A 44,300-nucleotide genomic window follows, 5' to 3' on the forward strand; every position below is an offset into this window, starting at 1 on the left:
GTTCAGCGCTCGAAGCGCATGCGCGAAGCGCGAGTCTCGAGCGCTGAACGACGAGACTCGGGGCCGCGAACCCCGCCGGAGCGAAGCGAAGGCAAAACAAACACAGGTTAGCCTTGGCTTGCCGTGGTGATCCCGGCGAGACTGACAGAGCGAGGCATACGCGATGACGATCATGAACCGCCGCCGGATCCTGGGCACCGGACTGGGTTTCGGCGCCGCGCTGGCGCTCGCCGCCTGCGGCCGTGGGCCGGGCGAGACAGGCACGCTACGGGTCGGCGCGCTCGGCAAGGTGTCGGCGCTGCAACAGGATCCGCACGCGAATCTGAGCAACGACAGCGACTTCCTGATCGCCTCACTGATCTTCGACCCGCTGACCGTGCCCGGCGCGGATCCCACCGTGCGGCCACGGCTGGCGACCTCCTGGGTCACCGACCCGGATCAGCGGCGCTGGGTGTTCACCCTGGCCGAGGGCGCGACCTTCCACGACGGCAGCAGGGTCACCGCCGACGATGTGGTGTGGTCGCTGCGCCGGCTGCGGCAGATCGGCGGCGAGTCGAAGGTGCCGGTGCCGCCGGAGGGCATCACCGCCGACGGCCCCGGCCGGGTCGTGCTCACCGCGGCGGCGCCCAACAGTCAGATACCGCTGCTGGTGCGGCTGATGACGTTCACCGTGAAGCAGGGCACCACCGACTTCACCAAACCCGTTGGCAGCGGGCCGTTCCGGCTCGAGTCCTATCGGCAGGGCAACGCCCGCCTGGTGCGCAACGACGCCTGGCACGGGCACACACCGCGCCTCGAGGCCATCGAGATCACGATGTTCGAGAGCGTCGACGCGCTGTCCAACGCCGTGCTGGGCGGGCAGATCGACCTGGCCTCCAATGTGGGCGCGATCGCCGGACGCACCGCGGCCGGGCGCGGCGATCTGCAGGTGATCCGCCGCCCCGACGACACAGCGGTCGCGATCGCCATGCGCACCGCCGACGGCCCGTTCGCCGATCCGCGGGTGCGGACCGCGCTGCGGCTGGCCGCCGATCGCGATGCGCTCGTCGCACAGGCGTTCTCGGGCTTCGGCACGGTGGCCAACGATATTCTCGGTACCGGGGATCCGCAGTACGCCAAGGATATTCCGCTGCGGCGCCGCGATGCGGACCGGGCGCGGGCGCTCTTGGCCGAGGCCCGGTTCGATACCGGCGCGACCTATCAGCTCGTCACCAAGGAGGAGGCGCCCGGCGAGGCGGAATCGGCGCGGCTGTTCGCCGTCCAGGCCCGCGATATCGGCGTGAAACTCGAGGTGGTGGTGCAGGATTCGGGCACCTTCTACGATCGCACCTGGTTGCACGCGCCGCTCTACACGGTCAACTGGGGGACCAACGATTCGGTGCTGTTCTACGCCGCCAAGCTGATGTCCTCGACCAGCAACCGCAACGAAACCGCCTTCGCCGACACGGAATTCGACGCCACCACCACCGCCGCGCTGGCCGCGTCGAATCCGGGCGACTATGCCCGCGCGATCGAGGCCGTGCAGCGGATTCAGCACGATCGCGGCGGATATCTGGTGTGGGGCATGGCCGATGGCATCGATATCGCCTCGACGCGGGTCAAGGATCTGCCGACCCTGGGTGGCTTCGGGCGGGTCCAATTGGAACGAGCCTGGTTGGCGTCGTGACGACGTTCCTGACCCTGCTGCTCCGCCGGTTCGCGCTGCTGGTGGCGCTGCTGGCACTGGTGTTCACCGTGGTCTCGGTGCTGCCCGGCGATGCGGCGCGGGCGGCGCTGGATCGCGGCGCCTCGTCGGCGATGATCGCGGCCAAGCGACACGAGCTGGGGCTGGATCGCCCGCTGCCGCAACGCTTCTGGAGCTGGCTGAGCGGGGTGCCGACCGGTGACTTCGGCACGACCGTGCGCGGCCGCCCGGTGGGCGAGCTGCTGGCCGCCGCGGCGCCGCAGACGCTGCTGCTGGGCGGGCTGGCCCTGATCGTCACCGTCGTGGCCGCGCTCGGCTTGGGCATGTGGTGGGCGGCCCGGCCGTCGGGCCGGCTCGCGCGGGTGCTCCAGCCGACCACGGCGATGGTGGTGGCGCTGCCGGAATTCGTGGTCGCGGCGATGCTGATCATGGTCTTCTCCTTCGCGATCGGCTGGCTGCCCGCGGTGACCGTCGCGGGCCGGTCCGGATTTCCCGCGCGCCCGGACATGCTGGTGCTGCCGGTGCTGGCGCTGGCCATACCGCATATCGGCTGGAACACCCGCGTGGTGCGCGGCGCGCTGGCCGACGCCGGGCGCGCACCGCATGTCGAACAGGCCGCGCTGGAGGGGCTTTCGCGGCGAGCCGTGCTGCTTCGCCACATGCTGCCGGTGGCGCTGCCGACCGTCGTGGCCTCGGTGGCCACGACCGTCGGGATGCTGTTCGGCGGCGCGCTGGTGGTGGAGAGCCTGTTCAACTATCCCGGACTGGGCGCGCTGCTGGCGGGCTCCATCGGTGATCGGGACACCGCCCTGACCGCCGCCACCGCCGCGGTCGCGGGCGTGGTGATCATGGGAATGCTGATCTGCGCCGACGGCATTCGCGCCTGGGCGGTTCGGGGACGGCGGTGACGATGTCGGCGAGGAGGATCTCGGTAATGCGGGCCGTGCCCGCGCTGATCGTCGTGGTGATCGCCTGTCTCGGGCCGTGGCTCGCGCCGCACGGTGTCGACGACAGCATCGGAAATCCGTTCGCGCCACCGAGTTCCGCGGCATGGCTGGGCACGGATCGGCTCGGACACGATGTGTTCAGTCAGCTCCTGAACGGCGGATGGGGACTGATCGCGCTGGCCGCGTTCATCGCCGGGGTGGTGACCGGCGCGTCCAGCGTGCTCGGGGCGGTGGTGGCGCTGTGGCCGCGGCTGGGCGCGGTGATCGAGCGGTGCGCCGATCTGCTGATTCTGCTGCCGGTGGTGCTCGCGCTGCTGATGGTGGTCATGTCGTGGCCGCAGTGGGGGACCGCCGGGGTGGTGATCGTCGGGATCGTATTCGGGATCCCCTATTGCGCACGGGTTTTCGCGGCCGCGGCGACGCCGATCGCGGCGTCCGGGTATATCGAGGCGGCCCGCCTCGGCGGGGAATCGGCGGGCTATGTGATCTTCCGGGAGATGCTGCCGAACATGCGCGAGCTGCTGCTGACCCAGCTCGGATTGCGTTTCGTCGCAGGTATGTACATCGTCGCGACGGCGGCGTTCCTGCGGCTGCCGACCGGGCTCGGCGCGGCCAACTGGGCGATCATGGTGCGCGACAACGCCTCCGGCATCCTGCTCGATCCGTGGGCGGTGCTGGCGCCGAGCGCGGCCATCGGCATCGTCGCGGTGAGCGTGAATCTACTGGCCGGAGGTAGGCGAGAGTGATTGTGGTCGAGGAGCTTTCGATCCGGACCGCGAGTGGCGCGCTGCTCCTCGCGCCGATCTCCCTGCGAGTTCCGTCCGGCGGCATCCTCGGGCTGCGCGGTCCGTCCGGATGCGGGAAGTCCACGCTGATGCGGGCGCTGGTCGGGCAGGTTCCGGTCGGCACGACCGCGACCGGATCGGTGCGGGTCGGCGAGCATGCCGTGCTCGCGCTGGAACCCGATGTGCTGCAGCGGTTTCGGCGGCAGCGGATCGCCTTCGTCGGCCAGGATCCCGGGGTGGCACTGAATCCGACCATGCGGGTCCGGTCGTTGCTCGGCGAACTGGCCGATCCGCAGCGCGCGCTGGAGGCACTCGCGGCGGTCGAACTGCCGCGGTCGTATCTGCGTCGACGCTCGGCGGAGCTGTCCGGCGGCGAACAGCGCCGAATCGCATTGGCCCGCGCCCTCGCCCGGCATACGCCCGTTCTGGTTCTCGACGAACCGCTGGCCGGATTGCACGGCCGATTGCGTTCGGCGGTGGTGCGGCTGCTGCGCGATCGGGCCGAGCGGGACGGCACCACGATCGTGGTCTCCGGACACGACGACGCCGTCCTGCGGGAACTGGCCGATGAGCAGATCATGATCGGGGCCGCCGCGCCCGGCGTGCGGTACGACCGACCCTCGGCCCGCGGGGTCCCCGAGCGTTCCGCCGAAGATGCTGGGGTGCTGACGCTTTCGAACATCACCGTGACCATCGGCCGACAGCGGGTCCTCGACGGTATCGATCTGCGCGTGGCGGCCGGGGAGTCGGTGGCGGTGACCGGACCGTCGGGTGCGGGTAAGTCCACGCTGGCCAGGGCCGTGGTGGGACTGCGTACACCGGCGACGGGATCGATCCGGGCGAACGGCCGGATCGCGCTGGTGCCGCAGGACGGTACCGGCAGCCTCAACCCTCGCCGGACCGTGGCCGAGGCATTGGGCCGCCCCCTGCTCCGGCAGCGCGGCGTGCGCGACGCGACGGCGATCGCGGAGCTCCTGCGCACCGTCGAACTGAATCCGGAACTGGCGCACCGATATCCGCACGAACTGTCGGGCGGGCAGCGGCAACGCGTGGCCCTGGCCCGCTCGCTGGCCCTGGACCCCGCGGTCCTGGTGTGCGACGAGGTCACCGCGGCGCTGGATCCCGGCACGGCCGAGGCGATCATGACCCTGCTCGACGGCCTGCGACGTGACCGAGGCCTCGCCCTGCTGGTGATCACCCACGATATGAACCTGGTCACCCGCTATTGCGCCCGGATGTGCGTCCTCGAATCCGGCCGCATCGTCGAATCCGGTGCGGTGGCCGACCTCTTGGCCGCGCCCACCCATGACGCGACCCTCGCGTTGCTCGGGTAACTGGGGACAGGCTCGGGTAACTGGGGACGGGCTCGGGTAACTGGGGACGGGCTCGGGTAACTGGGGGCATCGGCGACTCGCGGTGTATCTGCATGATGGAACCGTGCGTTGGAGAAAGCAGCCCGGCCCCCGTGCCGTGATCGCTCGCGCCGGTGCTGTACTCGCCGTCGCCGCCGTAGTCGCGTCCGGATGCGGAATAGGCGAACAGCTGCCGCCGATTCCCGAGGGCATGCCGCCGGGTCCGGGCACGGCCCTGCCGCCGATCAATCTCGACGCGCCCGGTCGCAGCGCCGAACAGCTGCGCGGCTGGGCCGAGAAACAGGCCGCCGCCCTGCGCATTCCGGTGGTGGCGCTCGAGGCCTACGGATACGCCGCGGCCGTCATGGCCCGATCGAGTCCGGACTGCGGAATCGCCTGGACGACCATCGCCGGAATCGCCGGGGTGGAGAGCAAACACGGCAGTCACGGCGGTTCGATGCTGGATGCCGACGGCGAGGTGCGCCCGCCCATCCGGGGCGTCCCGCTGGACGGATCACCCGGTGTGGCAAGGATTCTCGACGACGCCGCGACCGCTCGCACCGGCAGCCCGGTCTACGTGCGCGCCGAGGGCCCGTTCCAATTCCTGCCCGAGACCTGGCAGCGCTGGGGCGTCGACGCCAACGGCGACGGGGTGGCCGATCCGGACAACATCGACGATGCGGCGCTGACCGCGGCCCGCTACCTCTGCGCCAGCGGCGGGACGCTGACGACCGCCGAGGGCTGGCAGAAGGCGCTGTTCACCTACAACCAGTCCGGCGCGTACATGGCGAAGGTCCGCAACTACGCCGCGGCCTACAGCATCGGCCGCCGGGCCTGAGCGTTGTCGCACTGCGTTAGGCTCGCGGGTGCACGGGCTCGCCGTGCGACCTGCTCGTGGACGGCGGTGAGCAGACGGAGTCCCCAGCCGAAGGAGTGTCGTTTTCGTGGCCATCATCGAACAGGTCGGAGCTCGCGAGATCCTGGATTCGCGGGGTAACCCCACTGTCGAGGTCGAGATCGCTCTCGACGACGGCACGCTGACCCGGGCGGCCGTGCCGTCCGGCGCGTCCACGGGTGAGCACGAGGCCGTGGAGCTGCGTGACGGCGGCGACCGCTACGGCGGCAAGGGCGTACAGAAGGCCGTCGAGGGCGTGCTCGACGAGATCGCGCCGGCCATCATCGGCCTGGACGCGGTCGAGCAGCGCACCGTCGATCAGGTCCTGCTGGATCTGGACGGCACCCCCGACAAGTCCCGCCTCGGCGCGAACGCGCTGCTCGGCGCCTCGCTCGCGGTGGCCCGCGCGGCCGCCGAATCCTCGGGTCTGGAGCTGTTCCGCTACCTGGGCGGCCCGAACGCCCATGTACTGCCGGTGCCGATGATGAACATCCTCAACGGTGGCGCTCACGCCGACACCAGTGTCGACGTGCAGGAATTCATGATCGCCCCGATCGGCGCGCCCACCTTCAAGGAGGCACTGCGCTGGGGCGCCGAGGTCTACCACGCGCTCAAGGCCGAACTGAAGGTCAAGGGCCTGTCGACCGGTCTCGGCGACGAGGGCGGTTTCGCGCCCGATCTCGCCGGCGGCACCCGCGAGGCGCTGGACCTGATCGCCGCGGCGATCGGCAAGGCCGGCTACCGGCTGGGCACCGATGTGGCCCTGGCCCTCGATGTCGCGGCCACCGAGTTCTACACCGCGGGCGCGGGTTACAAGTTCGAGGGCAGCGACCGCACGGCCGCCCAGATGACCGAGTTCTACAACGAGCTCGTCTCCGCCTACCCGCTGGTCTCCATCGAGGATCCGCTGTCGGAGGACGACTGGGACGGCTGGGTCGCGCTGACCGATCAGATCGGCGACAAGGTGCAGCTGGTCGGCGATGACCTGTTCGTCACCAATCCGGAGCGCCTCGAGGACGGCATCGCCAAGGGCGCCGCGAACGCGCTGCTGGTGAAGGTCAACCAGATCGGCACGCTGACCGAGACCCTGGACGCGGTAGACCTGGCCCATCGCAACGGCTACAAGACGATGATGAGCCACCGCTCGGGCGAGACCGAGGACACCACCATCGCCGATCTGGCGGTGGCGGTCGGCAGTGGCCAGATCAAGACGGGCGCCCCCGCCCGCAGCGAGCGCGTCGCCAAGTACAACCAGCTGCTGCGCATCGAGGACGCCCTGGGCGACTCGGCCCGCTACGCCGGGGACGTTGCGTTCCCGCGCTTCGTGTTCGAAGGCTAGTAACGTCGCAAGGCGTTGACTAGAGCCGACTTCGAGGGTGTGAGATGACGGAGCGACGGGCGCGCGGTGTCAGTCCGAACGGACGCGGAGACCGCCGCTCGTCGCGGACGGCGCGGTCCCGCCCGGAACGGCTGGCCAGCGCGTCCGCCCCCGCGGCCCGCACCGCCGCCGGTCAGCGCGCCACCCGGCGCCGCTCGCCGAAATCGGAAGCCGGTGCGGGCAAAGGGAAAACGGCGGGTAAGCACGACCGCAGGATTCTCGGCCTGTCCACCGGCCGCGCGGTGATCCTGGCCGCCGTGCTGTGCGCTCTGGCCCTGACCCTCGCGGTCCCGATGCGCACCTACTTCAGCCAGCGCGCCGAATCGGCCCTGCTGGCCCAGCAGCGCGGCGATCTCGAGAACGATCTGCGGCGCCTGCGCGATCGCCGTGCCCAGCAACAGGATCCGGCCTACATCAAATCCGAGGCCCGGGACCGGTTACGTCTGGTCATGCCCGGCGAGACCCCCTACATCGTGCAGGTGCCCGGCATCGAACAGCCCGCGGTTCCCGCCCAGATCACCCAGCCCCGCAAACCGGACCCCTGGTACACGGAGCTGTGGCGCAGCATGTCCAATCCCCAACCCAATCAGGCGGATCCGGAGCCTGCCACACCGGCGCCGCCCCCGGAAGGAGCACCCCGGTGACCCAGCCCGACACCCATGGCTCGAGCAACGTCGGGCAGCCGAGCGAGGCCGATCTCGAGATCGTCGCCCGGCAGTTGGGCCGCCCGGCCCGCGGTGTGCTCGCCATCGCCTATCGCACCCCGGACGGACAGCCGGCCGTGGTCAAGACCGCCCCCCGCCTGCCCGACGGCACACCCTTTCCCACGCTGTATTACCTGACCGACCCGCGACTGACCGTCGAGGCGAGTCGTCAGGAGGCGGCCGGGCTGATGCGCGGCATGAGCGAGCGGCTGGCCAGCGATCCGGAACTGTCGGCGGCCTACCGTGCCGCGCACGAGAGCTATCTGGCCGAGCGCGACGAAATCGAGCCCCTCGGCACCGATTTCAGCGGCGGCGGCATGCCGGATCGGGTGAAATGTTTGCATGTGCTGATGGCGCACGCGCTGGCCAAGGGTCCGGGCGTGAACCCGCTCGGCGACGAGGCGGTCGCGCTGGCCGCCGACACCGGATTGCGCGGCACCGCGATACCCGCGGATTGGCCGAAATACGAAGGGGCACGCGATGAGTGACCGGGTGGCCGCGGTCGACTGCGGCACGAATTCGATCCGACTATTGATCGCGGATGTCGACGGGGAGGGCCGACTATCCGATGTGCGGCGCGAGATGCGCATCGTGCGGCTCGGTCAGGGCGTCGACGCGACCGGGGAACTGCATCCCGAGGCGATCGAACGCACCCGTGCCGCCCTGCGTGACTATGTGGATCTGATGCGGGACGACGAGGTCACCCGGGTGCGCATGGTCGCGACCTCGGCCACCCGCGACGCGCGCAACCGCGACGACTTCTTCGCCATGGCCGCCGACGAACTGGGCCGCGTCGTGCCCGGTGCGCAGGCCGAGGTGATCACCGGCGACGAGGAGGCGCGCCTGTCGTTCGCCGGTGCGGTCGGCGAATTGTCCAGCGCCGACGGGCCTTTCGTCGTGGTCGACCTGGGCGGTGGATCGACCGAGGTGGTGCTGGGCGACGGTAACGGCGTGCAGTCGGCCTATTCCGCCGATATCGGCTGCGTCCGGATCACCGAACGCTGCCTGCACGGCAATCCGCCGACCCCCGAGGAGGTCGCCTCGGCCCGGTTCTTCGCCTCCCAGCGCCTGGCGCAGGCGTTCGGCGTGGTGCCGGTCGAGCGGGCGCGCACCTGGGTCGGGGTGGCCGGGACCATGACCACGATCGCCGCGGTCGCACTCGATCTGCCCGAATACGATTCGGAGAAGGTGCATCTCACCCGGCTGCGCCTGGACGAGGTGCGGGCGGTTTGCCATCGACTGATCGCGATGAATCACGACGAGCGGGCCGCCTTGGGCCCGATGCACCCCGGCCGGGTCGATGTCATCGGCGGCGGAGCGGTGATCACCGAGGTCTTAGCCGACGAACTGGCCCGGCGCGCGGGGGTTTCCGAGCTCATCGTCAGCGAGCACGACATCCTCGACGGGATCGCGCTGTCGATCGTCTGACCGATGCGCTCCGGTTTGTCCAGGGGTGTGGCCACGACCCCGTAAGGCAGTCGTGCACTGTGCCAAGCTGGCATGCCGGCAGATAGGCAGATTGAGAGCAAACTGCTCAAGCGTCCAACATTCTGGCCGGAATTTACTTCCCAGACACACTTACCCCATTACTCTGCTGGCCGCGGCGGCCGATATCCGGATCGCCTGGTCTTCTACGACCGCAACCCCGGTTGCTGAGAAATTGCGTTACATGGAAAGGTCGAGCACATGACGGAAGTGGCTCACCCCGAGCAGCGGAGATCCGAACGCACTGTGTTCGGGCATCCCATCGGTCTGGTGAATCTGTTCGGAGTCGAGCTCTGGGAACGGTTCTCGTACTACGGCATGCTCACCATCCTGGGCTACTACCTGTACTACTCGCTGGCCGACGGCGGCCTGGGGATCGAGAAGGCCACGGCCACCGGCATCGTCGGCGCCTACGGCGGCCTGGTGTATCTGTCGACCGTGCTGGGCGGGTGGATCGCGGACCGTCTGCTGGGCATGGAGCGCACGGTCTTCTATGGCGGTGCGGTGGTGATGGCCGGGCATATCGCACTGGCCGTGCTGCCCGGATTGCTCGGTGTCGGCGTGGGTTTGGTGTTGGTGGCGCTGGGTTCCGGTGCGCTCAAGGCGAATGCCTCGTCGCTGCTGGGCACCCTCTACGACAAGGGTGACGCGCGGGCCGACGGCGGCTTCACGCTGTTCTATCTGGGCATCAACCTCGGCGCCTTCATCGGCCCGCTGATCACCGGCGTACTGCAGGACGAGATCGGCTTCCACTGGGGCTTCGGCGCGGCCGCGGTCGGTATGGCGCTGGGCCTGACCCAGTACGTGATCTTCCGGCGCAACCTCGGCGCCCATGGGCGCACGGTGCCGAACCCGTTGCCGCGGGACCAGATCGCCAAGGTGGTCGGCTTCGTGGCCGCGGTGATCGTGGTGATCGCGGTCGCGATGGCGACCGGGCTCCTCACGCTGTCCAATCTGTCGTGGGTGACCACCGGTGTGATCGCGGTCGCCTCGGTCATCTACTTCGCGGTGATGCTGACGAATTCGAAGGTCACCCCGATCGAGCGCACCCGGGTGCGCGCGTTCATCCCGCTGTTCGTCGCCAACGCCGTGTTCTGGTCGCTGTTCCAGCAGGTCTTCACCGTGCTCGCGGTGTACTCCGACGAGCGCATGAACTGGACGATCTTCGGCTGGACCGCGCCCGCGAACTGGGTCGGTTCGGAGGAGCCGGTCTGGATCATCACCCTGTCACCGCTGTTCGCGATCATGTGGACCCGCCTGGGCAACCGCGCCCCCAGCACCCCGCGCAAGTTCGCCTTCGGCGTGATCGGCATGGGCTCGGCCTTCCTGCTGTTCGTGCTGCTGGCCGGTTACGAGGGCAAGACCGTGCCCGCACTGCTGGTGTTCTTCATCCTGTGCGGCTTCGCGATCTCCGAACTGCTGCTCTCCCCGATCGGCCTGGCCGTCACGACTCAGCTTGCCCCCGAGGCCTTCCGCGCCCAGATGATGGCCCTGTACTTCTTCTCCGTCGGCCTGGGCACCGCGATGTCGGGCGTCCTGTCCGGCTTCTACCACCCCGACGCCGAGGTCGCCTACTTCGGCATCACCGGCCTGATCGCGATAGCCGTAGGCATCGTCGTCTACTTCCTCGCCCCCCGGGTAAGCCAACTGATGGAGGGCGTCCACTGACCAACCCCGCCGGAGAATTCCGAGACGCCCGTACCCATTCGGTAGTCTGACCCGGCACGCCCCCGTAGCCCAATTGGCAGAGGCAGCGGACTTAAAATCCGTCAAGTGTCGGTTCGAGCCCGACCGGGGGCACGCCTGAGTGCAGGTCAGAGCGTTTTACGCCTTGTCACCGCTCACGGCATTGTCACGGATTGTCACATCTCGACCGAAACTCGTGCCCGCGGCCTTCAACGCTTCGGACTCGCTGTGCGTGTACACCGCCATCGTGAACGTGGCAGAGGCATGCCCCAGCCACGCCGCAATAGTCGCGATGCACATGTTTCGAGTGCATCAGCGACGCGCAACTATGTCGGGCATCGTGCAGCCATACATACACGATGCCCAGTTCCTTGAGCAGTTTTTTCCACCGGAACGTCAGCAGGTTGGGGCGGTACGGCCGCCCCGCCTCATCGCAGGCCACATAGTCACCTCCGTTGTATGCACCGCCAGGGCGAATCTTCTCCTCCCGCTGCCGCTTCCCTGCAGCCTTCAGCACGTCGACCAAACTGTCCGGCATCGGCAGCACGCGGCGGGAACGCTTCGACTTCGGTGTGCCGGTCATGATCTCTTTACCGACCGCGACACGGTTCTCCACGATCCGGATCGTCTTCGCCTTCAGATCGACGTCTTCCCAGCGAAGCCCGGCGATCTCGCCCCGCCGAAACCAACGCCAATGTCCATAGGTGCTGATCTCGGCATTCGCGATCAAGGATTCGATTCATGTCTGCTTCGCTCAGCGTCTTCATCTCTTCCCGCTCTTCCTCCTCGGGAATGCGATCAATCAGTTTGACCACGTTTCGGGCGATGCGTCCTTGTCGTAGTTCGCTCTCGAGGACTGCCATCATGAGACTGAGCATGTAATTCACCGAGCGGGCCGACCAGCGACGCCGCTTGGCAACCGTGCCGCCGCGCGGCCGGCCCACCAAGCCGTCCACGTGCCTCTTGGTGAGCAGCTGCAACTCGACATTGCCGAGTTCATCCTTCACCATGCTCAGCTTGGATCGGTGCCCGCGAAGCGTCGACGGCTTCAAGGAATGCTTGGGGACCAGCTAATCGTCTATCGCTTCACGCACAGTGGTGGGTGAGCGGTGGGCGTACGTGCCGCGTGCGACGGCGTCACCGACCGCAGACAGCGCGTTGCGGGCTTCGGGCTTGGTTGGGTTGCTCGCCCGGGAAGACTGAGCACATTGCGCAATATATTCGACGGATTCCTCGGCCGATGGAGCATTGTGCGCAGATCTGGACACAAGGGTTGCGCAGTGCGTCGGATACTGGTGTTGTTTGTCACGTCATTGAAGGCGCTGGTTCGCCGGGGGGTTTGACCGGGGGGTGTTCTGAAACACATCCTGCATAGCCGTGTCGATCTACTTGGTCAGGGAACTCGTGCATCCGAGGGGAGTGGAATGCCGGAGATTACCGACGTGTTGGGACGTGAGATCGTCGACAGCCGCGGAAATCCGACTATTGAGGTGGACGTGCACCTAGCCGACGGTTCTATGGGCAGGGCGGCGGTACCGTCCGGCGCGTCGACAGGCACCAGGGAAGCGGTCGAACTTCGCGATTCCGACCCGGATCGTTTTAGCGGTAAAGGCGTCAGACGCGCAATCGCTGCGGTGAATGAGATTGCCGAGATGGTGAAGGGGCTGCCGGCCGAATCGCAATCGACTATCGACCGTCGAATGATTGAAATCTATGGGACGGAAAACAAAGGACGGCTCGGTGCCAATGCGATGCTCGGCGTGTCGCTGGCGGTCGCAAAGGCTGCGGCTTCATCGCATCTCACACCGTTGTACCGGTATGTGGGTGGTACTTTTGCGCATGTCCTGCCTACTCCGATGATCAATATCCTCAACGGCGGAGCCCATGCCGACAATGCGCTGGATTTTCAGGAGTTCATGATCGCGCCGGTGGGTGCGGCTTCGATGGCAGAGGCTGTCCGCATCGGTTCGGAGGTATTTCACGCCTTGCGTGATCTGCTCCGTGCCGCCGGGCATAACACCAATGTCGGCGATGAGGGGGGCTTTGCGCCCAATCTGTCCACCGCCGACGAGGCTCTCGGGTTCATTGTCAATGCAATTGAGAAGGGCGGTTACCAGCCGGGTCGTGATGTGGCACTGCTATTGGATCCGGCCTCCTCCGAGTTCTATCGCGAAGGTGCCTACCACTATGCGGGCGAGAATCGCGTCCGTTCCTCGACCGAGCACGCTGATTATCTGGCCGATCTGGCGGCTCGGTTCCCAGTTGTATCCATCGAGGATGGTATGGCCCAGGACGACTTCGAGGGCTGGCGATACCTCACCGATTCAATCGGATCCAGGTGCCAGTTGGTCGGTGACGATGTCTTTTGTACCAATGTCCGGCTGCTTGAGGACGGGATCGAATGCGGCATCGCGAACTCGATCCTCGTCAAGGTCAATCAGATCGGCACCTTGACAGAGATGCTGGATACCGCGAACACGGCCTTTCGCGCCGGATACTCAGTGGTGATGTCGCACCGATCGGGTGAAACCGAGGACACCACCATCGCGGACCTGGCGGTTGCTCTCAACTGCGGTCAGATCAAGACTGGTTCACTGTCGCGGTCGGACCGGACGGCCAAGTACAACCAGCTGATTCGGATCGAAGAGGAGTTGGGGTCCGAGTCGGTCTACGGCGGAGCAAAGTTCTTCAACGGCATCTGCTGATCGAGAAGCTGCTGCGCATATGATTGCCGACCATGCGCGGCTTGGCGTCCCGATTACCAGTAATCGAATTTCGCGACATGTGATGTGCCAATGGTGCGTCATAGTTCGGGGTTGGGGTTTCGATGATCTTGCGATAACCGGGCTGGTCGGCCTCTATGGCATTGGCGACCAAGACGGCCGCGTCAGCTGTCCAGGCCCAGCTTGGAATGGCAACAGATCGCCCGAGCTTTCGGCTCGCCGTCAGTTCGAGTCAGAACTGCAGATGACAGCGCATGTGGTTTTATTCTGCGCAATGTATGGGGGAAGTAACGAATGAGCATTCTTGTAGTGCAGACATCTAACGCGAGCCGCTGCAGGCACCTGGCGCGAGCTGCAGGGTATGGTGAAGGAAACGGGCATTCGATGGTCCATCGATATTGTTTCTGTATCGCAGGGCGCCTCGATCAGCGGACGAACTCGCCGATATCCGTAGGCGAATCTGAGATTGACAGCCAACGGTCATGCCGCCCAGTCGCCTTGCGGCGGCCTTCTCCGTGACCTGTGCAAGTGCTGGCACTGCGCGAATTCGGGTACCGGTTGATTGGCCAGCCGAAGATTCCGATTCACACGGTTGCGAACAAACAGCGACGGACGTCAGCGCAGCCTCTCCTGCGGACTGGTACCAAACAGTATTTTCCATGAATCAGCCACGAACTGGAAGAATTCACGCCTCTTGCTTTCAGCTGAATAGGTGGGGACGCGAATCTTCAGGCTATGTCACCTGGAGATTCATGTCAAACCCAATATTGACATTCTCACTCAGATAGAGCATTGCGCCGCCCGCCTGCCGTAAATCAATGCGGTACGTGAAGCTCCTGCTCACCGGGACTATGTCATTGGTTGATGCATAGGCGGCAATCATCTGGCACTATTAAGGAAGTGTTAATGAATACAGTTATCGTTGTGGGCGCCGGCGGTGCTGGTATCGCCGCAGCCATTGAAGCGGCCGAAAATGGCGCGCGCGTAACTCTGGTGACAAAAGCGCTCTACGAAAAAGACAAGTACACGTGGGCATCAACCGGCGGATGTACGTGGAAGACCCATGCTTTTAATGTTGCAATCACTCCTATCGATAGTGTCGAAGATCATATTAATGACACCATCGTCGGAGGTTCGTTCGCGAACAATCCGGCTCTTGCGGAGACATTGTGTCATGGCGCCCGGGAACTGGTCGATTGGCTAGAGGAACTCGGAATCACCTTCGAGCGGGAATTGGACGGATCATTCGCTACCCGTCCCTTCGGGGGGTGTGGGATTCCCCGCGGTGTCTACCTGGAAGATCGTCTCGGATATTATATCCAGACTGCGCTGGCTGCTCGGCTCGCACAATTGGTTGCTGACGGATGCGTCAGCGTTATCTCTGGCGTGAGGGCAACCAGGATACTGCTCGACGATAATGGTTGGGCCAGCGGAATCGAAGCTTTGGCAGTTGACAGCCTTGAAACCTTGACATTTACCGCTGCTGGTGTAGTCCTCGCCGACGGTGGTGGCGCATCGATGTATGCGCCGTCCGCCGCATCGATGGATAAGTCATGTGACGGTATTGTGCTGGGTCTCAAAGCCGGTGCTGAAGTTATCGATATGGAGTTCGTCCAATTCCATCCCACGGGTCTTGCTTCAAATGTCCTGACCTTTGACGGCAGTCTTGTGGAAGAAGCACTGAGGTTCGATGGAGCGCAGTTGTTGAACCGAAGCGGTAAGCGGTTCATGCTGGATTACGATCCACGCGGTGAGATGGCAACCCGCGATGTAGTGTCTCGTGGCATCTACCGGGAAATTATCGAGGGCAGGGGCTTTGACAACAAGGATGTTCGTCTGGATATCAGCTCTTGCGCGCATATTATTTCCACTACCTACCCGGCCCTACATGAGAGATTGATTCAAGCGGGCTTCGATCCAGGCACGAATAACGTATTGAATATTCGACCTACCGCTCACTTCCTGATGGGTGGCCTTCGGATTGACACCGAGGCTGAGACATCTATTCCCGGACTATTTGCAGCCGGGGAGACCGCAGGTGGCGTCCATGGTGCCAATCGGCTCGGTGGTAATGGTCTTTCCGAATGCTTGGTGTTCGGGCGTATCGCTGGCCGCAATGCTGCGAGACACGCTGCCGGTCGCCCGGAGACCGGCGATATTGATGTGAGTCCGTCGTTCAAGCAGCCGTCCTGCCAGAATGGCGAAACGCCGGAATCAGTGCTCCGGGAGCTGCGTAGTTCTATGTACTGGAACGTCGGACCGGTGCGCACTAAACTGGGTCTACTCACAATGCTCGGTCTTATCTCGACATTTGAAGAGCGTGCTCAGCGACTCGCCTTTACTACTGGCTCACGTGCCGCTGCACAGATTCAGACCTATCTAGATCTCACGAACCTGCTGCTTGCATCGCGGGTCATTGTCGAAGGTGCTCTAATGCGCACGGAGTCGCGCGGAGCGCACTTCCGCGATGATTATCCGGATATGCTCAATGAATTCTCTGGTTCAAGTGCGACGCTGAAGGACGATCGACTGGTGTGGTCATCCTACGGGCATTAGATCTTAGTTAAGTCTCGATCATGTGTTTCCGACCTTTCCGTCCAATTGGAAGATAGATGGCCATGGCTCAGAAAGAAATGCCACCTCTTACGTATGTTCACTTCGGCGAAGGTAAATTACTTCGCTTACCACAGCTGTTCGTAGGCCTCGCACTGTACGGGTTTAGTTTATCTGTCATGGTCAGAGCATCTCTCGGTGTGAATCCATGGAGTGTGTTGTATGAGGGTATAGAGCGTTACACGCCACTTAGCTTCGGGACAATCAGTGCGATACTGGGCGTTGTTGTATTATTGTTCTGGATTCCTTTGAAGCAGAAACCAACTTTCGGGACCATTGCAAACATTATCGTGCTGGCGTTCTCGTCGGACTTCGGCCTATCTGTAATTCCCCAGGGTCTTCCATTCGTCGGGCGTGTCGGATTGTTGATCGGCGGAATTGTGCTCAACGGGTTATCGATCGCAGTTTACGTCGGCGCTCGATTCGGTCCTGGTCCACGCGACGGTATGATGACTGGTGCATCGGGTAGGACCGGCAAGTCGATCCGGTTCATTCGCACACTGATCGAGATTACGGTGCTGCTCATAGGATGGCTCTTGGGTGGATGCGTCGGTGTCGGCACGGTTCTTTATGCGGTCGGGGTGGGACCCGTTACTCAGTTTTTCCTCCCGTATTTTGCATATCGATCATCTGATGAACGTTTGCTGGAGAAGGAGGATAAAATCACCCGATCCGCTATATGAAATTGCTCAATCGCCTCCGGCGGCCAGCGTCGGATAGCTGGAGGCGATTGACACGAAAACTGTCGATTGTGTGTTGTATCATCCTACGGCGAGTGTTTGTGCAACATCTTCCAGCTCCTGTGCTGTGCGTTGGCGCTCGCCGCGACCAGCCTCGGCTGCGCGTGGTTCGCCTGGTTGGGTTCCGAATTGCCGTGTCCAGAGGAGCGGCCGCACAACGAAGCCGGACATTGGAACCGAACGAGCTTCGCGCCGATATCACACTCGTTGCATCCGACTCGCAGATGATTGCTGCACTACGTCGTATATCGTGCGTCGATGTATCGCGGGGCGAGTCGGCGCGAGGGCTGGACTCGTCGGCATAGGAGCGTGATACTCCATCGGCGACTTCGGCAGAGCTGTTCCTGTGCCATGCCGCAGAGGTGCTTGGGGCCGCTCCAGCCAAGGTTGGAGCAAGTCTGTCGGGTGATGGGCACCTACCGGCCGTCAGCCTGGATACGCCTGCACAACGTCCAGCAGCACTTCACTTCCCGCCGATGACATCGCACAACTCCCGATCCGCGCCCCTGCAACTGTATCGGCTCCGATCCTGATGTCGACTGGATGCCCGAGAACCTCGGTGACGGAGATGAAAAAACAGAAGTGCGCTGCAGGTGCGCAGGACAGGCCAAATAACATGCTGGCCAATGGTCTGACACTCGAAATTCTACTCGCTCGTGCAGCTTCACATGTTCGTTCCCGTGTCCCGCTGGCGGGACTGTGCCCTCCCACGCCAGTGTCCATTACTAAGGAGTTCGTAAGTAAGCCGAAATTCGCCGGTTATTTCCCTGTTTTTCCGGTGGAATCTGGGAGAATTCGGGTGTGCGTGACAAGGACGCCGGAAGCTGGATTACAAGAGTCTTCAGGTGCTGCGGATCGGACGACCACGCGGGCGCCACCTGGGCGCCGATCGGCAAGAATCCGGTCGTAACCAATACCGGGGCCCGCTACTCGATCAACATGCTCTCCGTGGTCTCGGCACGAGGTGCGCTGCGGTTCATGCTCCGCGACGGCACCGTCAACTCAGGGAGGTTCATTGAATTCTGGAAACGCTGCTCAAAAACGCTTCCGGCCCCGGTTTCCTGATTGTCGACGGCCATCCCAGCCACCGCGCTAATGCCACCAAAGAGTTCATCGGAGGTACTGGGCCGGTTGCGGCTATTCTTCTTGCCCGGCTACTTACCCGAGCTCAACTCCGACGAATGGGTATGGAAGAACGTCAAAGCAGACCACATCGGCGAGGCCGACGTCACCAGCAAAGAATACCTCAAAATCAAGGCCACCGGCGCCCTGTTACGCCTACAGAAATTGCCCGCCCTCGTGCGCGGATTCTTCCGCGACCCGAATCTGGCCTACCTCACCGCCCGACTCGACCTACTTACGAATTCCTTGATAAATGTCCATCGCGATAATATCGTCAAATTTCGGGCAAGACACCCGCAATGGAATGCTGACCGTTCTGTCCGGCGGCCTGACCGGTCGGGAAGATAATTTGGGCGATGAGTCGGTGCTCCGGCAATGTTGCTGGAGGCTACTATTCCCGACCGGCGGTAATCGAGATATTAGCACGGCGGTATTTCGTCACTGCTGCAGTTCGATCAGAGAGGAAGTTCCAATGGAGGAATCTGAAACATCCGCGGCCAGCTGGCGTTCCAGTTCGGCCCGCACCGATCTACACGCCGCCCAATGCTCGGTCGGGACGGCCGAACCGAAAAGATTCCGGCTTGTGTCGGCGCCTTCGATACGGCAAATTCAGCCGTCTTGACATTTTGTGTGAAACCAGGAGATACCTTGAATAACCACGGCGCACTACGTGGGCGGACAATGACCCACGGGTCTGCACAATTTAGACAGCATTCGACGCCTCCACGTGGGGTACCGAGCGCCAGTAACACTGAACAGATTCTGACGACCCAGGTGGGTCTCCGCTTTCCGAGCAATATCACGTTTGACGAGTGGCAGCGGGCAGGCATGCAAGTATCGCGGGCCATCGACTCGTTCTCCTGGTGCCTGGGGGACTGGCTGGTCTACGGACGTAGAAAATATGCCGATCGATATCGACAGGCCATCGATGCGGCCGGTCTCGACTATCAAACGCTTCGCAATTATGCGTGGGTTGCCAATCGATTCGAGCTGCCTCGGAGACGGCCCGGACTCAGTTTTCAGCATCACGCGGAGTTGGCTTCGTTGCCGGACGCCGAGCAGGACACCTGGCTCGACCGGGCGGAACAGGGACGCTGGTCGAGGAACCAGCTACGCCAGCACTTGCAGGCCGCACGGAAAGGCCAGACCTCGACTCGCAGTGTGTCCACCCTTATGCCCAAGCTGCCGGTCGATTGCGATCGCGTCCAGCGCTGGCGCGAGGCCGCAGCACAGTCCGATGCGGCCTTCGACGATTGGATCGTGGAGGCCCTAGACCGCGCTGCAAACAGCAGCCGAACTACGGACCCAGCACTCGGTACGAATTCTGAATCCGATTCACAAAGGAACATCCTATGACGGACTGCGTGTCCACATCGGCGGTCCCGGCGACGCATAGAGGAGTCATAGATTGGGTTCGGGAAGTGGCCGGAATTACCATGCCCGACCGTATCGTATGGTGTGACGGCTCGCGCCGGGAATGGGATCGGCTGACTGCGGAATTGGTAGCGAACGGTACCTTCGTTGGGCTCGACGCGAAACCCGACTCCTTCTGGTGCGCGTCGGATCCCGGTGACGTAGCTCGAGTTGAGGACCGAACCTTCATTTGCAGTGAGGATCAGGCCAGTGCCGGTCCGACCAACAACTGGGTGGATCCGTCCCAGATGCAAGCGGAGATGATCGAGCATTACCGCGGCGCGATGGTCGGCCGGACTCTCTACGTGATCGCTTTCTGTATGGGACCGCTGGCAGCCGCAGAACCGAAATATGGTGTCCAGATTACCGATTCGGCCTACGTGGCGGTATCAATGCAGATCATGACCAGATCCGGGACGGCGGTCTGGGAGCGTCTCGGCGATGGAACGGACTTCGTCCGATGCCTGCATTCGGTCGGTGCGCCACTGGCCGTCGGACAGATCGACGTGCCGTGGCCGTGCAACCCGGTCAAATATATTGCGCACTTCCCGGAAAGCCGGACCATCTGGAGCTACGGCTCCGGCTACGGTGGCAACGCGCTGCTCGGAAAGAAGTGCTATGCGTTGCGAATCGCCTCGGTCCTCGGTCGTGACGAGGGTTGGCTCGCTGAGCACATGCTGATCCTCAAGCTGACCTCGCCGCAGAGTGAAGTGCATTACATTGCGGCGGCTTTCCCCTCGGCGAGCGGGAAAACCAACCTCGCGATGCTCGAGCCGACCCTCGATGGATGGCGGGCAGAGACGGTCGGCGACGACATTGCCTGGATGCGGTTCGGCGCGGACGGGCAGCTGTACGCGGTGAACCCGGAAGCCGGGTTCTTCGGTGTCGCACCGGGCACCGGAGAACGCACCAATCCGAACGCGATGGCGACAATCGAGCGTGGCAACTCGATCTTCACCAACACTGCGCGAACCGCCGACGGCGACGTTTGGTGGGAAGGGATGACCGAGCAACCACCCGCACACCTCATCGACTGGCACGGCGCGGAGTGGACGCCGGAATCGGGAACCTCGGCCGCGCATCCGAACTCACGCTATTGCACTCCCATTCGGCAATGCCCTTCGGTCGCACCGGAGTGGGACGATCCGGCCGGCGTACCGATTTCGGCGATCTTCTTCGGCGGTCGGCGCGCGACCACCGTGCCCCTGGTCACGGAATCCTTCGACTGGGCACATGGGGTGTTTTTGGCCTCGGTGTTGTCGTCGGAAACCACAGCCGCGGCCGAGGGCGCCGAAGGCGTAGTGCGCCGCGATCCCATGGCGATGCTGCCGTTCCTCGGCTATCACGTCTGTGACTACTTCGCGCACTGGCTGGCACTCGGCGAGCGTAGCGGTACTTGTCTGCCGAAGATCTTCCAGGTCAATTGGTTCCGTCGTGACACAGATGGCAGCTTCTTGTGGCCGGGATTCGGTGACAACGTGCGGGTTCTGCAGTGGGCGCTGGGGCGCCTCGACGGCACGTCGGATGCGGAGAAGACAGCGATCGGCTATGTGCCGACAGCTGATTCGCTGGATCTGACCGGTCTGGATGCCGCCCAACGGGCTCGTATCGAGAGCGCGTTGGCGGTGAACATCGACGAGTGGGTGGACGAGTCTCGGGCGATCGACGAGTGGTACGCGTCGATTGACGACAACAAGCTGCCTCCGCCGCTACGCGACCAGTTGGTGGCGCTGAAGCAGCGATTGGCCGGCGCTCGATGATCACGCGTGCGCAGTCGATTTACCGAAGCAATCAAACTCCGCGGAGCGGTGGAAGGAGAAGTGTCAATGGCTACGAAAGCGGCACGTGTCGCGGTGGTCACCGGAGCAGGGAGAGGGATAGGGCTGGCAATCGTACGGGCGCTGGTCGATGACGGATTCGCCGTTGTTGCCGGCAGTCGCACCGTAACGGACGCATTGCGGGCCGCAGCTCCGGAAGCCCTGGAGGTCGACCTATCGATTCCAAACGGATCTGCTTGCTTGGTGCAGCACGCGCTGGACCGGCACGGCGGGATCGATCTGCTCGTCAACAACGTCGCCGGTAATGCGACACCGCCGGGCGGGTTTCTGCAGTTGGATGACGAGGCGTGGTACCACACTTTCAATATGACCTTCATGTCGGCGGTGCGCGCCACACGGGCGGCCCTGCCGAGTTTGCTCGATCGTCGTGGTGCGGTGATCAACATCGGTTCAGTGAATTCCAAGTTGCCGCAGCCGCGCCTGGTCGCCCAGTCCGCCGCCAAGGCGGCGATGTCGAATCTGGGTAAGGCGCTCGCCGAAGAATTCGGTGGCCGCGGGCTGCGGGTCAACACCATCTCGCCGGGCCCAGTATGGACGGACCTGTGGCGGTTACCCGACGGCCCTGGCGAGGTGCTTGCTCGGCGGGCAGGAGTGCCGCTGGCGGATTTTGCCGATGAGCTCCCCACCACCCTGGGCATGTCCACCGGCCAGTTCGCCGAGCCGGAGGAGGTCGCTGCGCTGGTTGTGTTCCTGGCATCCGGTCGGGTAGCAAATATGAGTGGTTCGGATCTGGTGATCGACGGTGGGATGCTGAAGTCCGTCTGACCCCTCGAACCAGCCTGTCCATTTTTTTATCGGTATTCACCACAGGACGAGGCCCCTTCTCCAGCGAGGGGGCCTCGTCGAAGTTACGGTCAGGACGATTCAGCGCTGGGCCTCAGCTTTGACGGGTGCGACATCTCGAGCGGCGGCGGGGCGCGGACGTCCGACGAAGAACGCGGACGCGGCTATACCGGCGAGCGTGATGATTGCGGGCAGATACATCGACTGCCCGAGCGCGGTGCCGACCTTCTCCAGAATGTGGGGCTGGGTCCCGTCCTTACCGATCGACCCGGTCGGAAGTCCTTGTGCCGTAAGACGGGCCGAGAACAGTGCGCTGAGTGTGGCGGAGCCGAGCACGAATCCGATCTGACGGGTCGTGATGAACACGCCCGCTCCGGCTCCGGCCATCTGGATGGGCAGGTTACGGGTAGCGGTAGCTGCCAGCGGTGCCCAGATGCAGGCATTCGCGATGCCGGCGATCGCGCCGATGATCACGATCAGCGCAATGGACGAATCCGGTTTCATAGCAGCGGAATAGGCGAACAGTGCCGCGGCGAACATGGCGAAGCCGACGGTCGGGATGACCCGCGGCGGCATCCGGTCGGAGATCTTGCCGACGACCGGTGCGAGCACGCCGGTCAGGATGGCCATGGGCACGAAGACCATCGCAGACTTGGTCGGCGACATGTCCCGTACCTGCTGCAGGTAGAAGTAGGCGAGGATGAACAGGCCGTTCACAGCGGCGGCCATGGCGACGACGGCCAGGTTGGCCAGTGCGAAGTTGCGGTCGGCGAACAGATGCAACGGCAGTAGTGGCTCGCGAGTGTTGCGGGACTGGTTGATCGCGAACAAACCTAGGATCACCGCTCCTGCCACGATCATTCCCCAGATGACGCCATCCCAGCCGCGGTCACTGCCTTCCTGGATGCCGAATATCAGCAGGAACATGCCGAGCGCGGACAGCAGCATGCCGACGATGTCGAAGGTGTGCTCGTGGGTCTCCAGTGACGGAACCAGCCATGCCGCCAGTAGGAACGCGACGATGCCGATCGGCACGTTCACGTAGAAGATCCACTGCCAGCCTTGCTGGTCCACCAGTAGGCCACCGAGAATCGGTCCGACCAGGGTGGCCAGGCCGGCGACGCCGCCCCACAGGCCCATTGCTGCACCGCGCTTGTCCGGCGGGAAGGTGCGAGTGATGATGGCCATGGTCTGCGGGGTCATCAGCGCGGCGCCCAGGCCTTGCGCCACCCGCGCTGCGATGAGCATATGGATGCCGGTGGATGCGCCGCACCACAGCGAGGCTGCGGTGAATTCCACCAAGCCGAGCAGGTAGATGTTCTTGGGGCCGAAGCGGTCACCGAGTCGGCCGGTGATCAGGAGCGGGACGGCATAGGCGAGCAGATATGCGCTGGTGGCCCAAATGACCTGGGAAACATCGGCTTGTAGATCTTTCATGATCGCCGGGTTGGCTACGGCGACGATGTTCATGTCCAGCAGCAGCATGAAGAAGCCGACGATGACCGCGTACAGAGCAGGCCACGGGTTACGTTGAGGGGGCATGGATTTCGATTCCTATCTGGCTCGGATGGTCCGGGTGCGGGCGACAAATCGGTCTGCGGACGCCGAACAGCCCAAGGTTCGGTAAGGGTCTTAACTGCAATTGCGATGGTTACATTTACATCCGAAATAAAGCGGAGGAACAAATCCTCCGCTACCGGTCGATCAGTGCGATTGTTGTGTGAGCGCACGCCCTTTCGTCAGGACCTGCTGGACCAGATGGGCGATGGTTGTCCGGCCGAGTCGTTCCTCGAGGGCCCGTTCCGCTGCCTGGAATTCCGCATCCAGCAGCGCGTGCATATGTCGGCCGACCTCGCAGGTCTCATTGGCGGGATGTGCGTGACGTGGCAGCACCGTCCCCTGTTCGACCGCCGCGTACGCGGCGTACAGCGTGATCTTGTAGGGCGGGCGGGCAAGGGTCCAGCCGCCGCTGCGCCCCTCCGTGGATTGCACCAGCCCGGCCTCGCGCAGGTTGCTGAGAATGCGCCGCACCAGTACTGGGTTGCTCATCATGCTGTCCGCGATCTCGGCGGACGTCAGCGAACGATCCCATCGTGCCAACATCGTCAGTGCGTGAATCGCTGCAGCACTTCGGCTACTGAGGGCCACTGCGACCTCCTTTGTGTCTGCTATGCCCGCACTCTAACTGTAACCAGGATAATTCCAGTTTCTGTCGAGTGTCAACCGCGAAGTACACGGCGCGCTCCGCACGCTTTCATCAGTGTCTCCAGCTGGTCTATATCGCCGCCAATCCCTCCGGCCGGTATTGGCGTGTCTCTACCGCCGCATGGATCCCAGGAGATCAGTGGCGAGCGGTAGTTTCAACGAAGGGTGAATTCCCATCATGGTTTCCCGGTTCGAGCATGCGTAGGAAGGTCTCGAAAGTGAATGCTTGCGCACTGCGTAATGGCGATAACGGCTGGCGTTCCCGTCCCGCCGGCGAGACATTGGGGTTCCGGTCTTCCGGTGCGGTTGTCGGCGGGCCCCATTCGGATACTTGACGTAATATTTGGCCAGGGCGGTAATCGGCGAATTGGACGAGACTGCGGATCGGTATTCTCTACCCGGACGATCGGATGAGCGACTGGATTCGAACTACGACAACTGATGACGAGCTCCGATATTCGCTTGTAGGATTATTGCGTTCGGTGTTTCGCTCGATATTCTGTGGATCCACACTCAAACAGAATTCATTGACGATTCATGAACTGGGTTCCGTGGCGCGGCTGTCGGCGGGTGCCTACGAACTGTTCGGTGGGGTTGCTTCAGTCCTTTTGAGAGGAGAAATGGTGAACCGCTCTACACAAGTGCTGGTAGTTGGTGGGGGTCCTGCGGGCTCCACTGTTGCGAGCCTGCTGGCTCGCGAGGGAATCGATGTCACGCTCATGGAGAAGGAGAACTTTCCGCGCTACCACATCGGCGAGTCACTGGTGCCGTCGTGCGTGCCTATCCTGGAGTTGCTCGGCGTACGCGACAAGATCGAGTCCCATGGCTTCCAGAAGAAGTGCGGAGCCTTGTTCGACTGGGGGGGTGAGAGGTGGGACGTAACATTCGGTGAAAAATCTGACGAGGGTACCTATTCCTATCAGGTTCAGCGTGCCGAGTTCGACCACTTGCTGTTGGAACACGCGAAAAGCTTGGGCGTCACGGTCCTCGAAGGTGTTGAGGTCAAGCGGCTGGTGTTCGACGGGGATCGGCCACGGTCAGCGATCTGGGTGGAGGCCGGGTCGGACGATAAGGTGCAGGAGCATGAGATCGGCTTCGACTACATCATCGACGCCTCCGGCCGGGCAGGCCTGATGAACGCGCGTCATTTGCGCACCCGCCGGTACCACGATGTGTTTCAGAACATCGCGGTCTGGGGCTATTGGGAGGGCGCGAAGCCGCTGCCCGCAGGCCCCGAAGGCGCAATCGCGATCTGCTATGTCACTGACGGCTGGTTATGGGGCATCCCGCTCAGCGACGGCCAGTTCAGCGTCGGGTTGGTCACGCACAAGGATCTCTTCCGGACGAAGCGGCAAGAGGGGCAAAGCCTCGACGAAATTTACCAGGCCGCGATCAAGGAGAGCCCCGTGATCGCGGACATGTTGGCACCGGCGCAGCTGGTCTCGCCCCTCGGCACCGAAAAGGACTACTCCTATACTTCGGAGCAATTCGCCGGACCCGGCTACTTCCTTGTGGGGGACGCCGCATGCTTCCTGGACCCGTTGCTTTCGACCGGTGTGCATCTTGCCATGTACAGCGCGATGGTCGCTGCCGCCAGCCTGGCGAGCGTGCTGCGAGGCGAATTCACAGAAGGCGCTGCTCAGCAGCACTATGAGAAGGCCTACCGGCAAGCGTACCTCCGCCTGATGCTGGTGGTCTCCAGTCTGTATCAGAAGAATGGCGGAACCGACTCCTACTTCTGGGAGGCTCAACGCCTTACTCTGCGCGACTGTAGTGACGTCGACCTGAAGCAGTCCTTCGTGGATGTGATCTCGGGTATCGAAGACCTGCGGGACGCTCAGGCCACCCTCGACCTTGCCCTGGAGACCACCGGTAAGGCAATGGCGGAGTGGGGCGGATGGCATTGGAAGCCGTCGGATCTGAACAGCTCGGACCTGAACGGGTCCGAATGGAAGAAGGCTCTGGAGCAGAACGGTGATCTCGACGCGTTGTCGGCCGAGGAGCGAGAGCTACAGGAGGTGCGGTCCCAGTTCTTCGACACCGCGTTGCAGCGTCCCCCGACGACGTTGCCGGAGGATGCGCGCGGACTGTATGTCGTGACGAAGCCTCGTCTGGGCCTGGCTCTCCTCTCCTGAGCGGATATCCGGTGGACCGCCGGCCAGCGCGTAGCGTGGGCCTGAGGCGCCTTATGTGTGTTGACTTGTTCAGGCGAGCCCGAGGGGGAGTAGCGCGTGCGCGCACAGGGTTGCCGCGGTGCAGGTGAGCAGTCCCCAGAAGGTATGCACACGGTGACGGGTCAGTCCGAGGTTGTCTGTGATCTCACCGTTGGTGGTTTCGATCCTGTTGCGCACATCGCAATCGCATGCAACCGGGCAGGAGGGTCGGTGTGCGGTTGGGCACGGAAGGGTGCCAGGACCACGTGGGTGCCGCGAGCGGTCTGGCCGGTGGCGAAGGCGCGACCGGTGAAACCACGATCCGGCAGCAGCCCGGCCGGTGGCACGACGCCGTCGAGCAGGTCGGCGGCCACCGTGCGCTCGTCCGCTGCGGCGCGGGTGATCTCCCAGGCCCGCACCAGGCGGCTGTCCAGATCACAGCGCAGGCCGAGCCGGAACCCGTAAAAACACTCGCCGTGGGCGGCGTCGCGGCCGAAGCGGGCCACGAGATCGGCTGGGCCGCACCACGAGTCGTGACCCCTGACCCGGGAAGGATGCTCGACCGGTAGTGCGGTGGTGTCGATCTGCTGCCAGTCATCGACAGGGATCGCGGCGGTGAGGTGGGTGCGCAACTGCTCGAATGCGCCCCACAGTCAGCGGACCCACCGGTTGAACTCGCTCTGCACCGGCAGCGTGGGGAACAGGTCTCCGTGCTCGGCGCGTACCTGCACCACCCCGGCCTTGATCGAATCGCCGGTGAGCACGTAGAGGTGGACGAACAGACCGTCGAGGGCGAGCATGACAGTGGGCCTTCGGAAATGCGCCAAAGGCCCACCCATGTCAACCCATATAAGGCGCCTTAGCGGTCCGACCGGTGTGCCCTGGCAGTCGGAGAGCGCAATGTCCCGCCTGGCGGGACATTGCGCTTTTTCGCGTTCGATCTACTTGATTACCGCTGGTGGATTTCGAGAACGGAGAGAGCTGGCCGGACACGGATATACGTGCCATTCTGAATATAGGCGCGGGAGCCCGGGGGAACTGAATTTAGAAATTTTGAATCCGTTAGAGCATGTATCTCTCGCATGCTCGAAAGCCTATGGAAATTTTCTCTGCATTACGGTCGATGCAGCTAATGGAAGCGAGGTCAGTCGAGATGGGTCGGATGGATTTGCTACCCTACATCGAGACGATAATCGAGGTATCGGAAGATCCGCTCGTCATGGCGGCCCGATTGGCCGAGGACGGACCGCACGGTGAATTCGTCATTTACGAGAAAGGTGGCAGTTGGTCCTACGCTGGCGGCGTGCTCGCCGACGTTCGTCTCGATCGGGACGGAGCGCAGATGCGCGGAGCGTACGAAGCGCACCTGGAATGGAGCGATCAGCCCCTGCAGCAGGTGCGGGAATTGCTAACCATGCTGCCGGTCCGTGGTTGGCGGGCCTACGGTTGCGTGTCGTTCGAACTGTCCTATGGCATGACCGGCAACCAGGAGCATCTGGGCAACGAGACGCTTCTGCACCTCATGGTGCCTTGTAGCGAGGTGCGCTTCGATTCGGGTTCGGCGTATGTCCGCTCCACTGATTCGGCGACCTTGGCCGTACTCGTCGACCTCCTCACCGCTCCGGCCGAAAGAAAAGCGGTACCCGCTGTCTCTGTCGACGTGCGGCGTGTCGGCCGGGACGAGTACTGCGATGCAGTCGTGAGCGCGGTGCAGGAGATCACCGCGGACCGTCTGCAAAAGGTGATCCTGTCGCGTCCGGTCGAATTGGATCGGGAAATCGACCTGATCGCCACCTATGTGCTAGGCCGCCGAAACAACAACCCAGCTCGTTCGTTCCTGCTGTGCATGGAAGGCCTGGAGGCGGCGGGATTCAGCCCGGAGATCGTTGTCAGCGTGACTTCGGAAGGAAGTGTTGTCAGCCAGCCGCTCGCCGGCACTCGCGCGCTGAGCTCGGATGCGGCCGCGAACAGCGCCAAACGTGCAGAGTTGCTCTCTTCGTCGAAAGAGATCTACGAGCACGCGATTTCGGTCAAGGTCGGTAACGACGAGCTGCTGACCGTCTGCGACCCCGAATCGGTTGTCGTGCGGAATCTGATGGGGATCGAGGAACGCGGCAGTGTTCAGCATATCGGGTCGCAAGTAACCGGCAGGTTGGCCGCCGGCCGGGACGCATGGGATGCCTTCGCCGCTGTCTTCCCCGCGGTGACGGCTTCGGGCGTGCCGAAAACAGCCGCCTACGAGACCATCCGCAAGCTGGAGACCGAGCGCAGGGGGCTCTACAGCGGTGCGGTCCTGACCGTCGATCAGTCCGGCGAGCTGGATGCGGCACTCGTGCTGCGGTCAGTTTACCGCCAGCACGGCCGGACATGGCTGCGGGCGGGCGCTGGGATCGTCGGCCAGTCTCTTCCGGAACGGGAATTCGAAGAGACCTGCGAGAAGCTCGATAGTGTCGCACGGTTTCTCGTCGCGGATGCACTCACGGCGAGGTGCTCGGATGAGGACTGAAAATGTCTATCTGGCAGGTATCGGCAGCATCGTTCCGGAACTGGTGAGCACGGAGTACGCGGTATCTCGGGGCTGGTACGACGATGCTCTGCTGGCGGCGTCCAAGCTCATTTCTGTCGCGGTGAGCGATTCGACCCCCGCCCCAGATATGGCGGTCGGTGCGGCGCACACAGCCATCAGCCGTTCGGGCCATAATGCCGATGAATTCGGCATCCTCTTACACAGCTATACGCATCACCAGGGACCGGACGGCTGGTCGGCGGCAAACTACATCCTGCGGCATACCGTGGACCGGCCGATTCCGGCGGTGGAGATCCGACAGGCATGCTTGGGCATGATGGCCGCCATCGAGTTGGCCGGGAACCGGTTGATCGCCAACCCCGCATACCCGGCCGCGCTCGTCACATCGGCGGACAACTTCTCCACGCCGCTGGTGGATCGCTGGCGTGCCTCGTCAGCGTTCGTGCTGGCCGACTCGGGGTCGGCAGTGGTGCTGTCGACCTCCGGAGGATTCGCCAAACTGCTAGCCATCGGATCCACGTCCGATGCACGAATGGAAATTCTGGACCGCGGCGGCGAGGATCTGTTCCCACCTAGTGTGACCCGGGGCCAGTCGCTGGATTTCGAGAAGCGCAGAGCGTACATGCGCCAACAATGGGCGGCAGGCATCGCTCCGCCGATCGGGCACTTTGGCGACACCGTCGCTGCCGTGGTCGCGGAAACCTTGAAGGAAGCCGGGCTGGCGATGGCCGACATCGCGCGGGTGGCACATCCTGGATTCGGCTGGGATGGGCTCGAGACCTTGTTCCTCGACCCGATTGGAATCGATGCCGATCGGGGAGTCTGGGACTACATCCGGCGGATCGGGCATGCCAGCGCAACGGAGGTACTGCTCGGACTCGAGCATTTGTGGACCAGCGGTGCGGTCGTCCCCGGTGATCATGTGCTCTTGGTCGGGGCGGGGGCCGGTGGGTCAGCTGGCTGTGCGGTGGTCGAAATTCTGACAGCCTGTGAATCGCCTGCGGGGAGCTGACATGTTGGCCGGATGCACACCCTGGCCCGCCGAGGCCGCCGATCGGTACCGGGAACTCGGGTTGTGGCGCTCGGAGCCGCTTGGAGCGGTACTGCGCACCGCGGCATCGCGGTACGGTTCGGCGGCCGCCGTAGTACACGGGTCGCGCCGAATCTCGTACGCGGAATTGGACCATTGGGTCGACCAAATGGCCGCTGGGTTCGCCAGCTACGGTGTCGTGGCCGGCGAGCGGGTGATCGTTCAGCTCCCGAACTCGGCGGAATTCATCGCGGTCTGTTTCGCACTGTTTCGGCTCGGTGCCAAACCGGTATTCGCCCTGACCGCGCACCGGGCGCAGGAGATCGGGCATCTGTGCCGGATCACCGGCGCGGTGGCATACGTGCTGCCGGGCATGTATCGAGGGTTCGATCATCCGACCCTGGCCAGATCTATGCGGGCCGACAACCCCGGTCTGCGGCTGTTGTTCAGCCTGGGGAGTGCGGGTGACGACCTGATCGATCTGGCCAGCGTTGCCGGCGAACCGATCGGCATGCCGGAACAAGATGCTTCCGATGTGGCGTTCTTCCTGCTCTCCGGGGGGACGACCGCGCTGCCGAAGGTCATTCCGCGAACCCACGACGACTACGTGTATCAGACTGGTGCCGCGGCCGAGACAATCGGGATGTCCGCATCGGACGTGTATCTGGCCGTACTCCCACTGGAGTTCAACTTCACCTGGGGCTGTCCTGGCGTGATCGGCACTCTGGCATCGGGCGGCACGGTTGTACTGGCCGACGATCCCTCGCCCGACGACTGCTTTGCGCTCATCGAAACCGAAAGGGTCACGGTGACTTCGGTGGTGCCGAGTGTCGCGCAACTCTGGCTGGAGGCGGCGGAATGGACCAGCGCGAAGCTGGCCAGTCTCCGAGTCATGCAGATCGGCGGAGCGATGTTGCCGACGGCGCTCGCCGAACGGATCGAACCGACATTCGGCTGTCGGCTGCAGCAGGTATTCGGCATGGCCGAAGGCCTTCTCACCCTCACTCGTCCGAATGACCGAGCGGAATTGGTGCTCGCCTCTCAGGGTCGGCCGTTGTCGAGCGAGGACGAGGTCCGGATCGTCGGGGCGGACGGCACGGATGTACCGGTCGGGGAAGTGGGTGAGCTCCTCGCTCGGGGCCCGTACACGCTCCCTGGCTACTACCGCGCCCCTGAGCACAACGCCACCGCATTCACGGCCGACGGGTACTACCGAAGCGGGGATTTGGCACGGCTGACCGAGGAAGGTCATGTCGTCGTCGAGGGCCGAATAAAAGATGTTGTCATCCGCGGCGGCGACAAGGTTTCGGCAGCTGAGGTAGAGGAGCACCTTCTCGTTTCTCCAGGAATTCTTCGGGCTGCGGTCATCGGGCTTGCGGACGATGTTCTAGGGGAGCGCATTTGCGCCTGTCTCGTTGTATCCGGAGATCGGCCGTCGTTGCCGGATATCAGACAACACCTGCACGATCGCGGACTTGCCCATTACAAACTTCCCGACCGGGTCGAATTCATCAGCGAGCTCCCGGTTACTCCGCTCGGCAAGGTGGACAAGAAAGCCTTGGCTCTCTTGTTCGTCCGCTCGGCGGCACCGCGATAACTCAGAGAGGCAGAAATGAACACCGCTGGCAAGGAAACCATGAGCCGACCCGACGAGCGAGAATTGCGGGAGTTGATTGCACCGCTGCTCGATATGTCACCCGAAGATATATCAGCCGATGCAAACCTGATTCTGCTCGGCATGTCGTCGATCGCTGTCATGCGCCTTGTGGGCCGCTGGCGCCGGGGCGGCCTGCCCGTGGTTTTCGAGGAGCTGGCCTCCACGCCCACGATCGCGAGCTGGCTCGCGCACTTCGACAAAATCGACGACCGGCAATCGAAATAGCTGGTGAAGTCGCACGGAGCCGTGTTGTGAACTTCGACTACGAGGGTGGGATGGCCTTGGTTTCAGAAGTTGTTATTTCCGATCTCGTCGAGCCGTCCATTGTTCATGGTGTGCACGGCGCGGACGGGGTTTCCCAGTGGAAGTGTTTCGCGCGCAGAAGCGATCTCCACGGGGATTGGGAGGCCATAGAGTGGGCGGCGCTGCCCCCGAACGGGATCAGCGGTGAGCACGTACACACCCGTACGGAGGAATTGTATTTCATCGTTTCTGGTGCCGGAATCATGATTATCGATGAGCGGGAATATCCCGTGCGGAGTGGGGATCTTATTTTGAACGGTCTCGGTACCAGGCACGGTTTGCGGAATGTGGGCTCGGAGACGCTGACCTGGATCGTGATCGAAGTTCTGGGGCCGACGACGGCTGCGATGCTCTCTGAATATCAGCAGCAATTCGAATGTTAGGGGACATGTAATGAAGAATGCCGTACTGATCAATCTCCGTGCGGTGCGGGAGACCGACGCGCGCAATCATCTGACCGGACCACTGGGGCGGATCCGGCTGCCGCGGCTACAGCCCGGTGAGCGTGAAACCCTCGTTGCCGACACCCAGGAACACACCCTGTTCACTGTGCAGGGCACCGGGACCGCCGTTACCGGATCTGCGACGGTTCCCCTGCACCACGGGGTGGCGCTGACCCTGCCGTTGGGTTCTAGTGTCACTGTCGAAGCGGGTACCGACGGGCTGGAGGTCTTCATCGCCAGCCTTGACACCCCCCAGCGGTCCGCGGATGCATCGTGATCTGCACTACGGTCAGCGGTCCGAGCCGTACGTCGGACGATTCGGCTTGGCGATGCCTCGCGCGCCGGGGAATGCTGCACAGCGAATGTGAGGCCATCGATTACCTCCGGCTGGCTGCCGGAGCTGTTCGCGACGGCGGCGGCCGGGCAGGCCTCGAGGAGGCATGGTTCGTCCTCAGCGGTGAGGGCGAGTTCATTTCCGGCCCGTCGTCCTCGATCCCGCTGCGGGCCGGCGACCTCCTGCTTTGGTCGGGCGGAACCAGTGGCTGGTTGTGCAGCGGCCACGCGAGTCCCCTCGAGCTCATATCCATTGCGGTCCTGCCCGCTCCGATCGCCGAGCGGTTGCCGATACGCAGGCCGGTGATATGGGCGAAATGAATTTTTCGAGAATGCTGGCACCGCGGTGCCGGAGGTGTCGCAACGGCATTCGGGCAACCGTGCACGACTGGAGGCAATAATGGTCGGAAGATTAACTGTTACAACACTTGACGAGCCTTCCCATGTCTATGCAATGCATGGGGGCGAAAAGGTTGCGCAGTGGAAATGCCTGGTCCGCCGGAACAATCTATTCGGGGCCTGGGAAGCAGTCGAATGGTCATGGCTGCCGCCGGGTGGAGCCAGTGGCGAGCACTTGCACAACCGGACCGAGCAGATCGACTACATCGTCTCCGGCTCGGGCGTGATGACAATCGATGGACGCGACCATCCGGTCGGCCCCGGCGATGTGATCCTGACTGGACTGGGAACCAGCCATGGGCTGCGAAATGTAGGCGACAGCGAGCTCATCTGGCTAGTGTCCGAGGTGGCAGGCCCAGTCGCGCGCGGAGTCCCGGCGGATGACGCCGCGGCGGCGGGTGACGGCAGCAACGCTGCGGTACTCGATCTCCGGGCGATCGGCGCGATCGACGCTCAGGTACTGCTGAGAGGGCCGTTACAGGGCGCCCGGCTGGTGCGATTGCAGGCGTCGCAGACCGAGACCCTGGTGTCGGGGACCCAAGAGCATGTGCTGTTCACACTGGACGGCGATGGGCAGGCGGTCACCAATTCCGCGGCCTTCCCGTTGCGGCACGGGGTGGCAGTTGGAGTACCACTCGGCGGCAGCGTCACGCTCGAGGCCGGTGTTACCGGACTCGAGTGCTATGTCGTAATGGTTGCGGTCGATGCGAACTCCAGGGGTGCACTGTGATCGTTTCCAGCATTCGGGACGGACTCACTACGACATTCGATGACGAGCTCGGCGAGGCGGTGTTCCGGTGCCTCGGTCGGCGGGGAATGTTGTACAGCGAATGCGAGTCCTTCGATTATGTGCGGCTCGCTCCGGGTGCCGGACTCGACGGCCGAGGCCGCGACGAAGTCGAAGAGGCATGGTTCGTGCTGAGCGGTGAAGGCGAAATCCGCGATGAAGCGGGGTTTTCAATTCAGGTGCAGCAGGGCGATCTGATCCTCTGCGCCGATGCGACCAGCGGGCACTGGCACAATACGGCGAATGCACCACTAGAGATGCTTTTCATCGCACTGATGCCGGCTTCGATCAGTCAATTGTTGCCGATTCGCACACCCATGTCCTGATCCGGCCGGATCGACACTCAATTCATTTCGATAGATATAAGGGAAATAGCAGGCGAGATGAGTCGTAAGCCGAACGAATGCGTCGAAACCGACGTACTCGTCATAGGGTCCGGGCCGGTCGGCTGTACGTTCGCCCGCAGGTTGGTCGAGGGCGGCCGGCAGGTCATGATGGTCGATACGGGACCGATGCTCTCAGCCCGACCGGGCGAGCACCTGAAGAACACATACATCTATCAGCGGAGTATCGACCGGTTCGGCGCGCTGATCCGCGGTCATCTGCACCCGTTGTCGGCGCACCCTCGTCGGTCTGTCGCGCCGGATCAGCTGATCAGCCTCGAGACCGGCGTCGCCACCTACGCGGTCGGCGGCATGGCCACGCATTGGACCGGCGTTACACCCAGGCATCATCCGACCGTCGAACGTGCGGACTGTATTCCGGCCGGTGAGTGGGACGGGCTCTATGCCGAGGCCGAGGCGCTCCTCGACACACATGCACAGGTATTCGCTGATTCCATTCGGCATCAGGTGGTGCAGGGCGCGCTGACTGCGGAATACCCGGAACTGCCCACGGCCTACCAGGTGCAGCACCTTCCACTCGCCGCCAGGCGCCGTCCCGGCCAGCCGGGACTCGTCCGGTGGAGTGGCGCGGACACCGTTCTAGGGCCGTTGGCAGACGGTTCCCGCGACGGCGACGCGTTCACACTGCGCGACCAGCATGTCTGTCGGCGGTTGCAGCTTTCACGGGACGGCGAGCGGATCGAGTATGCCGAGGTCGAGGACCTTGTCAATGGGCTGACGATTCGGATCGAGGCCGATACCGTAGTCGTCGCCTGTGGTGCAGTGCTGACCGCGCAACTGCTCTATGCCTCCGGCATCCGGCCGAGGGCGCTCGGTCGGTATCTCACCGAGCAGCCGGTCGCCTTCGGCCAAATCGTGCTCCGGGACGCACTTGTCGACGGCATCCGGTCTGCCGCCAAGTTCAGCGAACAGGTCCGGACCCATCAGACCCGTTATCCGCAGGACACGATGCCTATCCCACCCGATGATCCCGATCCCAATGTGTGGATCCCGGTATCCGAGGATCGCCCCTGGCACTGCCAGATTCATCGGGACATCCCGTACGACGACATGGTGCCGAATTCGGACGTCGACGACCGTGCGATCGTGGACCTGCGCTGGTTCGGTTTAGTTGATCCGCGCCCGGGGAACCGTGTGCGTTTCACCGACAGTGCTCTCGACATTTTCGGTATGCCGGAGCCGAATTTCGAATTCTCGCTCGGTGCCGATGATGTCGAGCGGCAGCATCGGATGATGCGGGACCTCCACCGGGCCGCGAATGCACTCGGCCCGTTCCTGTCAGGATCCGAGCCGCGGTTCGTGGTCCCCACCCTGCCGCTGCACATCGCGGGGACCGTTCGGATGGGGTTGGATCCGGAATGCAGCGTGGTCGGTCCCGACTCACAGGTTTGGGGAATCGACAATCTCTTTCTCGGCGGAAATGGCCTGATCCCGACGGCCACCGCGAGTAATCCGACCCTCACCAGTGTCGCGATGGCCTTGCGCTCCGCCCGCAGAATTCTGGGCAACAAGCGCTATGCGCCGGTCCCAAGTCACCGGACCGTGTCAGTTGGATGAGCTACTAGTACGTGATGAAAGGCATGTCCATGACAGGACCTGGATATCTGTTTATTGGTGAGGAAGAGGCGGCTCTGGTGCAGAGCGTGCTGGCGAGCCGCCAGCTCACTCGATACCGATCAGGCGACTCGGACGAGGTGGGACAGTCGATGGTGTTCACGCTCGAGCGTGAGATCGAGCAACGGATGGGGGCTCGGCATTGCATCGCGGTTAACAGTGGCACCTCGGCGCTCCTGGCAGCACTGGCAGCACTGGGAGTGGGGCCTGGTGACGAGGTGATCGTTCCCGGCTATACCTTCATCGCTACGATTGCCGCCGTTGTCCATCGTGGCGCGGTGCCGGTCCTGGCGGAAATCGATGATTCACTGACCCTCGATCCGGACGATGTGATTCGGAGAATTACGCCGAAAACTCGCGCGATCATCGCCGTTCACATGCTGGGTGCGCCGTGCGCTATGGATGAGCTCCGTGCGATCGCGGACGCCAACGGCCTGTTCCTGATTGAGGATGTCGCCCAAGCGTGCGGCGGTAGTTATCGTGGTCGTAGTCTCGGTACGATCGGGGATGCCGGGGCCTTCTCGCTCAATCCGTACAAGATAATCACCGCCGGTGACGGAGGGCTGCTGATCTGCGCCGACGACGGTGTGTACGAACGTGCCTTCGCCTTCCATGATCATGGGTTCAAGCCGCTGCGGCAAGGTATCGCCGAGGCGGACTCGTTGTTCGGCATGAATCTCCGTATGCCCGAACTGAGTGGTGCCGTGGCGCTCGGACAGCTCCGCAAGATCGACGACATTCTCGCCACGCTCCGGCGGCAGCGACGGAGGCTTGACGACGCGATCGGGGACCTGCCGGGAGTGCAACGCCGGCGCCCGAACGACGAAGCCGGTGACTGCTGTTCGCTTCTCGTCCTTCAACTCGACTCGGTCGTCGTCGCCGAGGCGGTGGCGGCACAGCTGGGCACCGCGACGCTCATCAATTCGGGTCGCCACTACTACGGAAATATGCCCCAGCTGCTCGGGCGGCGGATGCCGACGACATCGGAATGCCCGTTCGCGTGCAGTGCCCACCCCACGAACTATTACTATGCGCCGCGAATGTTGCCGAGAACAGACGACGTCCTGGCCCGTTCGATCGCATTGTCTGTGGGTGTCAGCGACGCGTACCTCGGTTCCGGATTCGGTATCGGCCCTTTCTCGACGCCGGACCAGATCGCGTCGGTTGCCGAGGCGCTGCGCATGGCTGTCGCCGCAGCGGCGGTGTCCCAGCGCAAGTAGTTGCCGGACCTCATATTGTCGCATTTGCGAAACGGAAAGGTATGTCATGAACTTGTCGCCGGCCGCTGAGAACAGTGTGGTCGCCGCAACGAAATCCTGTTCGGTCGAATTGGTATCAGAATCGTTGGAGAGCGAGTCGTCCAGTAGTTGGAGCGTCCGTGCGCATCTGGAAGTCGCGTACGAGATCCAGATGCTGGACAACATTCTCGGTGCAGAGAATCGAGCGCTTATCGAGGCGGGTTCGACGGGTCGAGTCGGTCGGCCGCGGCGCTTCATCGTCGTAGACGAGAATGTCCACCTATTGTACGGAAATGCGCTTCGTGGATATTTCGATCATTTCAATTGCGAATACGAACTGTGCGTTCTACCGGCATCCGAAGAGCTTAAGACTATGGAGGCCGTTTTTAGGATAGTCGACGGCCTGGACGACTTCGGAATCTCGCGTCGGCACGAACCGATCATCGGTATCGGCGGCGGTGTCGTAATGGATATCGTAGGACTTGCCAGTAGTCTATATCGCCGTAATACACCCTATGTTCGTGTGCCGACGTCGCTGATTGGTCTGGTGGATGCTGGGGTCGGGATCAAGACTGGAGTGAACTTCGGGCACCACAAGAACCGGCTCGGCTCGTACTTCTCCCCATCGGTTGCGTTGCTCGATCGAGCCTTCTTGAAGACATTGGGTCAGCGGCACGTCAGTAATGGGTTGGCCGAGATACTCAAGCTCGCGCTGATCAAGGACGCGCAGCTCTTCCGCCTGCTCGACGAGCATGCCGAGCTGTTGCTCGACGAGCGGCTGTCGGGCAGGACTGTGACCGGCGAGATCGTTGCCCGAAATGTATTCAGTCGTGCTGTGAGCGGCATGCTCGAAGAGCTGCAGCCGAATCTGTGGGAAAAGAAGCTTGAACGTGTGGTCGACTACGGACACACGTTCAGCCCGACGCTGGAGATGCGTGCACTGCCGGAACTACTTCATGGCGAAGCCGTTTGTGTCGACATGGCCTTCACGACCGTATTGGCCGAAGAGCGTGGCATGGTCTCAGCGCCAGAGCGCGAACGCATCTTCGCCCTGATGCGTCGTCTTCGCCTGCCCATCGGGCACCGCTTGTTCGAAATTGAATTGCTCGAACAGGCGCTGCTCGAGACCACCCGCCATCGCGACGGGCTGCAGCGTGTTCCGCTCCCGGTCGGAATCGGCGGTTCCTGCTTCGTCAACGATCTCACCAGCAGTGAAATCGCCAAGGCCGCCGAGTTGCTGCGGTACCGCGACGAGGTCGCCACATCCATGAGCGGCAAGGGGGTTTGATCATGTCGCAGCTCGATCCGACCGTAGTCGAGAATAGGCCCGGGCCGCGCGGAATTCCGGGGGCGACTACGGTGCATCATGTCGCCTACACGGTCCCGGACCTCGACCAGGCAATAGATTTCTTCGTCCAGGTCATCGGCGCGGAATTGGTCTACGCGCTCGGTCCGGTCCGGGACGATACCGGTGACTGGATGTCCCGTCAGCTCGGCGTGCCGGCCGATGCCAGTGCGCGAGTGGCGATGCTGCGCCTGGGCGCGGTCACAAATCTGGAACTGTTCGAGTACACCGTGTCGGATCAACGCCGCGCGCTTCCGCGCAACTGCGACTGGGGTGGTCATCACCTGGCGATCTACGTCACCGACGTTGACGCTGCGGTGGAGTATCTGCGAACGCAGCCGGGTGTTCGCATACTCGGAGAACCGGAAACCATTGTCGATGGTCCGATAGCGGGCGATCGATGGGTCTACTTCTGCACGCCGTGGGGCATGCAGATGGAACTGATCAATTTGCCGCCCGACCTTCCGTTCGAAAAGCAGACAACGGCTCGGCTATTCGTATCGGACGATCCCTGGTCCAACTGGTGAACCGAGAGAGAGTGATGAACGATAATTACACCAGCCAAGCTTCGGCTATCACCCATGTGCCAGCGGGTCAGGGGGCCACGGTCTGGTTCGATGGTGACGTCTACACCGTGAAGGCGAATAAGGAGAATACCAACGGCACATTGGCATTCCTGGAGGCGACGATACCGCCAGGGGGTGGCCCGCCCCCGCATGCTCACACGCTCGAGGACGAGGCGTTCTATATCCTGTCCGGCGAGCTTGAATTCTTTGGCAACGAGCAGCATTTCACGGTCAAGGCCGGAGATTTCGTCTTCGTTCCTCGCGGTGCTGCGCATCGCTTTAATAATATGACTGCACATGCCGTGCGCATGATCTTTCTCTACACGCCTGCAGGCTTCGAGAATTTCTTCGTCGGGGCCGGTGATCCGGCGGTACCGGGGGATCCGATTCCGGTGTGGGGGCCTTCGGAGTTCAAGCGGGCGACCGAAATGGCAGCACGATACGGATGGCAGAAAGCGTCGATTGTAGACGCGGATTCCTGATTGACCGGTACCGGCTGGCGGTAGGCATTGCGGCCGGTTGATCTTTTCTGTACGAGTGTTTTCTAAGGATTTTGCAAATGGTATCTCGCCGCTCATTCATCAGTTCGGCAGCCGCGATGAGCGGTGTCGCGATCGGTGGTGCGCTCATCGGGTGCGCGACCGCACCTGCCGATGGCATCGCCGCAACCGCTAATTCCGCTGATTTCGGGCCGGTGACCGTGAAGCCCGGAGATCGGCGCTATAGCGATCTCGTCGTCGGTGATAACCAGCGCTGGGTGGGTTCCCCGGAATCGGTTCGTATTGTCGGATCCACCAGCCAGGTTGTCGATGCTGTTCAGGAGGCCGTCCGCACCGGTCGTCGACTGGCCGTACGGAGTGGCGGGCATTGTTATGAGGATTTCGTATCCAATTCCGATGTTCAGATGATTATTGATATGTCGGGAATGAGCGCGGTGTATTTTGATGCGAAAATGCAGGCGTTCGCAATCGAACCAGGTGCGCGACTGCTCGCCGTCTATGAAAATCTGTACAAGGGCTGGGGCGTGACGATACCGGGCGGCCGGTGCTACTCGGTCGGCGCGGGCGGGCACATCTGCGGTGGTGGTGACGGGCCGCTGTCGCGTCGGTTCGGGCCGGTCGTCGACCACCTCTACGCCGTCGAAGTGGTTGTGGCGGATGCGAGCGGAAAAGTTCGCAGTGTCGTGGCCACCCGCGAGGAGAATGACCCAAACCACGAACTGTGGTGGGGGCATACAGGTGCTGGAGGCGGCAACTTCGGCGTCGTAACGAAATACTGGATGCGCTCGTCCGGCGTCAACGCCGACGACGACCCCAGTCGGCTGCTGCCCAGCCCGCCCGCTAACGTGTTGCTGACCGGGCAGTCATTCGCCTGGTCGGAGCTGGATCTCGGGAAGTTCGGCCGACTGCTGAAGAACTACAGCAGCTGGCACGAGCGGAACAGCGCGCCGGATTCGCCAGGGGTTGCGGTGGTCTGCTCGCTGTCGCTCAACCATCGGAGCAACGGAAACGTCTCGATGTTCGTCGAGGTCGATGGGTCCGTGTCGAATGCCGAGCAGCTGCTCACTGATTTCGTCAACGAAATCCGCGACGGCGTCACTCCGCCCGGGCCAGTGAACTTCCAGCGGCTGCCGTGGTTGCAGTCTGCACGATATCTTTCGACGAACGCGCCGCTGCTGACGAATCCGACACTACGTGCCGATCACAAGTCGGCGTATCATCGCAAAGCCTTCACGGATGCGGATATCGCGACTATCTATCGATTCCTGACCGCCACGGACGTGAGCAATCCCAATGCAATGCTTGTGCTGATACCCTTCGGCGGAAATATTAATTCGATTCGGCCGGACGCCACAGCTTTTCCGCATCGGAATTCTGTTTTGCAAGCGCTCTATCAAAGCTTCTGGTCCGATGGGTCGGATGATGCGAAGAATCTGAAATGGGTACGCGACTTCTACGGTTCGGTCTATGCTGCTACCGGTGGTGTTCCGATCCTCAATGACAGCACCGATGGATGCTATATCAACTATGCCGATGTTGATCTGTCAGATCCGGCATTCAACCACTCAGGCGTTGCGTGGCACGCTCTGTATTTCAAGGACAACTACCCACGACTGCAGCAGATCAAGGCCAAATGGGATCCAAGGAATGTTTTCCGGCACTCTCAGTCGATCGAGTTGCCACTGTAGCACGACATTGGGGCAGAAATAATGAAACCAGAACTGGTCCCGGCGCTACTGTTCGATCTGGCGCTGATCATTTCGCTGGCGCAGTTGCTGGGTGCGGCCGCACGGCGGCTCGGACAGCCGGCCGTTATCGGCGAGATTCTGACCGGAATTCTCCTTGGCCCGACGCTGTTCCACGGCGCGATCTCTCGCACCTTGTTCCCTCTCGACGTCCGAGCCTCGTTGGCGGTTTTGGCTGATGTCGGCGTCGCCCTGTTCATGTTCGTGGTTGGTCTGGAACTGGAGCGCGGCCTACTACGCGGCCAAGGGCGGATCACCACGACGGTGGCACTCGCTTCGGTGCTGTTGCCGTTGACGCTCGGTGCACTACTTGCTGTTCGTCTGGCCCACAGTCATCGGTTTGAGCAACGGCCGGGATTTGTACTGTTCTTGGGCGCCGCGATGTCGGTCACCGCGTTCCCGGTGCTGGCCCGTATCCTGGCCGACAGAGGTATGATTCGCACTCCGCTCGGAGGATTGGCACTTGCCTGTGCTGCCGTCGACGACGTGTTGGCGTGGTCGCTGCTCGCACTCGTTGTGGTGCTATCCGGTGGCGGGGCGGAGGAATGGCGACTGGTGCTCGCGCCGGTGTACGTGCTCGGCATGGTCGGCGTCGTGCGGCCACTATTGTGTCGCGTCTTGCGCCGGACGAACCGGCTGACAGTGGGTGTGCTGGGAACCGTGTTCGCCGAATTGCTGCTGTCCGGGGCTGCGACCGAATGGATGGGGCTGCACTTCATCTTCGGTGCGTTCCTGTTCGGTGTCGTGATGCCGCGTGCGGAGGCTGCGACTGTACGGGCAGAGCTGCTGGACCGAATGGGGCAGGTGTCCTCGGTGCTCCTGCTTCCGGTATTTTTCACGGTGTCCGGACTCGCCGTAGACTTGTCGGGGCTGGACATGAGCGCGCTCGGTGAATTGGGCCTGATTCTGCTGGTTGCGATCGGCGGGAAGTTCGCGGGTGCTTATGTGGGCGCCCGCGTGCACGGTATCCAGCCACGACATTCGGCGGTGATCGCCACGCTTGTCAATACCCGCGGACTTACGGAGTTGGTCATACTCGCGGTCGGTCTGCAACTTGGTGTGCTGGACTGCACACTTTATTCGATGATGGTCGTCATGGCGGTCGTGACGACCGCCATGACCGGGCCGATGCTGCGTTGGATCTACCCAGACGCGCGGGTCCGGCGCGATGTTCTGGAGCCCCATCCCGGGATGGGCAACCTTGTCGGGCGCCGCGCGGCTGAGGGTCGGAGCGACAGGTCCGACGCCGGGTAACTGTGCACTCGAGATCGAACAGTAGCGGCTGGCGCGGCTGGACCCACGGCATATAACGCCCCGCCAAGCCCGCCGGGGCTTTCGTCGATCAGGAGTTCGTGGAACAGCGGAACGATCCGCTGTTGACTGGTGGCCTCGTCCCCGAATCGATCGCCTCGACATTCGCGCCGCAGGGCCGGTTTTTTCTTTCGGGCGGCGCCCCGACTGCGCTGGCGCCCACGGCGCGGGTTGCTGCCTCTTTGAGCTTGATTCTGTTGGGGATCTTGGTGTTTTCCTGTGCGGCAGCATGATTGACGGACATGCTCGGAAGCTTTTCTGAATGCCGATACAGTATACCTATTTCATCTTTATCCTGACTGGATGTTGTCGGTAGGTAACAACACTGGCTACGGCGTGCCTCTATCGGATACGAGGAAGCCCTTGGTCGGACGGCTGTCGACCAAAATAAGCTGCACCCAAGGGCTTCCGTTGCTACCGTTCGGCGCTGCCGTTGTCACGCCAGACCCTCCACTTCGTTGCGGGGCTGATCCGCCGGCACCGCCGCGCGATCGGCTCGGTGTGGCGCAAGCTCGACCCGGGCAGACAAGCCCTGCTCGTATTGGCCCATCCTGCGCAAACCTACGGCGATCTCGGCGTCGGTTCGAGGTATCGACTTCGACCGCCTGGCAGTATGTGGGCGAGACCGTCGAGCTGCTGGCGGCCCGCGCGCCGAAGCTGAGATCGGCATTGCGGCAAGCGCGTAACGACGGACATGCCTATCTGAACTATTCGGGCAAACACCGCCGCCACGGGATGAGCGTGCAGGTCATCGCGACGTCGGACGGAGACATCGTGTGGGTGTCGGGCGCGCTGCCCGGCAGTGAGCGGCACTGGAGTAACTTGCCAGCACCGTCCCGGACCTGATGGTCGGTGTAGTCGACGAGGAGCGGCGACGGTGTCACGGCTGTCCGGTCTACCTCAGCAAGAACCCCACCAGGTCCAAGACCAGGATCATCGCCACTGGCAACGACGCGGTTCGCCTGCTCGAACACGTGCGTGAGCATGGGGGCAGACTTGTGCGTTTGGTCGCCTGATCGAGGTTCTGCGGCAGATTGTGGTGCCGAACTGCTACCGCGCACGGGCGGCCATCTGTGCTGGCGCACCGAAGACAACGGTGGGCTACCGCCTTCGTCGGCCGTGACCGTCTCCCCCTGCGACACCTCGGCCCGCTACGCCCGCCGCGAGCAGACCACCAGTGAAAGGGATTCCTCGACCACCTCACCGAAACCTGCGCATCCGAGAACATCAAAACGTCATCACTGGTGTGGCCACCACGAACGACGCTCAGGTGCCGCCAGGCATCCACATTCGATTGCGACTACGACTGCCGCAGGGAGTAACCTCATCTCCAGCATCGAACGGCCTCAGCCGCATGTCGCCGAACGACGAAACACCCCGATCCCGGCCGCCGAACGCGCCCAGAACTTCCTTGACCAGCAAGGGATCCCACGCCAGATATCTTGGTGAGCTGCCAACGGCTGACCTGAGAGCTTCAAGATTCCCGATAGAGTCAAGCTTAGTGGTCATGCCTACAAGTTCTTCGGGGGTCAGTGTCCGAGGTAGAGGTCGCAGGCGCAGTCGAGGGCTTCTTGTGGGCTGCCTGCGGTGAA

The 44,300-nt window shown here is 63.0% G+C and carries 41 protein-coding genes, 1 tRNA gene and 1 pseudogene; 37 read left to right on the plus strand and 6 right to left on the minus strand.

Annotation, left to right across the window (positions count from 1 at the left end; genetic code table 11):
* Window positions 1–163: 163 nt before the first annotated feature.
* The 11 genes from ACIA76_RS37090 to ACIA76_RS37140 all read left to right on the plus strand — a co-directional run bounded on the left by ACIA76_RS37090 (window position 164) and on the right by ACIA76_RS37140 (window position 11,030).
* Entirely contained in the window at window positions 164–1,666 is a 1,503-nt protein-coding gene (locus tag ACIA76_RS37090; protein WP_397159011.1) for an ABC transporter substrate-binding protein, read from the plus strand.
* On the plus strand, window positions 1,663–2,592 hold the full coding sequence (locus tag ACIA76_RS37095; protein ID WP_397159012.1) for an ABC transporter permease: 930 nt from the start codon (window positions 1,663–1,665) through the stop codon (window positions 2,590–2,592). Before ACIA76_RS37090 ends, ACIA76_RS37095 begins: the two co-directional genes overlap by 4 nt.
* Window positions 2,593–2,618: 26 nt before the next feature.
* A complete protein-coding gene (locus tag ACIA76_RS37100; protein WP_397159013.1) occupies window positions 2,619–3,377 on the plus strand; it encodes an ABC transporter permease in 759 nt (252 codons plus the stop codon).
* Entirely contained in the window at window positions 3,374–4,750 is a 1,377-nt protein-coding gene (locus ACIA76_RS37105; RefSeq protein WP_397159014.1) for an ABC transporter ATP-binding protein, read from the plus strand. The genes ACIA76_RS37100 and ACIA76_RS37105 overlap by 4 nt, the downstream gene beginning before the upstream one ends.
* A 103-nt stretch (window positions 4,751–4,853) precedes the next feature.
* Window positions 4,854–5,606, plus strand: a complete 753-nt coding sequence (locus ACIA76_RS37110) for a lytic transglycosylase domain-containing protein (protein WP_397159016.1) — start codon at window positions 4,854–4,856, stop codon at window positions 5,604–5,606.
* A 106-nt stretch (window positions 5,607–5,712) separates the two neighbouring features.
* A complete protein-coding gene (gene eno, locus ACIA76_RS37115; protein WP_397159018.1) occupies window positions 5,713–7,002 on the plus strand; it encodes a phosphopyruvate hydratase in 1,290 nt (429 codons plus the stop codon).
* Between the two features lie 44 nt (window positions 7,003–7,046).
* Entirely contained in the window at window positions 7,047–7,685 is a 639-nt protein-coding gene (locus ACIA76_RS37120; RefSeq protein WP_397159020.1) for a septum formation initiator family protein, read from the plus strand.
* Entirely contained in the window at window positions 7,682–8,233 is a 552-nt protein-coding gene (locus ACIA76_RS37125; RefSeq protein WP_397159022.1) for a DUF501 domain-containing protein, read from the plus strand. The genes ACIA76_RS37120 and ACIA76_RS37125 overlap by 4 nt, the downstream gene beginning before the upstream one ends.
* Window positions 8,226–9,173, plus strand: a complete 948-nt coding sequence (locus ACIA76_RS37130; protein WP_397159024.1) for an exopolyphosphatase — start codon at window positions 8,226–8,228, stop codon at window positions 9,171–9,173. Before ACIA76_RS37125 ends, ACIA76_RS37130 begins: the two co-directional genes overlap by 8 nt.
* A 258-nt stretch (window positions 9,174–9,431) precedes the next feature.
* Window positions 9,432–10,898, plus strand: coding sequence for a peptide MFS transporter (locus tag ACIA76_RS37135; RefSeq protein ID WP_397159026.1), 1,467 nt, complete (start codon window positions 9,432–9,434; stop codon window positions 10,896–10,898).
* Window positions 10,899–10,956: 58 nt separating this feature from the next.
* A tRNA-Leu gene (locus tag ACIA76_RS37140) sits at window positions 10,957–11,030 on the plus strand.
* Window positions 11,031–11,082: 52 nt separating this feature from the next.
* Here ACIA76_RS37140 and ACIA76_RS37145 read toward each other — a convergent pair.
* Window positions 11,083–11,586: a tyrosine-type recombinase/integrase gene (locus ACIA76_RS37145; protein WP_397159101.1), complete on the minus strand. Its 504-nt coding sequence runs from the start codon at window positions 11,584–11,586 to the stop codon at window positions 11,083–11,085.
* Entirely contained in the window at window positions 11,507–11,926 is a 420-nt protein-coding gene (locus ACIA76_RS37150; RefSeq protein ID WP_397159103.1) for a hypothetical protein, read from the minus strand. Before ACIA76_RS37150 ends, ACIA76_RS37145 begins: the two co-directional genes overlap by 80 nt.
* Before the next feature lie 414 nt (window positions 11,927–12,340).
* Between ACIA76_RS37150 and eno (ACIA76_RS37155) the strand changes: the two genes are divergently transcribed.
* The 8 genes from eno (ACIA76_RS37155) to ACIA76_RS37190 all read left to right on the plus strand — a co-directional run bounded on the left by eno (ACIA76_RS37155) (window position 12,341) and on the right by ACIA76_RS37190 (window position 22,130).
* The gene (gene eno / locus ACIA76_RS37155; RefSeq protein WP_397159028.1) at window positions 12,341–13,621 is read left to right on the plus strand and encodes a phosphopyruvate hydratase; all 1,281 of its coding nucleotides are present in this window, start codon (window positions 12,341–12,343) and stop codon (window positions 13,619–13,621) included.
* A 924-nt stretch (window positions 13,622–14,545) separates the two neighbouring features.
* Complete coding sequence (locus ACIA76_RS37160; protein WP_397159030.1) at window positions 14,546–16,195, plus strand: L-aspartate oxidase; 1,650 nt, start codon at window positions 14,546–14,548, stop codon at window positions 16,193–16,195.
* Between the two features lie 56 nt (window positions 16,196–16,251).
* Window positions 16,252–16,935, plus strand: coding sequence for a YitT family protein (locus ACIA76_RS37165; RefSeq protein WP_397159032.1), 684 nt, complete (start codon window positions 16,252–16,254; stop codon window positions 16,933–16,935).
* 858 nt (window positions 16,936–17,793) lie between these two features.
* A complete protein-coding gene (locus tag ACIA76_RS37170) occupies window positions 17,794–18,057 on the plus strand; it encodes a transposase (RefSeq protein WP_397159034.1) in 264 nt (87 codons plus the stop codon).
* Window positions 18,058–18,462 carry a hypothetical protein gene (locus ACIA76_RS37175; protein ID WP_397159035.1) on the plus strand — a complete coding sequence of 135 codons (405 nt, stop codon included), beginning with the start codon at window positions 18,058–18,060 and terminating at the stop codon, window positions 18,460–18,462.
* A 426-nt stretch (window positions 18,463–18,888) separates the two neighbouring features.
* Window positions 18,889–19,470, plus strand: coding sequence for an LmbU family transcriptional regulator (locus ACIA76_RS37180; protein WP_397159037.1), 582 nt, complete (start codon window positions 18,889–18,891; stop codon window positions 19,468–19,470).
* Window positions 19,467–21,287 carry a phosphoenolpyruvate carboxykinase (GTP) gene (locus tag ACIA76_RS37185; RefSeq protein ID WP_397159039.1) on the plus strand — a complete coding sequence of 607 codons (1,821 nt, stop codon included), beginning with the start codon at window positions 19,467–19,469 and terminating at the stop codon, window positions 21,285–21,287. The genes ACIA76_RS37180 and ACIA76_RS37185 overlap by 4 nt, the downstream gene beginning before the upstream one ends.
* Before the next feature lie 93 nt (window positions 21,288–21,380).
* Window positions 21,381–22,130: an SDR family NAD(P)-dependent oxidoreductase gene (locus ACIA76_RS37190; protein ID WP_397159041.1), complete on the plus strand. Its 750-nt coding sequence runs from the start codon at window positions 21,381–21,383 to the stop codon at window positions 22,128–22,130.
* A gap of 99 nt (window positions 22,131–22,229) precedes the next feature.
* Here ACIA76_RS37190 and ACIA76_RS37195 read toward each other — a convergent pair whose 3' ends face one another.
* Both ACIA76_RS37195 and ACIA76_RS37200 read right to left on the minus strand, forming a co-directional pair.
* Window positions 22,230–23,690 carry a DHA2 family efflux MFS transporter permease subunit gene (locus ACIA76_RS37195; RefSeq protein ID WP_397159043.1) on the minus strand — a complete coding sequence of 487 codons (1,461 nt, stop codon included), beginning with the start codon at window positions 23,688–23,690 and terminating at the stop codon, window positions 22,230–22,232.
* Window positions 23,691–23,852: 162 nt separating this feature from the next.
* Window positions 23,853–24,296: an RrF2 family transcriptional regulator gene (locus ACIA76_RS37200; RefSeq protein WP_397159045.1), complete on the minus strand. Its 444-nt coding sequence runs from the start codon at window positions 24,294–24,296 to the stop codon at window positions 23,853–23,855.
* Window positions 24,297–24,763: 467 nt separating this feature from the next.
* Between ACIA76_RS37200 and ACIA76_RS37205 the strand changes: the two genes are divergently transcribed.
* Window positions 24,764–26,488: an NAD(P)/FAD-dependent oxidoreductase gene (locus ACIA76_RS37205; protein ID WP_397159047.1), complete on the plus strand. Its 1,725-nt coding sequence runs from the start codon at window positions 24,764–24,766 to the stop codon at window positions 26,486–26,488.
* A gap of 161 nt (window positions 26,489–26,649) precedes the next feature.
* Here the strand turns inward: ACIA76_RS37205 and ACIA76_RS37210 are convergent, their stop codons facing one another.
* Window positions 26,650–27,138 carry a transposase gene (locus ACIA76_RS37210; RefSeq protein WP_397159049.1) on the minus strand — a complete coding sequence of 163 codons (489 nt, stop codon included), beginning with the start codon at window positions 27,136–27,138 and terminating at the stop codon, window positions 26,650–26,652.
* A 21-nt stretch (window positions 27,139–27,159) separates the two neighbouring features.
* Window positions 27,160–27,306, minus strand: coding sequence for a hypothetical protein (locus tag ACIA76_RS37215; RefSeq protein WP_397159051.1), 147 nt, complete (start codon window positions 27,304–27,306; stop codon window positions 27,160–27,162).
* Window positions 27,307–27,668: 362 nt separating this feature from the next.
* On the opposite strand from ACIA76_RS37215, the gene ACIA76_RS37220 reads away from it, so the two are divergent.
* The 17 genes and pseudogenes from ACIA76_RS37220 to ACIA76_RS37300 all read left to right on the plus strand — a co-directional run.
* Window positions 27,669–29,012 carry a salicylate synthase gene (locus tag ACIA76_RS37220; RefSeq protein WP_397159053.1) on the plus strand — a complete coding sequence of 448 codons (1,344 nt, stop codon included), beginning with the start codon at window positions 27,669–27,671 and terminating at the stop codon, window positions 29,010–29,012.
* Window positions 28,954–30,045 carry a ketoacyl-ACP synthase III family protein gene (locus tag ACIA76_RS37225; RefSeq protein WP_397159055.1) on the plus strand — a complete coding sequence of 364 codons (1,092 nt, stop codon included), beginning with the start codon at window positions 28,954–28,956 and terminating at the stop codon, window positions 30,043–30,045. Before ACIA76_RS37220 ends, ACIA76_RS37225 begins: the two co-directional genes overlap by 59 nt.
* Before the next feature lies 1 nt (window position 30,046).
* A complete protein-coding gene (locus ACIA76_RS37230; RefSeq protein ID WP_397159057.1) occupies window positions 30,047–31,660 on the plus strand; it encodes a (2,3-dihydroxybenzoyl)adenylate synthase in 1,614 nt (537 codons plus the stop codon).
* A gap of 15 nt (window positions 31,661–31,675) precedes the next feature.
* A complete protein-coding gene (locus ACIA76_RS37235; protein WP_397159059.1) occupies window positions 31,676–31,945 on the plus strand; it encodes a phosphopantetheine-binding protein in 270 nt (89 codons plus the stop codon).
* A gap of 26 nt (window positions 31,946–31,971) precedes the next feature.
* Window positions 31,972–32,406 carry a cupin domain-containing protein gene (locus tag ACIA76_RS37240; RefSeq protein WP_397159061.1) on the plus strand — a complete coding sequence of 145 codons (435 nt, stop codon included), beginning with the start codon at window positions 31,972–31,974 and terminating at the stop codon, window positions 32,404–32,406.
* Window positions 32,407–32,416: 10 nt separating this feature from the next.
* Window positions 32,417–32,743: a hypothetical protein gene (locus tag ACIA76_RS37245; protein WP_397159063.1), complete on the plus strand. Its 327-nt coding sequence runs from the start codon at window positions 32,417–32,419 to the stop codon at window positions 32,741–32,743.
* Between the two features lie 411 nt (window positions 32,744–33,154).
* Window positions 33,155–33,928 carry a cupin domain-containing protein gene (locus ACIA76_RS37250; RefSeq protein ID WP_397159065.1) on the plus strand — a complete coding sequence of 258 codons (774 nt, stop codon included), beginning with the start codon at window positions 33,155–33,157 and terminating at the stop codon, window positions 33,926–33,928.
* The gene (locus tag ACIA76_RS37255; protein WP_397159067.1) at window positions 33,925–34,311 is read left to right on the plus strand and encodes a cupin domain-containing protein; all 387 of its coding nucleotides are present in this window, start codon (window positions 33,925–33,927) and stop codon (window positions 34,309–34,311) included. The genes ACIA76_RS37250 and ACIA76_RS37255 overlap by 4 nt, the downstream gene beginning before the upstream one ends.
* A 57-nt stretch (window positions 34,312–34,368) precedes the next feature.
* Complete coding sequence (locus ACIA76_RS37260) at window positions 34,369–35,946, plus strand: GMC oxidoreductase (protein WP_397159069.1); 1,578 nt, start codon at window positions 34,369–34,371, stop codon at window positions 35,944–35,946.
* A 14-nt stretch (window positions 35,947–35,960) separates the two neighbouring features.
* Window positions 35,961–37,223 carry a DegT/DnrJ/EryC1/StrS family aminotransferase gene (locus ACIA76_RS37265; protein ID WP_397159071.1) on the plus strand — a complete coding sequence of 421 codons (1,263 nt, stop codon included), beginning with the start codon at window positions 35,961–35,963 and terminating at the stop codon, window positions 37,221–37,223.
* Between the two features lie 46 nt (window positions 37,224–37,269).
* The gene (locus ACIA76_RS37270) at window positions 37,270–38,529 is read left to right on the plus strand and encodes a sedoheptulose 7-phosphate cyclase (protein ID WP_397159073.1); all 1,260 of its coding nucleotides are present in this window, start codon (window positions 37,270–37,272) and stop codon (window positions 38,527–38,529) included.
* Between the two features lie 2 nt (window positions 38,530–38,531).
* Window positions 38,532–39,113, plus strand: a complete 582-nt coding sequence (locus tag ACIA76_RS37275) for a VOC family protein (protein WP_397159075.1) — start codon at window positions 38,532–38,534, stop codon at window positions 39,111–39,113.
* A gap of 14 nt (window positions 39,114–39,127) precedes the next feature.
* A complete protein-coding gene (locus ACIA76_RS37280; RefSeq protein WP_397159077.1) occupies window positions 39,128–39,634 on the plus strand; it encodes a cupin domain-containing protein in 507 nt (168 codons plus the stop codon).
* A gap of 77 nt (window positions 39,635–39,711) precedes the next feature.
* Window positions 39,712–41,340: an FAD-binding oxidoreductase gene (locus tag ACIA76_RS37285; RefSeq protein ID WP_397159079.1), complete on the plus strand. Its 1,629-nt coding sequence runs from the start codon at window positions 39,712–39,714 to the stop codon at window positions 41,338–41,340.
* A gap of 21 nt (window positions 41,341–41,361) precedes the next feature.
* Window positions 41,362–42,651 (plus strand): cation:proton antiporter, encoded by a 1,290-nt coding sequence (locus ACIA76_RS37290; protein WP_397159081.1) that lies wholly within the window; start codon window positions 41,362–41,364, stop codon window positions 42,649–42,651.
* Window positions 42,652–42,749: 98 nt separating this feature from the next.
* Complete coding sequence (locus ACIA76_RS37295) at window positions 42,750–42,941, plus strand: hypothetical protein (protein WP_397159083.1); 192 nt, start codon at window positions 42,750–42,752, stop codon at window positions 42,939–42,941.
* A gap of 194 nt (window positions 42,942–43,135) precedes the next feature.
* Window positions 43,136–43,512: pseudogene (locus ACIA76_RS37300) on the plus strand (transposase family protein); the annotation flags it as partial.
* Window positions 43,513–44,300: the final 788 nt, after the last annotated feature.

Source organism: Nocardia sp. NPDC051570 (assembly GCF_044454005.1).
Taxonomy (GTDB): Bacteria; Actinomycetota; Actinomycetes; order Mycobacteriales; family Mycobacteriaceae; genus Nocardia.

Bases quoted from the DNA above. Each gene is read 5' to 3' on its own strand.
- ACIA76_RS37090 (WP_397159011.1), top strand. From the start codon at position 164: ATGACGATCATGAACCGCCGCCGGATCCTGGGCACCGGACTGGGTTTC.
- ACIA76_RS37100 (WP_397159013.1), top strand. From the start codon at position 2,619: ATGCGGGCCGTGCCCGCGCTGATCGTCGTGGTGATCGCCTGTCTCGGG.
- ACIA76_RS37120 (WP_397159020.1), top strand. From the start codon at position 7,047: ATGACGGAGCGACGGGCGCGCGGTGTCAGTCCGAACGGACGCGGAGAC.
- ACIA76_RS37130 (WP_397159024.1), top strand. From the start codon at position 8,226: ATGAGTGACCGGGTGGCCGCGGTCGACTGCGGCACGAATTCGATCCGA.
- ACIA76_RS37135 (WP_397159026.1), top strand. From the start codon at position 9,432: ATGACGGAAGTGGCTCACCCCGAGCAGCGGAGATCCGAACGCACTGTG.
- ACIA76_RS37150 (WP_397159103.1), bottom strand. From the start codon at position 11,926: ATGGTGAAGGATGAACTCGGCAATGTCGAGTTGCAGCTGCTCACCAAG.
- eno (WP_397159028.1), top strand. From the start codon at position 12,341: ATGCCGGAGATTACCGACGTGTTGGGACGTGAGATCGTCGACAGCCGC.
- ACIA76_RS37160 (WP_397159030.1), top strand. From the start codon at position 14,546: ATGAATACAGTTATCGTTGTGGGCGCCGGCGGTGCTGGTATCGCCGCA.
- ACIA76_RS37165 (WP_397159032.1), top strand. From the start codon at position 16,252: ATGGCCATGGCTCAGAAAGAAATGCCACCTCTTACGTATGTTCACTTC.
- ACIA76_RS37185 (WP_397159039.1), top strand. From the start codon at position 19,467: ATGACGGACTGCGTGTCCACATCGGCGGTCCCGGCGACGCATAGAGGA.
- ACIA76_RS37195 (WP_397159043.1), bottom strand. From the start codon at position 23,690: ATGCCCCCTCAACGTAACCCGTGGCCTGCTCTGTACGCGGTCATCGTC.
- ACIA76_RS37205 (WP_397159047.1), top strand. From the start codon at position 24,764: ATGAGCGACTGGATTCGAACTACGACAACTGATGACGAGCTCCGATAT.
- ACIA76_RS37215 (WP_397159051.1), bottom strand. From the start codon at position 27,306: ATGCTCGCCCTCGACGGTCTGTTCGTCCACCTCTACGTGCTCACCGGC.
- ACIA76_RS37220 (WP_397159053.1), top strand. From the start codon at position 27,669: ATGGATTTGCTACCCTACATCGAGACGATAATCGAGGTATCGGAAGAT.
- ACIA76_RS37230 (WP_397159057.1), top strand. From the start codon at position 30,047: ATGTTGGCCGGATGCACACCCTGGCCCGCCGAGGCCGCCGATCGGTAC.
- ACIA76_RS37235 (WP_397159059.1), top strand. From the start codon at position 31,676: ATGAACACCGCTGGCAAGGAAACCATGAGCCGACCCGACGAGCGAGAA.
- ACIA76_RS37245 (WP_397159063.1), top strand. From the start codon at position 32,417: ATGAAGAATGCCGTACTGATCAATCTCCGTGCGGTGCGGGAGACCGAC.
- ACIA76_RS37260 (WP_397159069.1), top strand. From the start codon at position 34,369: ATGAGTCGTAAGCCGAACGAATGCGTCGAAACCGACGTACTCGTCATA.
- ACIA76_RS37265 (WP_397159071.1), top strand. From the start codon at position 35,961: ATGAAAGGCATGTCCATGACAGGACCTGGATATCTGTTTATTGGTGAG.
- ACIA76_RS37270 (WP_397159073.1), top strand. From the start codon at position 37,270: ATGAACTTGTCGCCGGCCGCTGAGAACAGTGTGGTCGCCGCAACGAAA.
- ACIA76_RS37275 (WP_397159075.1), top strand. From the start codon at position 38,532: ATGTCGCAGCTCGATCCGACCGTAGTCGAGAATAGGCCCGGGCCGCGC.
- ACIA76_RS37280 (WP_397159077.1), top strand. From the start codon at position 39,128: ATGAACGATAATTACACCAGCCAAGCTTCGGCTATCACCCATGTGCCA.
- ACIA76_RS37285 (WP_397159079.1), top strand. From the start codon at position 39,712: ATGGTATCTCGCCGCTCATTCATCAGTTCGGCAGCCGCGATGAGCGGT.
- ACIA76_RS37290 (WP_397159081.1), top strand. From the start codon at position 41,362: ATGAAACCAGAACTGGTCCCGGCGCTACTGTTCGATCTGGCGCTGATC.